The organism is Hungatella hathewayi WAL-18680 (assembly GCF_000235505.1).
GTDB classification, from domain to species: domain Bacteria; phylum Bacillota; class Clostridia; order Lachnospirales; family Lachnospiraceae; genus Hungatella_A; species Hungatella_A hathewayi_A.
Window position 1 is genome coordinate 1 of record NZ_JH379027.1, and the last position, 57,671, is coordinate 57,671.

Sequence of the window (57,671 nt, forward strand, 5' to 3'; positions counted from 1 at the left end):
GTATTACCGCGGCTGCTGGCACGTAGTTAGCCGGGACTTCTTAGTCAGGTACCGTCATTTTCTTCCCTGCTGATAGAGCTTTACATACCGAAATACTTCTTCACTCACGCGGCGTCGCTGCATCAGGCTTTCGCCCATTGTGCAATATTCCCCACTGCTGCCTCCCGTAGGAGTTTGGGCCGTGTCTCAGTCCCAATGTGGCCGGTCACCCTCTCAGGTCGGCTACTGATCGTCGGCTTGGTAGGCCGTTACCCTACCAACTACCTAATCAGACGCGGGTCCATCTTACACCACCGGAGTTTTTCACACCGTGCCATGCGGCACTGTGCGCTTATGCGGTATTAGCAGTCATTTCTAACTGTTATCCCCCAGTGTAAGGCAGGTTACCCACGCGTTACTCACCCGTCCGCCGCTAAGTCAAATCTAAATCCATCCGAAAACTTCATTAAAAATGCTTCGCTCGACTTGCATGTGTTAAGCACGCCGCCAGCGTTCATCCTGAGCCAGGATCAAACTCTCATGTTAAATGGTTGTTTAATCCGGGGTCAAAACTAACGTTAGCTAATTTTTTTCCCGTTTTACTTGTTGTTTGGTTCGTATACAATTACATTGTATTCGTTCTGAATTTTCTCATTCAAAGCCATGTCAAACGTGGCTTATTTATTAGAATTTTCAGGGTTTTACATACTGTTCAATCTTCAATTATCAAGGTTCGGTTTGTTGCTTTCTTGCTTCAACAGCAACTCGATAATCATATCATGCCGTGCAAACTTTGTCAACAACTTTTTTCAACTTTTTTCACCACATTACGCGGTGGAGTTATATAATATCACATCAGCTTGTCTATGTCAACCGGATGCGACACATTTTTTACCACTGCGGGCAAAAAAATAATCACTTGGAATTGAGCGGAGAAAGAGGGATTTGAACCCTCGCGCCGGTTGCCCGACCTACACCCTTAGCAGGGGCGCCTCTTCGGCCTCTTGAGTATTTCTCCGTAGTTCTTAAATTCCATATGATTGCTTCATAAAACATCTCTGTTTTCAGACGCATTGACAATTATACTAGAGAAAAATTGAAATGTCAACAAATATTTTATCAGAAATTAACCTAGATTGCTGTTAATTTTTTCCTGGATTCTGTTATGTACAATATCTGCTATCTCTTTCGTTTTTAACCCCATATATTGTTCCGGATAGATGGGGTCCAAATAATGGACCTGCACCTGTTCTTTCTTAATAGAAGAGATATCAAAGGGTTTGAAACTGTTAATCAGCGCCACCGGCACGATGGGACAGCGGGCATTGACTGCACTTTTAAAGGTGCCGGCTTTGAAATCCAGGATGTTATTCTCGTCACGGCTTCTGGTTCCTTCCGGAAATATGACAAAATTTCCGCCCAGCTTTACACGCTCCGACATCTGGTTGATAACTTTTAGCGAAGCTTTGATATCGGAACGGTCCATGGAGATTCCATCCAGAGCGGCCAGAACCTGTTTTACCAGCACCCAGTTTTCCGCTTCTTTCTTAATCACCACACTCATGGGCTTGGGACAGGTATCAATGATAGCTAGCATATCAAACAATCCCTGATGATTTGGAAACAGAATAAAGCCGTCTTCTTTTGGAAGATTCTCCGCTCCATATCCCCGGACATCCACCCTGCCCCCTACATTGATCTTCTTTACCATCTTTCTGATATAGTCATATCGCTCCTGTAACGAATAGCGTTCTTTCTGTTTTCCCATTTTATCAATGTGAAAGAACCATATGGGCGCCTGGAACAAATGCCTGATTACCATATATACAATTCGATTCATGATTTCCTCCATCCAATCCGTATTATCTAATCACCATTATTTTTGATATTCTAATATGGCTGTCTCATACAGATTATTGCCCTCGGTATCAATCACCACAATGACAGGAAAATCTTTTACCTGCATTTTGCGGATTGCCTCGGTTCCCAAATCATCATAGGCAATCACTTCACTGGAGAGAATTCTTTTTGACAGGATGGCTCCGGCTCCTCCTACCGCTGCGAAATACACACTTTTGTTTCTAATGATGGCTTCTATGACTTCCGGACTTCTCTTTCCCTTTCCCACCATTCCACGAAGTCCCAAATCCAGCAGCGCCGGCGTATACTTATCCATCCGGCTGGATGTGGTAGGCCCGGCGGAGCCGATAGGGCGTCCTTCTCTGGCCGGTGTGGGTCCGAGATAATAAATCACATTGTCTTTCAAATCAAAAGGCAGCTCTTCCCCCCTGTCCAGCGTCTCCTGCATTCTCTTGTGAGCCGCATCTCTTGCACTGTATATGGTACCTGTGAGATACACATAATCTCCGGCTCTTAAAGATTCTGCTTCTTCTCTGCTAAATGGTGTATTCATATATCTGTCCATAACCATTCCTTCTTTCCGCATTTTATCTCTAAATTTTGTCTCTATAATACTCTGTGAATATGACGATTGACATGACAGCAGATGTTGACGGCTACCGGAAGACCGGCTATATGGGTCGGATATGTCTCAATATTGACAGCAAGCGCTGTGACAGTTCCTCCAAGTCCTCCCGGTCCGATACCAAGACGGTTAATCTTTTCCAGCATTTCCTCTTCCAGTTCCCGGACATAAGGCACGGACGGCTTTTCTTCCAGATTTCTGGTCAGCGCATGCTTGGCCATGACTGCACATTTTTCAAAGGTCCCACCAATTCCCACTCCCACTATCATAGGCGGGCACGCGTTTGGACCTGCATCTTTTACCGCAGTCAAAATGGCTTCCTTCACACCTTCCAATCCATCCGCCGGTTTCAGCATGAATACGCGGCTCATATTTTCACTTCCAAATCCTTTGGGAGCCACAGTGATATCTACCTGGTCTCCCTCCACAATCTCATAATGTATCACAGCCGGTGTGTTGTCATTGGTATTGACTCTGTCAATCGGGTCACGCACTACGGATTTTCGAAGATAACCTTCCCGGTATCCCTGGCGGACTCCTTCATGAATGGCTTCGGATAAACTGCCACCTTCTATATGTACTTCCTGTCCCACTTTTATAAATACAACCGCCATTCCCGTATCCTGACAGATCGGTATCATATCTTCCCCGGCAATCGCCAGATTTTCTTTTAATTGTCCCAGGACCTGTCTTCCCAGCGGCGACTGTTCTTCCTCCACCGCCCGCTCAAATACACAGGCCATATCATCCGAGAGATAGTGATTGGCTTCGATACACATCTCTTTTATATTTGCCGTAATGTCTTCCGTACTGACTGCTCTCACCCTGTTCTCCTCCTTAGGTAATGCTCTTCTTTTCTTATCATAATGGATTCATCATATGAAAGCAAGTAAAAACCTTGACAAATCCTTTCCAATGGTATATAACTGTATTATAACAGTAATACAATAATACAGGAGGTGTAACATATGGCATGGCAGTTTGAGCACGACCGGCCAATTTATACCCAATTACTGGAGCAGATCCGCATGTTGATTATATCAGGTGTCTATCCGACTGGAAGCAGACTTCCATCCGTACGGGACCTGGCTGCCGAGGCGGCAGTGAATCCCAATACCATGCAGAAAGCACTCTCAGAATTGGAGCGAAGTGGCCTTATCTATTCACAACGAACATCTGGGCGATATATAACGGAGGATGCTGGGATGATACAAACATTAAAAGAAGATATTGCAAAAGAAAAGATTAAGGATTTATTGAAAGCCTTAGAGCAGCTTGGCTTTGAGCCTGAAGAGACAACTATATTACTACAAGAAACCATAAAGGAGATGAAATCATGACACCTGTTCTGGAATGTAACCATGTAAGCAAATGGTTCGGTTCTACCAAAGCACTATCTGATGTCAGTTTTCAAGTGGCGCCCGGAAGAATTATAGGGCTGTTAGGACCAAATGGAAGTGGAAAATCCACTTTAATCAAACTTGCCAATGGATTGCTGGTTCCGGATGAAGGAAATTTATCCGTTGCAGGACTGCCCATCGGCCCGGAATCAAAGGCAATTGTATCTTATCTGCCTGACAAAAATTATTTGAGCAACTGGATGAAGGTATCCCAGCTGATAGACTGTTTTAACGATTTCTATTCTGATTTTGACAAAAATAAGGCCTATGAGATGCTGGAGAGACTGGATATCAAGCCGGACACCAAGTTTAAGACCATGTCAAAAGGTACCAAAGAGAAGGTGCAGCTGGTTCTGGTCATGAGCCGCAAGGCCAGCCTATATCTTCTGGATGAACCAATTGGCGGGGTGGACCCGGCCGCCAGAGATTATATTCTCAACACCATACTGACCAACTATAATGAAGAAGGCTCCATTGTCATCTCAACCCACTTAATCTACGATATCGAGCAGGTTCTGGATGACGTTATCTTCTTAAAGAATGGAAAAGTTGAGATGATATCTTCTGTGGATGAAATCCGCACCCAGTATCAGAAATCCGTAGATGAATTATTCAGGGAGGTATTCAGATGTTAACAAAACTATTAAAGAAAGATTTTCAAGCGACAGCCAGAACCTTTCTCCCGATGATTTTAGGATTTGTGATTGTCAGTATTCTGGCTAAGATTTTATTTGAAGTTGGAATTATGTCGGCCCTTTACAATGACAGCTATGTCAGTGACACCAACGAATTTATGGTGGTTTCATCCGTAATATTTTTAGTACTCTATTTTATTTATATCGTGGCATTTTTTATCATGACCTTTGTGTTTATTGTCAGTGATTTTTATAAAACCATGGTCGGCGAACAGGCTTATTTGACCCATACACTGCCTGTCAAAGCCAATACACTGATTGCCTCCAAATTGATAATTGCTATCTTCTGGCAGTTAGTTGTCTATCTCCTGGTATTTTTATCATTCCTGTTATTCCTGGTAGGACATATGCCGCAGATACCATGGCCGGAAATGTTGACAGATTTTAATATGACACTTGGCATGACAATGGGTGAATATGCCTCCTTTATGATTGCCTGTATCATAATTGGTACCTTCAGCAGTCCATTGATGTTTTATGCATCGATTGCTATCGGTCATTTGTTTGGCAAACACAAAATCATGGGAGCTATCTTGTCCTATCTCGGCATCTATACGGTAATGCAGATTATCTGTACCGTGGTGATGATTGCTTTTGGATACTCCTTCACCAGCACACTGATTCGGACAAATGCTGTGAACACCAATTTTTACAGCTCGTTCCTCAGTTCCTATATGTGGTTTGCCATTATATTCTCAATTGTTACCAGTGTAATTTTCTATTTCATCACCAATTTTGTGATGAGCAAAAAGCTGAATCTGGAATAAAAGAAAGAGTCCCGGAGGAGAAATCAACAGTTTTTCTTCTCCGGGACTCTTTTATCCACAAATATGCTCATTATTTTAACAGTTTTCCCATCAACCATACACTGAGCATGATAATAATTAACGCGGCAAAAATTCCACTCATGCCTTTTCCCATGATCTCAAGAGAGATTAAAAAATTATTCCACATCATACATATCTCCTTTACCTGTCATATTTTCTACAAGAAACTGCTCACCAAACTGATAATCAATCCTCCTGCAACCACTGATGCTATCTGCCCAGATACGTTAGCTCCAACCGCATGCATCAAAATAATGTTTCCCGGCTTCTCCTTCTGAGCCATTTTCTGAACTACTCTGGCAGACATAGGGAAGGCGGAAATGCCGGCGGCGCCTATCATCGGGTTCATTTTTACTTTCAAAAACAAATTTAAGAACTTGGCGAACAGGACACCACCGATGGTATCAAATACAAACGCCAGCAGACCAATTGCCATAATCATCAGTGTATCCATCTCAACAAAGACATCAGCTCTCATGCTGAAAGATATGGTGATTCCAAGCAGCAGTGTAATCAGATTGGCCAGCGTGTGCTGGGCAGTGTCAGAGAGATTTTCCAGGACGCCGCATTCCCTGAGCAGGTTGCCGAACATCAGAAAACCGACAAGGGCAACGGACATGGGCGCTATCATCCCCACAATCATAGTCACTACAATTGGAAATGCGATTCTCATAGATTTTGATACATTGCCCGGTTTATACTCCATTGATATCTGACGCTCTTTTTTTGTAGTGACCAGCCGGATGGCAAATGGCTGCACAATCGGCACCAGCGCCATGTAGGAGTAAGCGGCTACCGCTATGGCTCCCACATATTTGGAGTGCAGTATCTGTGACACCAGAATAGAGGTAGGTCCATCGGCAGCGCCGATAATACCGATCGATGCGGCATCTGTCAAATCAAATCCCATCAAAGTCGCCGCACAGATAGCAAAAAAGATACCAAACTGAGCCGCGGCGCCAAATAGAAACATAACAGGCTGGGAAAGCAGCGGCCCAAAATCAATCATGGCCCCGATTCCGATAAATAACAAAATAGGCAGCGCTTCTGACGCCTCTATTCCAACATCAAACAGCCACTCAATGATTCCATTTACTTCTCCTACACCCGACAGTGTCTGATTGATAACACCTGTCAACGGTAAGTTCACCAATATCGCCCCGAACCCCATCGGCAGCAGTAAAGCCGGTTCATATTCTTTTTTCACAGCCAGCCATATTAACAAAATTCCAACTCCATACATCAATAACTGCTGCCAGGTCACTGACAAAATTCCATCCAACAAAAATTCCATCCCTTATCCTCCTTTTTAATCTATAAAAAAAGCAAGACTCCTATCACAGATGTTCTCTGCAATAAAAGTCTTGCCATTTCAATTCTCTGCGGATTATCTCTAATCGGGACTGTCGCATAAGAATCCACTTTTTGGTGGCTACTCCCTTTTACTTATAGTCTATATTATAAGGGATTTCTATCAATTATTCTGTTAAATTGTCGTTAATATTGTCTGCACCTGACTCTTCGGATGATTCCGCTTCCTCAGATTCCTCTTCGATGACCGGCTCGGACTCGCTGTTGTTGCTGCTTCCCCTTACCTTAGCAACGCTGGCAACGGAGATATCGGAATCATGGTCAATATTCATCAGTTTTACACCGGACGTGTTACGCCCAATCACGGAAATATCGCTGACAGACATCCGGATGATGATTCCTTCCGTGGTAATCAGCATGATATCATGGTCGTCATGAACCAGTTTTGCTCCTACCAGATCACCGGTCTTATCGACAATCTTGTAACAGCGCACGCCCTTACCACCACGGTACTGCGGGGTAAACTCTTCAATTGGTGTTCTCTTGCCCATACCGTTAGCTGAAACTACCAGCAGGCATTCGCCCTGGGAATCCATCTGCATGCCGATAACCTGGTCGCCCTCATCGAACTTCATACCGATAACACCCATGGAGACACGGCCTGTCACCCGGACATCCGTCTCATGGAAACGGATACACTGGCCTTTCTTTGTCACCAGGAAGATATCTTTTGTATTGTCGGTGGCTTTTACCTCGATTAACTCGTCGTCCTCTCTCAGCACAATGGCCTGAAGACCATTCTTGCGGACATTCTCATATTCCTTCATCGGGGTTTTCTTCACCATACCGTTCTTGGTCGCCATGAACAGATATTTATCCTCATGGTATTCCTTCATCGGAATGATGGCGGTTATCTTCTCACCAGGCAGCAACTGAAGCAGGTTGACGATAGCCGTTCCTCTTGCCGTTCTTCCGGCTTCCGGAATCATATAGGTCTTTAACCGGTATACACGTCCCGTATTCGTAAAGAACATGATATAGTGATGCGTGGTGGTCATAATCAAATCTTCGATGAAATCTTCCTCGATGGTCTGCATTCCCTTGATACCCTTGCCGCCGCGGTTCTGACTCTTAAAGTTATCCACAGACATTCTCTTGATATATCCAAGATTTGTCATAGCAACAATGGTGTCCTCGTCAGGAATCAAATCCTCCATGGACATGTCAAACTCGTCAAATCCGATGGCTGTTCTTCTGTCGTCACCGTATTTGTCGGATATCATGATGATTTCTTCTTTGATGACGCCTAACAGGCGGTGTTCATCTGCAAGAATTGCTTTCAAATCGGCAATTTTAATCTCCAGCTCTCTGTATTCGTTCTCCAGCTTCTCACGTTCCAGACCTGTCAACGCACGCAGACGCATATCTACAATGGCCTGGGCCTGGGCATCGGTGAGACCGAAGCGGTTAATCAATTCTTCCTTGGCCGCCTGTACATTCTTGGAACCACGGATAATCTTGATAACCTCATCAATATTGTCAAGGGCAATCAGCAAGCCTTTTAAGATATGAGCCCGCTCCTCCGCCTTATTTAAATCGTATTTGGTTCTTCTGGTGACAACTTCTTTCTGGTGCTCCAGATAATATTTGAGCATCTGGCAGATATTCAGCACCCGCGGCTCGTTGTTAACCAAAGCCAGCATGATGACACCAAAGGTATCCTGAAGCTGGGTATGTTTTAATAACTGATTTAAAATGACGTTGGCATTGACATCACGGCGGAGTTCAATGCAGATTCTCATACCGGTTCTGTCGGACTCGTCTCTCAAATCTGTGATACCGTCAATTCGTTTTTCCTTTACAAGCTCCGCGATCTTCTCGATCAGACGGGCTTTGTTCACCATGTAAGGAAGCTCCGTTACGATAATGCGGTTCTTGCCATTGGGCATCGCCTCAATATTGGTTACCGCACGCACACGGATTTTGCCGCGGCCTGTCCGGTATGCTTCCTCGATTCCCATCTTGCCAAGAATGGTGGCTCCTGTTGGGAAATCAGGTCCTTTGACAATCTCCAGGATTTCCTCGATGCTGGTCTCCCGGTTCTCTTCCACGTAATTGTCAATAATTTTGACAACGGCTTCTATCACTTCCCGCAGGTTATGTGGCGGAATGTTGGTTGCCATACCTACGGCGATACCGGAGGTTCCGTTGACAAGCAGGTTCGGGTATCTGGACGGGAGAACGGTTGGCTCCTTCTCCGTCTCATCAAAGTTGGGAACAAAATCTACGGTATCTTTTCCGATATCGGCCAACATTTCCATGGAAATCTTGCTCAAACGGGCCTCGGTATATCGCATGGCTGCCGCGCCGTCGCCGTCCACGGAACCGAAGTTGCCGTGACCATCCACAAGCGGATATCTGGTGGACCATTCCTGGGCCATGTTAACCAGAGCGCCATAGATAGAACTGTCGCCATGTGGATGGTATTTACCCATGGTATCACCGACGATACGGGCACACTTACGATGTGGCTTATCCGGACCGTTGTTCAACTCAATCATAGAAAACAGTACACGACGTTGCACCGGCTTCAAACCGTCTCTGACATCCGGCAGGGCGCGGGATGCAATTACACTCATGGCATAGTCAATGTAGGATTTCTCCATTGTTTTCTTCAAGTCTATGTCATGAACTTTATCAAAAATATTTGGTTCCATAGTTTCCTCCATTCAGTCACGCATTAAATATCCAGATTCTGTACATATTTCGCATTTGCCTCGATGAATTCACGTCTTGGCTCTACCTGGTCACCCATCAGGGTGGTGAAGGTTAAGTCAAGCTCTGAAGCTACATCTTCGTCCATATTCACGCGAAGCAGAATTCGGCGTTCCGGGTCCATGGTTGTCTCCCAGAGCTGTTCGGCATCCATCTCACCAAGTCCTTTGTACCGCTGAATCTTATTATTATTGTCACGTCCTATCTCTTTCAGGATGGAGTTTAATTCATCATCGCTGTACGCGTACCATACTTTTTTATTTCTTTCCAGCTTGTATAACGGCGGCTGGGCCAGATATACATATCCCTGTTTGATTAACTCCGGCATAAAACGATACAGGAAGGTCAAAAGCAGGGTGCTGATATGAGCGCCATCCACATCGGCATCGGTCATGATGATAATCTTGTGATAACGCAGTTTCGTAATATCAAAATCATCGTGAATACCGGTACCAAAAGCGGTAATCATGGCTTTAATCTCCGCATTGCCGTATATCCTGTCAAGTCTGGCCTTCTCCACATTCAGGATTTTACCACGAAGAGGAAGAATAGCCTGTGTCTCTCTGGAACGGGCTGTCTTGGCGGAACCACCGGCGGAATCTCCCTCAACGATATAGATTTCGCATTTTTCGGCATCCTTGCTGGAACAGTCTGCCAGTTTTCCAGGAAGTGCCATACCTTCCAAAGCTGTCTTTCTTCTCGTTAAATCTCTCGCCTTTCTGGCGGCCGCTCTGGCTCTCTGGGCCAGAATGGATTTTTCACACATGGCTTTCGCCACACTCGGATTCTGCTCCAGATAGTAGGTCAGCTGCTCGCTGACAATGTTGTCAACAGCAACTCTCGCTTCACTGGTTCCCAGCTTCTGTTTTGTCTGTCCCTCAAACTGCGGGTCCTCAATCTTGACACTGATAATCGCCGTGAGACCTTCCCGGATATCTTCGCCACTCAAACTTGACTCATTTTCTTTTAACAGTTTGTTGCTTCTTGCATAGTCGTTAAAAGTTTTCGTCAGTGCATTTTTAAAACCAGTCAGGTGAGTACCACCCTCCGGCGTATTAATGTTGTTTACAAAGGTATAAATATTTTCTGTATAGGAATCATTGTGCTGCATGGCTACTTCCACGTAGACACCTTCTTTTGTACCTTCACAGTAAATAACGCTGTCATAGAGCGGAGCTTTCCCCTTGTTTAAGTAGGACACAAACTCCTTGATACCGCCCTCATAGTGGAATGTCTTTTCTTTCTTCTCTTCCCTGTCATCTCTGAGGGTAATTTTCAGTGCCTTTGTAAGAAATGCGGTCTCACGAAGGCGCACTTTTAACACATCAAAATCATATTCCGTCTCTTCGAATATTTCTCTGTCCGGAAGGAAGGTCACTTCTGTTCCGTGTTTTGCCGGATCGCACTCCGCAATCACTTTCAGAGGATATTTTACTTTTCCTCTCTCATAGCGCTGCTGATATACTTTGCCGTCGGTATAAATTCTGACCTCCAGCCATTCTGACAGTGCATTTACAACGGATGCACCCACGCCGTGGAGGCCGCCGGATACCTTGTATCCCCCACCGCCAAACTTTCCACCGGCATGAAGAATCGTAAATACCACTTCTACCGCGGGAATTCCCGCTTTTTTCTGAATTCCAACCGGAATACCACGACCATTATCGTGAACGGTAATGGAATTATCCTCATTAATCTGAACATCAATCTCCGTACAGAATCCTGCCAGAGCCTCATCAACCGCATTATCGACAATCTCATATACTAAATGATGAAGACCTCTCGATGAGGTACTGCCGATATACATACCGGGTCTTTTCCGAACGGCCTCTAAGCCCTCTAATATTTGTATTTGGTCTGCTCCGTACTCAGCACTCATAAGTCTCCTCCTTGCATTTCCCTAAATTTAATTTTCATTGATTACCGTCCCGTCAATCACCCGGAATATCTTGTCAATCTGAAACCGGTGATTGACAAAATCATCCAGCCCCGTACAGGTAATCATGGTCTGTATATGATTAATTCCTGATAACAGGTGGTCTTGTCTGCTGCTGTCAAGCTCCGACAATACATCATCCAGTAAAAGTATGGGATAATCATGTACCAGTTTTTTAACCAGTTCTATCTCTGCCAGTTTCAGCGATAAAGCCGCTGTTCTCTGCTGTCCCTGGGAACCAAATTTGCGGATATCAATCTCGTTGATGATAAAACTGATATCATCCCGATGAGGTCCCACCAGTGTTGTCTTCTGTTTGATATCCTGATTACGGCTTTTCTTTAATGTGGCTTCAAAATCCTGAATCTGGGTATTCGGCTCATATACAAGATGCAGCTCTTCTTTATCACCTGATAGCTGTTTATGAATCTCCAAAAGCATGTCATTCAACTGATTGATAAATTCATAACGATAACGGATGATTTCTTTTCCATATTGGACCAGCTGCATATCCCATATATCGAGGGTTTCCTCATATTCAGGCCGGAACATCAATTCTTTTAACAACTTGTTTCTCTGCGCAATCACTTTGTTGTACTGCACCAGCGCGTGGACATATAACTTATTTAGTTGACATAACTCTAAATCAACAAATCGTCTTCTCTCTGCCGGTCCATTTTTAATCAGGTTCAAATCCTCCGGTGAAAAGAACACGACATTGACAATGCCAAACAACTCACTGGCCTTCCTGATGGGAATCCCATTGATGGCCACGCCTTTGGCTCTGCTTTTCTTTAAATGCATATCAATCCGGTAAGGAACGTCGTTCTTTCTGATAGTCAGCTTGATATGAGATTCATCCCGCTCAAACTGTATCATCTCCCTGTCCTTGCTGCCCCGGTGGGACTTGGTGGTGCAGCATACATAGATGGCTTCCAGGATATTGGTCTTTCCCTGGGCATTGTCCCCATACAGAATATTGGTTCCCTGATTAAAATCCATATGTAATTCGTCGTAATTTCTGTAATTCTTAAGCTCAATCGATTCAATAATCATGGATTTTATGATATCCTTCTTTACACGTTTATGACATCAGTCATGTTCATCATGATTTAATCTGGATACTTTCCCCATCAAAAGTCACAACATCGCCATCTCGTAATTTTTTACCTCTCTGGTATTCCACCTCACCGTTGACCTTTACCAGACCGTCTTCAATAGCAAACTTGGCATCGACCCCGGATTCCACCAGATTGGCAGCCTTCAGAGCCTGGCCAAGTTTGATATACTCATCTCTTAATTTGATTTCCTGCATGAAAATGTCCTTCTGTCTTTGACATATTTTATGTCAACTTATTATGTTAACTAGTTAAATTACCTGCTTTACACAGTGGCCGCGTTAAAGTTGACAGGAAGAATCAGATAAATGTACTGCTCCTCCGCATCCTTGATAAAGCATGGGGATTTTGGATTCATCATGTATAAATCAATTTCTTCATCGTCAATAATTCGAAGGGCATCGATGAGGAATTTGGGGTTGAATCCAATCATAATATCTTTTCCTGATTTATGAATCAGCACTTTCGCGTTCATGGAACCAAAGCTGGAATTTAATTTTAATTCCATCACATGGTCTAAAATATTGATAATGATAGGTTTTTTATCATTTTCCCGAATCAAAATGCTGGCTCTGTCGATACAGTCAAGGAATTCCCGCTTGTTTACGGTCACTTTCGTCTCATAATCACTGGATAACATCTGGTCAATGCGGAAATACTCTCCCTCAATCAGGCGGGAAACCACTACGGTGTTGTCAAATTCAAACAAAATGTGGTTCTTGCTGAAGAAGATGAGAACTTCTTTTTCATTGTCGCCACCCAGAATTTTACTGATTTCACCTAGAGTCTTGCCAGGAACGATGACTTTTATATCCTGATAATTATCTTTTAATATAATTTTTCTGATAGACATCCGGTGTCCGTCAAGGGAAACGACCTTTAATTCGTTGCCTTTCACTTCAAAAAGTTCACCGGTCATCATCTTGTTGCTGTCATTGACAGAGATGGAGAAGATCGTCTGTCTGATAACTTCTTTTAATGTAAACTGGGACAGACTGATATAGTTCTCTCTTTCAATGTAAGGAAGATAGGAAAATTCATCCCCATCTTTTCCCTGAATATGGAAGATAGAATTCTCACAAGTGATGGTAGTGTTGAATTTCTCGTCTGATTCAATCACAATCGGAGAATCTCCACCGGATAATTTACGGATAATCTCAGAGAGAAGTTTGGCATCCAGTGCGATTTTTCCTCTGGTTTCGATGGTTCCTTCTACGGTAGTTTCAATGCCAAGTTCCATATCATTGGCTGTTAATTTTATCTGATTGTCAGTAGCATTGATTAAGATACATTCCAGAATCGACATGGTGGTCTTAGATGGAACTGCTTTTAATACAATATTAATGCCATTCAATAAGTCGTCTTTTTTAAATAGTAGCTTCATAGTTGTTGATAACTCCTTTATGTTTTTTTGAGGGTTGCTTTAGATAAATATATAAGTAAATTCCGTAGCATTCGTAGTAGGGGCTGTTAATTTGTGTAAAAGCCTTGAAAAGCCCGAACCTGCAACGTGGAGCGCTTGTACAAAAGCATGTGGATAAGCCTCAGAATTATTTTGAATAACCGGAGTGTTATCCACAATGTCAAATTGGCCTGAAATCGAGGGCTGATTATCCACATAAAACCAACACTTTGTCCACATAGTTTTCCGCAGTGGAAACATCAGACGCCGTTTTCTACTGCGGACTTATCTTTTTCTTTAAAATATCGATGGTGTTAGACAGGCTTTCATTGGTTTCCAGCTCGGCGGCAATCTTTTCGCGGCCGTGAATAATGGTAGTATGGTCGCGGCCTCCCAGATATTTGCCTATTACCTGAAGGGACGCGTCGGTCATGTTCTGGCAGAGATACATGACAATCTGTCTTGGGAATACCACTTCTTTGTTTCTCTTCTGGGAAGAGATGTCGAGAGGGGTGATTCCAAAATGGTCCGCTACCACCTGTATAATCAATTCCGGTGTTACTTCTTTTTTGCTGTCCGGTGAGATAATATCTTTTAGGGCTTCTTCGGCCAGCGCGATATTAATCTCCTTGTTGTTGTCAAGCTTGGAAAGAGCTACGATTTTCGTCAGGGCGCCTTCCAATTCACGGATGTTGGACTTGATGTTGGTGGCAATGTATTTGATTACTTCGTTGTCAATGTTGTAGCCTTCCAGTTCTTCTTTTTTGCGGAGAATGGCCATTCGGGTCTCGTAATTTGGAGACTGGATGTCCACCGTAAGGCCCCACTCGAAACGGGAACGGAGACGTTCTTCCAGAGTCTCAATCTCTTTCGGAGGTTTATCCGAGGAGATGATAATCTGCTTTTTGGCTTCATGCAGCGCGTTGAAGGTATGGAAAAATTCTTCCTGCGTACTCTCTTTACCGATGATAAACTGGATATCATCGATTAACAGAACATCGTTGTTGCGGTATTTTTCCCGGAATTCCGTGGTGGAAATATTGTTTTTGTTACGGATGGCGTCAATCAGCTCATTGGTGAATTTTTCGGAAGTAACGTATAAAATCTTCGCCGCCGGATTATTCTTTAATATAAAATGAGCGATGGAATGCATCAAATGGGTCTTGCCAAGTCCCACGCCTCCATAGATAAACAGCGGGTTGTAGATTTCACCAGGAGATTCCGCCACAGCAAGGGATGCCGCGTGTGCCAGATTGTTGTTGGCGCCTACGACGAAGGTATCAAAGGTATACCTTGGGTTTAAGTTCGCATTCTGCAAGGCCGTTGGACTGACATATTCCTGTTTCGTCTGAATCAGCTGTTTTGACTGTCTGGCTTTCGTGTCTTCCTCCAGAATGAAATTGACATCACAGGTGATTCCCGTTACTTCTTCTATGGATACTTTTAATAAAAGTGTATATTTTCTTTTCAGATAAGATAAGAAATTGGCGTCCGGAACGATGACTTCCAGAGTGTTGCCCTCCAGGGAAGAAACCTTGAGGGGAAGCAGCCAGGTGGTGAAGGACACATTGGAAATATCATGTTCTTCTTTTAAATAAAGAAGGATATCGTCCCATTTTTCTATCAATTGCTCGAGCATAATCAGTCTCCTAATCTTGTTAAATGGTTAACAGGCACATTAACCCAATCTAAATTCTATTTTATACTAATTCTAAGGAATTTTCAATGGCAATGTGGATAAGTATGTGAAAAACATGTGAAGAGAGACTGGATAACTGTGGAATAATCACAGTTGGGACTAGTTATTCACAGGTTAAGAATTTATGGAATACCAGTTATTCACAGGGGAAAAACTTTGAATTATAAATGTTTTTTTGCAGAAGGCTGTGGAAATGCACACGGTTTTCCATATAGTTATCCACAAGTTATCAACAAATTGGGGATAACATTATGTAAATTAACATTTTTGGTGATTTTTATTGACGCGGGCTGTTGATTTCTATATAATCCAAACGTAACGAATATTGCATTGTATCTTTTTTTAAAGAACAGTAGCAGGAGGTAGAAAAATGAATAAGAGAGTAAGGGACACTCGTTGGTTAACCAGTGTTGCACTTATGGCGGCCATTGTGATTTTATTGGCGAACACGCCGCTTGGCATGATTCAATTGCCGGTGATTAAGGCAACAACTGTACACATTCCCGTGATTTTGGGCGCTATTTTGCTGGGGCCATTGGCGGGGAGTATTCTGGGAGGAGTATTTGGCATCTGTTCCATGATAAGCAATACCACGGCTCCCACTTTGTTGTCGTTTGCGTTTTCCCCATTTATGAGTATGACGGGAATTCAGGGAGCGGCGAAGGCGGTATGGATTTCCGTGGGATGCAGAATTTTGATTGGACTGATATCCGGGTGGCTGTGGATACTTCTGAAAAAATGTAAGGTAAACACCATGATTGCGCTGCCGATTACGGGTTTTGCCGGTGCGATGACGAATACGGTGTTTGTCATGGGAAGTATTTATTTTCTTCTGGCAAAGGAGTATGCGGCGGCAAAGAGTGTGGCAATCGACGCAGTTTGGGGTCTGGTACTCGGAACAGTGACGGCATCGGGAATTCCGGAGGCCATTGCTGCGGCTGTTTTGGTGGCATTGATTGGAAAGGTTTTATTGAAGGTTGTAAAATAGCTGGTGATAAAATACTAAATATAGTTGTTAAATTTCATAAGACATACATATTATAGGGATGGCAAAAAAGCTGTCCCTATTTTTGCAAGTTTTCCTTGACTTCACAGGATTTTTTCTATATAATTGGGTGGATGTTTAATTAGAATAGTCTTAATATGCTTATGCAAATAAGTTATTATAAAAGAGGAGGTGCCCGCATTATGAAAATGACATTTCAGCCTAAGAAGAGACAGAGAGCGAGAGTTCATGGATTCAGAGCTAGAATGAGCAGCCCAGGCGGAAGAAAAGTGTTAGCCGCAAGAAGAGCAAAAGGAAGAGCGAAATTATCAGCTTAATGAATCAGGCCGCAAGTGATTGTGGCCTTTTTTATACGCTCCGTTTGTGCTCGGCGCAGGAATTTGCATTGGATAGGGAGCATGCATGAAACGTTTTCATTCGATTAAAAAAAACAGTGATTTTCAGGTGGTTTACAGGACCGGGAAATCTTACGCCAACAAATTGTTGGTGATGTATGTGATTCGCAGGGACGAGCAGGAGACGAGAATCGGAATATCCGTTAGTAAAAAAGTTGGAAACAGTGTTGTAAGACATCGTGTGACAAGATTGATAAGAGAGAGTTTTCGGTTAAACAGAGCAGAGATTGAGACTGGATTAGACATCGTAGTGGTTGCAAGACCGGCAGCCAGAGATTCGGATTACAAAATGATTGAAAGTGCATTTGTGCACTTGTGCGGACTGCATAACATTAAAAAAGAATTGAAGTGATAAGATGATTAAAAAATTTATGATTCTGCTTATCAGGGGGTATCAGATTTTTCTATCTCCATTAAAAGTAAGATATCACTGTATTTACACACCTACGTGTTCTCAATACGCCATTGAGGCACTGCAAAAGTATGGTGTGTTGAAAGGCACATGGCTGGCTGCAAGGAGGATACTGCGGTGTCATCCCTGGGCTGAAGGCGGTTATGACCCAGTTCCGTAAATGAGGAAAGTTCCCTTCGACTCTAACTTGGGGAACAGTTGAGGAGGTAGTACTTTGGAGTTTTTGGTTTTGACTAAAACAAGTGGTTTTTTAGGTCCGATTGCAGAACTTTTAGGACTTATTATGGAGGGGCTTTTTCGATTTACCAGTTCATTCGGTATTTTGAATATTGGTTTATGTATCATTCTGTTTACTCTGGTTACCAAGTTATTGATGTTCCCGCTTACGATTAAGCAGCAGAAATCAAGTAAATTGATGTCGGTAATGCAGCCGGAGATTCAGGCGATTCAGAAGAAATATAAGGGCAAACAGGACCAGGAATCTATGATGAAGATGAACGTGGAGACCAAGGCTGTCTATGAGAAGTACGGCACTTCCATGACTGGCGGCTGTCTTCCTATGCTGATTCAGCTTCCGATTATGTTTGCGTTGTACCGTGTGATGTACAATATTCCGGCGTATGTTTCCACTGTGCGCCATTACTTTGATTTGATTATTGCAAAACTGCCATCAGGATTTGCATCCACCGAAGTATTTACAGGTCTTGCGGAAACTCACAAGCTGGCCGGTATGGATTATTCCAATATGGACAAGGTGGTTGATCTTCTCTATAAGCTGACAGACCGTCAGTGGGGTGAGATGACAGCGGCGTTTCCTGATATTGCGACGGTTGTAACCCAGACAGGGGAAAATGCAATCGAGAGCATTAACAAGATGCAGCAGTTTTTTGGTATTAATATAGCTTATACACCACTGAATGTAATTCTTGATTTCTTTAAGGGTGGTTCGGATATCACAGTTTTTGCGATGATTACTGCGCTTTTGATTCCGATTCTTTCCGGTTTGACACAGTGGTACAGTACGAAGTTGATGACTTCCGCCCAGCCTCAGACAGCAGAAGATGCTCCTGGTGGAAATATGATGAAGACCATGAATACTACCATGCCTTTGATGTCAGTGGTATTCTGTTTCTCCTTCCCGGTTGGTATCGGTATCTACTGGGTAGCCAGCAGTGTGTTCCAGGTGATTCAGCAGGTTGGTGTAAATGCATATCTGAATAAGATTGATATTGATGATTTGATTAAGAAGAATGTGGAGAAGGCCAACAAGAAACGGGCGAAAAAAGGTCTTCCACCTACAAGGATTACCCAGAATGCTTCCGCTACTCTGAAGAGTATTCAGGCGGCAGAAGAGAAGGAAGAGGCGGCCAGAGCACAGAAAATCGAGAAGTCCAAACAGATTATGAAGGATTCCACGGAATACTATAATATGGATGCGAAACCCGGAAGTCTGGCTTCGAAAGCGGCTATGGTGCAGAAGTATAACGAGAAGCACAACAAATAGGAGGGGTGACCTATGAATACGATTACAGTTTCTGCTAAAACACTGGATGAGGCAATTACGAAAGCGTTAATAGAATTGGGAACCACCAGTGATAATTTGGATTACACTGTCATTGATGAGGGCAGCGCCGGATTTCTTGGCATTATTGGCGCCAAACCGGTAAAAATCAGTGCGAAGAAAAAGAGGGAGTTAGATACCCTCGATGATTTCCTGGACAAAGACCAGGAGGCAAAGAAACAGCAGGAAGCAGCGAAGAGAGAAGCAAAGGCAGCTCAGAAGGCGGCAAAACCGGTTGAGAAAAAACCGGCGAAGCCTGTTCGGGAAAATAAACCTGTCAAGGAAGAGAAGGTTTATAAAGAAGAGAAAGTTGTAAAAGAGGAAAAAGCTGCTCCGGTAGAAAATCAGGAGAAACCTGTGGTGTCCTCCAAAAAATCAGTGGATGGCACAGTCTATGAGGAGACAGCTAAAAAGTTCCTGGTGCAGATGTTTGCAGCTATGAATATGGAAGTGGAGATTACAGCTTCCTATCATGAGGGTGATAAAGAGTTGTATGTGGATATGTCCGGCGCCGATATGGGAATTCTGATTGGCAAGAGAGGACAGACACTGGATTCCTTACAGTATCTGGTAAGCCTTGTTGTGAATAAGGACTGCGACGGTTATGTTCGTGTGAAACTGGATACGGAGAATTACCGGGCAAGAAGAAAAGATACGCTGGAGACATTGGCAAAGAATATTGCTTATAAGGTGAAACGGACGAGACGTTCTGTTTCTCTGGAGCCTATGAATCCTTATGAGAGAAGAATCATTCATTCCGCGTTGCAGAATGATAAATTCGTGATTACCCGCAGTGAGGGGGAAGAGCCATTCAGACATGTGGTCGTTTCCTTAAAGAGAGAGAATCGGGAAAACAGGGATAAGAATAATTAACTGACATAGTAATATAGATTGGAAGGGGCTGTCACGGTGTGGCAACCCCTGAATCTCTTTTAGAGTTTGAGGGAGAAGCATGAAGACAGATACCATTGCAGCCATTGCCACGGCGATGAGCAGTTCGGGGATTGGAATTATACGAATCAGTGGGGAGCAGGCATTTTCGGTTCTTCAGGAAATATTTCGGACGAAGCAGGGGAAAAAACTGGATAAGATAGTTTCTCATCGGGTTCATTATGGACATATCTATGATGGGAATGAGATGATTGATGAGGTGCTGGTTCTGGTTATGAGAGGACCGCACAGCTACACGGCTGAAGATACGGTTGAGATTGACTGTCACGGCGGTGTATTGATGATGAAAAAAATACTGGAGACAGTAATTAAATATGGTGCAAGACCGGCGGAGCCGGGGGAATTTACCAAGAGAGCTTTTTTGAATGGAAGGATTGATTTGTCCCAGGCGGAAGCTGTGATAGGGGTTATCAATGCCAAAAACCAGTATGCATTAAAAAGTTCGGTAAGCCAATTGGCTGGGTCTGTGTCGGATAGAATTAAGAGATTAAGAGAACAGATTATCTATGAGATTGCATTTATTGAGTCGGCTTTGGATGACCCGGAGCATATTTCGTTAGATGGGTATGGGGAGAAGCTGCTTGGCAATCTGGAACCGATGATTCAGGAGATGGAGAAGCTGGTATCATCGGCAGATAACGGGAGAGTCATGACGGAAGGTGTCAGGACAGTGATTCTCGGAAAACCCAATGCAGGGAAATCCTCTCTTATGAATGTGCTGGTTGGGGAAGAGCGGGCCATAGTGACAGATGTGGCCGGGACAACCAGGGATACGCTGGAGGAACATATCAGGCTTCAGGGAATCAGTTTGAATATTATAGACACTGCGGGAATCCGGGAGACGGAGGATGTGGTGGAGAAAATCGGCGTATTGAAGGCCAGGAACATGGCGGATGAGGCGGATTTAATTATATTTGTCGTGGACGCGTCGATACCTCTTGATGAAAATGATGAGGAGATTATCGAGTTAATCAGGAATAAAAAGGCTGTTGTTTTGTTGAATAAGACAGATTTGGAAATGACGGTGACGAAGGAATATCTGGAGGAGAAAACCGGTCATGTGGTGATTCCTGTTTCGGCCAAGGAGGAGACAGGGATAGAGCTTTTGGAGCAGGAGATTAAGTCCATGTTTTATCAGGGTGAGATAGATTTTAATGATGAGGTTACTATCACCAATGTGAGACATAAGACAGCCCTGGTGGAAGCTCTGGCAAGTCTTCGGATGGTCAGACAGAGTGTGTGTGACGGGATGCCGGAGGACTTTTATTCGATTGATTTGATGAATGCTTATGAAGTGCTGGGCTCGGTGATTGGGGAAGCAGTGGAAGAGGACCTGGTCAATGAGATATTCAGCAAGTTTTGTACCGGTAAATAGATGGAGAGAAAGAGGGATGATGTCATGCCTAATTTAGAGGAGACATATGATATTGTAGTTGTCGGGGCGGGACATGCCGGCTGTGAGGCGGCCCTGGCTTGTGCGAGGCTGGGACTGGAGACGATTATGTTTACGGTCAGCGTGGACAGTATTGCTTTGATGCCCTGTAACCCTAATATTGGCGGCAGCTCTAAGGGACATCTGGTGCGGGAGCTGGATGCGCTGGGCGGAGAGATGGGAAAGAATATAGACAAGACCTTTATTCAATCCAAAATGCTGAATGAATCCAAAGGACCGGCGGTACACTCGCTGCGCGCCCAGGCGGACAAGCAGGAATATTCCAGGAATATGAGACAGGTGCTTGAGAACACGGACCATCTGACGGTGCGGCAGGCGGAAGTGTCGGAAATTCTTGTGGAGGATGGCAGGATACAGGGAGTGAGGACCTATTCCGGTGCGGTGTATCACAGTAAGGCAGTTATTCTTGCTACGGGGACTTATCTGAAGGCGAGATGTATTTACGGGGATGTGAGCAATGCGACAGGGCCAAATGGCCTTCAGGCGGCGAATCATCTGACGGATTCTCTGAAAGCTCATGGAGTTGAGATGTTCCGGTTTAAGACAGGGACACCGGCCCGTGTGGATAGGAGGAGTATTGATTTTTCGAAGATGGAGGAACAGTTTGGGGATGAGAGAGTGGTGCCATTTTCTTTCTCTACCGATCCGGAATCAATACAGAAGGAACAGGTATCCTGCTGGCTGACTTACACGAATTCCAATACTCACGAGATAATCCGTGCAAATCTGGATCGTTCTCCACTGTTTTCCGGAGCAATTGAAGGGACGGGGCCAAGATATTGTCCTTCTATCGAGGATAAGGTAGTGAAGTTCCCGGATAAGGACAGGCATCAGGTATTTGTAGAGCCGGAAGGGCTTTATACTAATGAAATGTATCTGGGCGGGATGTCCAGTTCTCTGCCGGAGGATGTGCAGTATGCCATGTATCGCACGGTGCCAGGATTGGAGCAAGTTAAAATTGTTCGAAATGCATATGCAATAGAGTATGATTGTATCAATGCCCTTCAGCTGAAACCGACGCTGGAATTTAAGAAAATTGAGGGATTGTTCAGCGGTGGTCAGTTTAACGGCAGTTCAGGGTATGAGGAGGCTGCAGTTCAGGGATTTATGGCGGGGGTGAATGCAAGTATGAAGATACTTGGAAGAGAGCCTTATGTACTGGACAGGTCACAGGCTTATATTGGAGTTCTGATTGACGATTTGGTGACGAAAGAAAATCATGAGCCATATCGGATGATGACGTCCAGGGCGGAATATCGCCTTCTTTTACGCCAGGATAATGCAGACTTGCGGTTGAGGAAAATCGGTTATGAGATTGGACTTGTCAGCAGGGAAGATTATGAGAAGCTGGTGGAGAAAGAGAAGAATATTGAGAGAGAAGTAGACAGGCTGGAACATACCAATATTGGAGCTAATAAGCAGGTACAGGAATTTTTAGAGAGCCATGGAAGTACGGCCTTGAAAACAGGGGCAACTTTGGCGGAACTTGTCCGCAGGCCGGAGTTAAATTATTTTATGTTAACTGAAATAGATTCGGAAAGGCCGGATTTATCAGCAGATACAGCAGAACAGGTTAACATAAATATAAAATATGAGGGATACATTAAACGGCAGCAACAGCAGGTATCACAGTTTAAAAAACTGGAGAGAAAGAAGTTGGATGAGAAGTTTGATTATAATTCGGTCAAGGGATTGAGGCGGGAAGCGATTCAGAAATTGAATGCTCATAAGCCGGTTTCTATTGGGCAGGCGTCCAGAATTTCGGGAGTATCACCGGCGGATATCTCGGTGCTTCTGGTATATCTGGAACAGCAGCGCCACCAGCATCAGGAATCGTGTACGGAATTGGAGGAGGAGAATGTTCGATAAATTTACAGAGTTGATGAGAGAAGAATTATCGGAGTTTTCTATTGAATTATCGGAGCATCAATTGCATCAATTTTATCAATATTTTGAATTGTTAGTGGAATGGAATAAAGTTATGAATTTGACGGCTATCACGGAGCTGGAGGATGTGGTGACAAAACATTTTGTAGATAGTCTTTCACTGGTAAAAGCTGTGTCGGATTTGAGTGATGAGAAGATTCTTGATATGGGAACGGGAGCCGGATTTCCGGGGATTCCTTTAAAGATTGCGTTTCCTGAATTGAAGATTACGTTGCTGGATTCTTTGAATAAAAGAATCAACTTTTTAAATGAAGTGATAGGACAACTGCAGTTAGGTGAGATTCAGGCCGTCCATGGACGAGCTGAGGATTATGGAAGAGATAAACTGTATCGGGAGCAGTATGATTATTGTGTATCCCGGGCGGTGGCAAATCTTTCTACCTTATCAGAGTATTGTATGCCTTATGTGAAGATAGGAGGAGCATTTATTCCTTATAAATCTGGAAAGATAGAAGAGGAGTTGAATCAGGCAAAAGGTGCTGTGAAACTGTTAGGTGGAAAGATAGAAGAAGTTGTAACTTTTGTACTTCCAAAAACGGATGTGGAGCGGTCGTTTGTTATTGTTAGAAAGACGGAAGGAACGTCAAAAAAATATCCTCGAAAAGCAGGGCTTCCTAGCAAGGAACCATTGAAATAAGTAGTTGATAGAAATAAGAGGTAAACTAAAAGGTAGCTGGAAATAATCAAATTTCCAGCTACCTTTTTTATGGAATGTTTCACGTGAAACATTATCACTTATGTTATTACTTATTTTTTTAAGAAAAGAACATTTTAACGGTTGATACAAACTCCGCAGGCTTTTCCAACTGTGGAAGATATTTTGTATCTGGTAACAATGTATATTCAATAGCTGGATTATAGATAGTATATTCATTTAGTAAATCTTTTATATTATCCATACCGGCGCCGCCTATAATATAGATACTGTTATCAATTTTCTTAATCGCGTTAACTATATTTGCCTTAGTGTAGTTACAATGAACACTGGCATATACTGACTTGGGTGACAGGTTTAAATGGGCTGCCTCATAGTAGGAATTGACATAGCTCTCTCTGACAGAATATGGGTTATAAAAATACTGAGTAATAAAACTTTCTCTGATGGCCTGCTTGCTGGTTGCGATATGATAGAGCAAAGTACCAATAACCGGAAGGTCCAAAAATCCTTTATATAACTTTGCATATTTACCCGGAATCTGGCTGCAAGTCAGGATGCTGTCTGGGTTAATCAATAATAACTTATCAAATAACTCAGGGTTATTATTGCATGCCATGATAGCCAGAGCAGAAGAGTGGCCCGTAGATATCACATCAGTCCGATGTCCAATTTCTGATTTGACAAAGTCAGCGATTAACTGAACATACAAATAGTTGGTATAGGTAAGGCAAGGTTTCTCCGAACGCCCACAGCCAAGCAAGTCCATCGTATAAACCGTATACTCTTTACTTAAAGAAGAAACTACTTGATTCCATTCATAACCACTGGATGCCGCGTCAAGATCATGAATCAACAGCAGAGGTTTCCCGCTGCCACTTTTTGTATAATGGATATTACCAAATCTCCATCGATAACAAAAAGATTCCGGTTCCTCCAGTATGTTTTTTGAAGTAGCAGAAATCTTAATACATTTATTAATAAGTGCCGTTGCCGCAACCGCACTGCTCGATAAAATCAGCATAGTCAGTAATTTATTTTTATTAGTCATATATGACCTCCTTAAAAATCAGAGTAGCATTCCTTCTATATATAATATATCCCTATTATAATATAATACCCATCTTGTTACAACGCCAAAACCTATTAAATTATTCTTAAACTTCCCAAAATGTTTCACGTGAAACATTTTCTAAAAAATTTATACTCTTTTTCATGGAAAGACATAGGAAAAGAATAAAAAATGTGATATACTCATATTTGAATTGGAAAGGGAACGTACAATGGGAAGAATAATAGCAATAGCAAATCAAAAAGGCGGAGTTGGAAAGACTACAACTACCATAAATCTATCTGCATGTCTGGCAGAGGCGGGCCAAAAAGTTTTGTTAGTTGACTTTGACCCACAAGGGAATGCGACCAGTGGCGTTGGACTGGAAAAAGGATATATCGATAAGACTGTCTACGAACTGTTGGTAGACGAATGTCAAATTGAAGAATGCCTCGTAAAAGAAGTTCAGGAAAATCTGGACGTTCTTCCATCGGATGTAAATCTGGCGGGAGCAGAGATTGAGCTGCTTGATTTGGAAGATAAAGAATTATTACTGAAACAACAGCTGGATAAAATAAAGGACGATTACGATTATATTCTTATTGACTGTCCGCCAGCCCTCAGCTTGTTGACAATCAATGCATTGACAGCGGCCAACACCGTATTAATCCCAATTCAGTGTGAATATTACGCATTGGAGGGATTGAATCAGGTATTGAAAACTGTGGGTCTGGTACATAAAAAATTGAATCCTAATCTGGAAACAGAGGGCGTTGTATTTACCATGTATGATGCCCGGACCAATCTTTCCCTGGAAGTAGTGGAAAGTGTTAAGAGTACATTGAATCAGAATATATATAAGACCATTATTCCGAGAAATGTGCGTTTGGCGGAGGCCCCTAGTCATGGAATACCTATCAATTTATATGATTCCCGGTCCACAGGCGCAGAAAGTTATCGGTTGTTGGCGGCAGAAGTGATGAGTAGAGGAGAAGATATCTGATGGCAAAACGAACAGGATTAGGGAAGGGGCTTGGAGCAATCTTTGGGGAAGATGTAATGGACAGCGCCCAGGCCGACCAATTAAAAGAGGAAAAAGGCGAGTATAAAACTGGAAGAGAGAAAACCGTCAAAGCAGGTTCCAAGGAGGAGGAAGAAACAGGGAAAGAAATAACCTTGAAACTTTCCCAGATAGAACCAAACACCGGACAGCCAAGAAAAGATTTTAATCCGGAAATGATACAGGAATTGGCTGGTTCCATTCGGCAATATGGAGTATTACAGCCTCTTCTGGTACAGAAAAAGGGCGACCACTACGAGATTATCGCCGGAGAGCGCCGCTGGAGAGCGGCAAAAGAGGCCGGTTTAAAAGAAATTCCAGTAGTTATTCGTGAATACACGAAACAGCAGACGATGGAAATTGCACTGATAGAGAATGTACAGCGGGAAGATTTAAATCCTATTGAGGAAGCACAGGCCTATCAGCAGTTGATGCAGGAGTTTGATTTGACTCAGGAAGAAATCGCCGCCAGAGTATCCAAAAACAGGGCTACCATCACCAATAGTATGCGTCTGTTAAAGCTGGACAAGAGAGTTCAGGAGATGCTGACACAGGGAATGATTTCCAGTGGACATGCCCGTGCTCTGCTGGCATTGGAGGATGGAGAACAGCAATATCAGGTGGCATTAAAGATTGCATCGGAAAGATTGAGTGTCCGTGATGTAGAAAAATTGGTGAAACAGCTGAGCAAACCGAAGAAAGCTAAGAAGGTGGAGGAAGAGGAGCGGGATTTGAGCTTTATTTTCAAAGACCTGGAAGAGCGGATGAAACAGATTATGGGCACAAAAGTTAATATAAATAAAAAAGACAGGAATAAAGGTAGAATAGAGATTGAATACTATTCAGAGGCGGAACTGGAGCGTCTGGTGGAATTAATCGAATCCATAAGATAGAACCTGGAAGTGAGGAAACAAGATGGAAAACAGCATGCTGAGCAGCTGGTCAATTGACCCGGCTTTTATCATTTTAGGATTGGGAGTTGTAACACTGATACTGTTGGTGATTACCATTGTATGTGTGGTGCAAATCAGAAAGTTATATCGAAGATATGATATCTTTATGAGAGGGAAAGATGCGGAAACATTGGAGGATACCATCTTTGGACTTATCGATGAGCTGAAGGAGATGAAGGCGGAGGACAAGGCGAATAAAGAGGCAATTCGGGTTCTTACTAGAAATGTGAGAGGAACTTATCAGAAATTCGGCATGGTGAAGTACAATGCATTTAAGGGAATGGGCGGCAATTTGAGTTTTGCGTTTGCCCTGCTTGATTTGAACAATACGGGATTTGTGTTGAATTCCGTACACAGCAGAGAGGGATGTTACCTGTATATCAAGATTGTGGAGAAAGGTGAGACGGAGGTACTTCTCGGCAGTGAAGAGAAAGAAGCGTTAGAGCAGGCACTTGGCTATTAATGTTATTAATTTATTGACAACAAAATAACGAAAAAAATAGTCTAGACTTCTTGACGTTAGCACATTAACTTGTTATAATTTTTTACAATGACACAAAAGGGTAATTAGAGTTCTGTTCCATGTCTTCAGATACAAAGGTCAGAACTCTTTTTCATTCACAGAGAGACCCACTCCGTGAGACAGTTGGTGCCAGAACATATAAAGTTGGAATAATTTTATAGGAAGAGGAGGACATGTAATATGTCATATGTTGATGAAATCTATGCAAGAGTTGTGGAACAGAATCCGGGAGAGAATGAGTTCCATCAGGCGGTAAAAGAGGTATTGGATTCATTAAAACTTGTCATTGATGCCAACGAGGAGAAATACAGAAAGGTAGCTCTGCTGGAGCGTCTGGTTGAGCCGGAGAGAGTGATCTCATTCCGTGTGCCGTGGGTAGATGACAATGGTCAGGTACAGGTGAACAAGGCATACCGCGTTCAGTTTAACAGCGCTATCGGACCATACAAGGGAGGTCTTCGTTTTCATCCATCCGTAAATCAGGGTATTCTGAAGTTCCTGGGATTTGAGCAGACATTTAAAAACTCACTCACCGGCCTTCCAATCGGCGGCGGTAAAGGCGGTTCCAACTTTGACCCGAAGGGCAAATCAGACAGAGAGGTGATGGCTTTCTGCCAGAGCCTTATGACAGAGCTTTACAAATATATCGGTAAGGACCAGGATGTGCCAGCTGGAGATATCGGTGTTGGCGCCAGAGAGATTGGTTATCTGTACGGAGAGTATAAGAGAATCACCGGTCTTTATGAGGGGGTTCTGACAGGCAAGGGCCTTACCTACGGCGGTTCCTTGATTCGTACCCAGGCTACCGGCTATGGCCTGGTATATATTCTGGACGAGATGTTAAAGAACAACGGAAAAGAATTGAGCGGCAAAACCGTACTTGTATCCGGTTCCGGAAATGTAGCAATCTATGCAGTAGAGAAGGTACACGAGCTGGGCGGAAAAGTAGTTGCCATGAGCGATTCCAACGGATATATCTATGATAAAGATGGCATCAAGCTTGATATTGTGAAAGATATCAAGGAAGTGCGCAGAGGCAGAATCAAGGAGTATGTGGATGCGGTTCCAACAGCTGTCTACACAGAAGGAAAAGGTATCTGGACCATCCCATGTGATATCGCCCTTCCATGTGCAACCCAGAATGAGTTGAATCTGGATGATGCGAAGGCCCTGTTTGAGAATGGCTGCTTCGCAGTAGCAGAGGGCGCCAACATGCCATCTACCAGAGAGGCAACAGATTTCTTCGTGGAGAAGAAAATGCTGTTCATGCCAGGTAAAGCAGCCAACGCCGGTGGCGTGGCAACATCCGCTCTGGAGCAGTCCCAGAACAGCCAGAGACTGAGCTGGACAGCAGAGGAAGTCGATGCCAAGTTAAAGGGTATTATGGTCAATATCTTTGCAAAAGCAGATGATGCTGCAAAACGCTACGGTGTGGCGGGCAACTATGTGGCCGGCGCCAATATTGCAGGTTTTGAGAAGGTTGTGGAAGCAATGATGGCACAGGGAGTTGTGTAGAAGTTGTTTTGTAAGTTATAAAATTAACAAATCATTTTTCTCTGGTAATCTACAAGGATATAGTATATAATAATAAGAGTTGTAAGGCGGAGGACTTTCTTTCGCCTTCTACTCGTTAAATTGCAGGTTATATCAGAAGGGGAAATCATGCATAAGTTTTTGCGCACAGTTGGTTTCAGTATGTATCAGAAAAAACGGGATATTGACAAGTTGATTCAGGGACTGGCAGAAGACAGGGATAAGATGAGAATTCTGCAGCTTGATTCGGAGGAGAGTCTTTGTGAGCTCCGTGTGGAGACCGCACCCGGGATGGGTATTGCTATTGTGGGGGGACTGGACGAGAGGGACCGTTTTGACGTAGAGTACTATTATCCATATTTTGTGAGTCATGAGAGGTCATCCATAGCGGACTGCTCCATTCAGCGTCATACGGAGAAGGAGACCTATGCGGGACTGTTGGATGATTACCGGGTAGGTATTTCCCTGATTTACTATGTGGAGAATATGATGGAATATCGGACACGGGAGCTGGCTCATGAGTCCGTCGATGTGGATTACGTAAGTCTCTCGGGACTCTGTGTCAATGGCAAGGTGCTGCTGCCCATCCAGAAGACACAGAAACAGATAGAGATGGCAAAGGTGGCGTCCAAGGACCGCAACAACTTGCTGGAAGCGGCGAAAAATGGAGATGAAGACGCCATGGAGACGCTGACTATCGAGGACATCGATTTATATTCCCAGGTTTCCAAGAGAATGATAAAAGAAGATATCTATTCAATTATAGACACCTGTTTCTTGCCATGCGGGATTGAGTGTGACCAGTATTCCGTGATTGGGGATATTCTTCATATTGATGTATTCAAGAACCGGATTACAGAGGAAGAGGTCTATGATTTTACACTGGACTGCAACGATATCATTTTCCATACGGCTATCAATAAGAAGGATTTGATTGGTGAACCGAAAGTAGGCCGCCGTTTCAAGGGCCAGATCTGGATGCAGGGAACCGCGAAATTCAAATCTTGACGAAAAGCCGGATTCTGTATATAATAGGTCTGTTACATTCTATACAAGTTTCTGTAGCTCAGCAGGATAGAGCGTCCGCCTCCTAAGAGAACTTAGAGCGCTCGCTTTTTGGGGATTCGCCCCACAAAATTTAATACGTGTTTCTGTAGCTCAGCAGGATAGAGCGTCCGCCTCCTAAGCGGAAGGCCAGCGGTTCGAATCCGCTCAGGAACACCAGACACATCGCCGAAAGCCTTGATTTTACTAGGTTTTCGGCTTTTTTGTTTTTGGTGAACCTTTTAAAATCTGCTAATAAAATTGTGTCCTTGCTAATAAATTCGGGTCTGCTAATACGAGGTGAACGGTTTTGGGCTGTTTTTACATGAAGTTCTGTTTGCTAATAAAATGGTCTTTTTTTGATCCCATGGTAAATATTTGGGGGCTGATTTGCTAATACGATTTTTCAGCCCCTAAAATTTTTTGCTAATAAGATTATTCTTTATTAGCAGACTGGACAGACTGGATGACTTGTATTAGCAAATCAGGGTTGGCCTGAAACAGGGTTTGCAGCGCCTGTTCTATCGCGCCGGGTTGGGCGATGACGGTTCCGCCATCGTTTCCGCTTGCTTCTTCCAGGCCATTGCCAAGGAAGTCATCCATCTTATGAGCAAGCTTTTCACGGTTGTCTTGGAAGGAATGTTTGCCGTAACGTCTGGTAAGCATCTCTAAGTTTGCCCAGCCTCCGGCCTGCATGACTGAATTAAAGTCTCCCTGGGATACAAACAGCTTTGCAGTGGCGCTTGTGTGACGAAGGCTGTGAAATACAATTTCTTCCGCTTTTATTTCCGGATCGTTCATTTCTACCAGAATCTCTTTAAAGCGCTTGTTTAAATGCTCAGTCATCATTGGGCGGCCGTTTGCCTGGCAGATTACCAGATTGTAGTCTATATATCCATCGGAGCCTAATTCTGCCTTTAATTTTTCCTGCATTTGTCTTAGTATTTGTAACGAATTGAGAACCATCTGCGGGACATCTACATCTCGCGCAGAATTATCAGTTTTAGGCTGCTTTAGGACAATACAGGTTTTCGCTCCGGGAATCAGATTGGGAAACTTGAACAGTATCCTTACTTTGGGCAGTTTCAAGTTTTTCTTACTGATCCGGTCAATGGCTCTGTCAATGTGAAATATCATTTTCTCATAATGGACACGGTCCCATTGCAGCCCGCCGATTTCGCCGCCGCGAATCGTGCAGCCTATGGCAATTAATACGGCGCAGTGAATCAGGTAGTAATCGTAATTGTCAGGGCGGCAGGTATATTTTAAAACCTTTAGGATTTGGTTAGGCTCCAGGACTACCCGCTCCTGTTCTTTATGCTCTGGAAGAGTTGCATTAAGGAACGGATTTTTCTTTCTGTAGTCCCAGCGCACGGCCAGATTAAAGGCACAGCGCAGGATTTTGTGAATGTCATGGATTGTGGACGCTGTAATGTGTTCTCTTGTGGGTTTCCCCATATTTGTGGCAGGCTCCGCTTCCTTTTCTAAAAAGTCGTAATAATCATCAATCATTTTGGTTGTGAGAGAAAGAAGCTTTTTATCACCTATATGAGGATGGACATAATTCTCCAGCAGCCCTACATTGCCATCATAGGTTGAGGCAGCCCATTTTTTATATCCATACTTCTCTATGAACTCATATAGAAATTCGCTGATGGTCATTTCTTTCAGACGGTTCTTTGATTCGTCACCTGTAGTCTGCTGTGCCTGTTCATGCTCAATTTTTGCCTTCATGGATTTTGCCGCAGAATACGTCAATCCAGATTCCCATTTCTGCTGTCGTTTGTCTCCTGTTCCCTCATAGTAAACTACGGAATATGTTTTACCTCGCTTTACAATAGATGCCATACTGATTCTCCTTTTTATTTTCGGGTATCAAGCCATTCATCGAAGGAGGGTTTTGAGACTCTGACATATTTACCAACCTTGACTGTCTTAAAAAGCGACTGTTTGCAAAGGTTGTATGCCATGCTGCGGCTGATCTGCAGGATGTCTGCTATCTCTTGAACCGAGTAGGTTCGCTTTTCTGAAACGGCTTGTTTCTCATGGTTAAATTCTCCAACTGCCATGTTTACTCCTTTCTTTTGCAGTTGAAAGGGGAAATCAGCATAATCCCTGTTTGTTGCTCTCCATATATCTTATACGTGGTGAACCTACGACTTTTCAACTGCAATTAGCAAATTATTTCTAAAATAACCATTGTTGGTTGCACAGTGTTTCAGATCATTTCCTGCGCCGGTCTTCCGCCGCGTATTTGCAGGCTGCCGCTATGAGGCAATTAGGCTGCGGGCGTGCTCCATGTTGTCATCGCACACAATCCACAGCACCTGTATAACTTCTGAACTGTGCTATAAATTTGTCAAGGTACATGCCGGAAAGGGAAAGTGACTTCGCTTTTCGTGGATTTTACTGTCTCAATAAGGAAATAAGGAATTTTTAGAAGTTTTCTGCAGAAATATAAAAAGATATGGTTCATGATGATTTATTTTAGAAAAGAAAAGCCCCGGGACTATAAATATCCAATCCTTGAGTATTATTTACACTATCCAGCCAGTCTTTCCATTTTTTTATCCGGTATCTATGAATGGTTTTAAAAATAACTTGACAGTTTCATTCTATTACAGTAGAATAAAAACACATTCTATTGCTATAGAACAAGAAAGCTGGTTCATTTTATGGAAAAAAGACTATTTGATAGCGAATTAAAGGTTATGGAAACTCTATGGGAAAATGGAGAGCTGTCCGCGAAACAGATTGCTGAGCTTCTGCGTCAGCAGATTGGCTGGAGCAAAACAACTACTTATACAGTATTAAAAAAGTGTATTGATAAAGAAATAATAAAAAGAAGTGATCCCAATTATATTTGCAGTGCCTGTATTTCAAAAGAAGATGTACGCCAATATGAGACACATGAATTGATTAATAAAATGTATGACGGAGCGCCGGATAAACTAGTTGCATCCATCATTGGAAATGAAAAAATGGACAAAGATATGATTAGGCATTTGAAGGAGCTTATACAGAACTTATGAAAGCGGAGGCGCTATGGAGGGAATTATTGCCGCTCATGTTTCCGGAAGCATCATGATTTGTTTCATTTTGTTATTACGGAAACTGTTTGTTTTTCACTTTGTTGGCAGCGCGTGGGCAATTTTTTGGAAGATATTAACCTTGCGTTTGTTATGTCCTTTTACAATCCGGTTGCCAGGAATAGAGCATTTCTTTATTACAGAAAAAAAGAACAGCCATATCCGTGATACGGCTGAAAGAATTGTGCAATACGAAAATAATATACCGAATGAGTTGGCGATAATGATACCGATAATCTGGGGGATAGGCGGACTGATTTGTATGGGGAAATTCGTAATACCACATATCAAAAATCGGAAAGTATATCAGATGGCTCTGCCACTAGAGAATGAGTCGGTGGCTATCTGGATAAAACGCCAGAGTTTACGCCGTAAAATATATGTCAAAGTATCTGATCGAATAATCACTCCTTTGACATATAGCATTTGGAAACCAGTCATTTTACTGCCAAGAATGGATGGGGAAATCGACGAACTGCACCTGGAACAAATTTTAGAACATGAACTGATTCATATTAAGCGGTTTGATGTACTGTTTAAATGGTTGTTGGCTTTCATCTGTGCTGTTTACTGGGTGAATCCTTTTATATGGATCATGTATTCATTTGCTAACCGGGATATTGAACTTGCCTGTGATGAAGCGGTTTTGAAATCCAGGAGCAAGGATTATAAGAAGAGCTACATACTTACATTGATATATTTAGAAGAAAAAAGAGTTAGAGGGGATTTCCTCTGTAATTTTTTCAGCAGATATCCAATGGAAGAAAGGGTACAGATAATGATTAGAAATGGAGATAAAAAAGCGTTAAAAAACATGATACTGCCAGCTATAGCGGCTCTTTTGATAGCGCTATTCAGTATAAGCTCCATGGCGGGGGAATATGACGGAGAGTGGTCTCCCAAAAATGAAAGGAGGGATAACCGTAATTTAACAGCTACTACAACAGATATTCAGATGCAACTGCCAATATTTCAGAAAAGATTACCAGATAATTTTGGTTCTCTAAGTGGAGGTGATTTTGATATTCCCACAATCATCATTAGAAAGTCCAAAGAAAACTATTCAGCTTGCGCTGTTGATAAGAACGGGACCGTTATTTATGAGGAGAGTGGAACTACCAAAAATGTGGAAGCTACACTGGAACATATTTATAATAAACTATTCCAACGTAATTAGGAGAAACGAATATGAGGATAGGTAAACACTTTTGGGTATTAATTATTGCCGTGCTCATTTCTTTATCAGCTATAAGCAGCGTAATGGCAGAAGAAATAAATTCTAATGTAACGGATATTCCAACCTTGGAAATAACTAGGGATGAAACAGGATGTTACTCTGTACTTGCAAAGGATCATGAAGGCAGTATCATTTTTACTGAAAAGGGATTGACGGGAACAATAGAGGATATTATAGAACATTCATACAGTAATATATTCCGGGCTGCGACAAAATCATGCACCCATATTCCCTGTAACCATGAAATTGTTACCGGGGGCATAAATCATGTAATCGACTGGGATACCGATATCTGTACTATGATTACAAATGATTTTTATAGATGTGCCTGCTGTGATCAGATTCTTGGGATAGTTCCAGGAAGTACCACGGTAGTTGGAACACACCCGGCACACTAAATAATTATCGTATAGAAGATGGAAGGTGAAATATGAGAAAATTTAAAAGCAATATATTAAAAGTTTCATTAGCAATGGGTCTGTTACTGTCGAGTTCATTTCCAGCCTATGCGGTTTCTACGGATTCTACCGTAGTAGGTGGCTGGGACGAAGATACAGGGTATTTTGTAAATGCAGATGCCTATAACAAAGCTATGGAGAAAAGAGGTCTTTTACGGTCAGATCCCGTTCATGAAGGAGAAAGGCAGAGGAAGGATCAGAGCGGCAATACTTATTTCCGAGCACATGGCTGGACCAGTTGGCCTGGGGTATATCATTACACGAGAGCAAGAATGGAGACATATGGAGGTAGTATTTTAACAGATTCAGGGCGTAAATGGGGGACAAGCGAAACCCAGGCAACATCACCGTGGCATAAGTTTGATCCAGATGTCAGTGACAGGGCCAGGACATATTATGGTTCCGAGGAATAATATTCTATCCTTGAATTTTTAAGTGACTTTATAAATTTTCAAGCAAAAATCCGAATGTGAGAAAATACATTCGGATTTTTGTCACATTTACTATAACCTTTACTTAAAGATAATACCTGTGGGAGAAAATAATATGATCAAAAGCAGCCGTATTTATAATTTTTTCTTTAAAAACAGTTTTAGCGTTTTATGTATTATGTTACTTACAGTATTTATTTTTATTGTGGGAATAACATTAACCTCTCTTACGATCTCAAAACCAACTTCAGAAAATAAAGAGCATGTTTCGATTGGTGAAAAACGCTATACTTTAATAGACAATTTTCTTGACGCGGATTCCTTTCGTGAGTTTAGGCATAATGATAAAAAGGTAAATATGCTGGGGGATTTTTATAACAAGCTTACAGGCATGGATAATGCTAAATTATTATCTATGTTTAATCAGTCTGTTGTTATAGATGATTTTCAGGGGGATGAAAAATTTTATTACCACACAAAGGAATTCCGTGATAAATTCCCAGATGCTGAACTTGCAATAAAGTCAATGCAAATGAATCAATTAGCCTTTGAGCACAATAAGTTGAAGGTAAAAAAAGGAAATATGCCTATATGGAATAAGATTAGTTTTAATGATAATACATTTCCTATCTTACTGGGGTCTTCCTATGAAGGAATATACAATATCGGAGACATTGTTAAGGGGAGTTTTTATACTAAAAATATAAATTTTCAAGTAATTGGGATTTTAGAAGATAACACCCAAGTATATTATAAAACTGATCCGGCATATATGTTGGACGAATATATTATTATACCGTATCCAGCAATGGCATGGACAGTCAATCCCAATGATTTTGTGTTCGAGGGCATCCTGTACTTTGCCTTAGTTAATTCAGATATTGTGATAGATTCCGATGAAAAAAATTTTTTGACTGGTATCCGCGCTATTGCCAATTCTACAGGCTTTGTTGATTTTTCTTTAGTCGGCATTGATGATCAGATAATCAAAAACCAAGAATTGATTTTTATGATATCAGAGCATCAACGTCTTATAGGCTGTATTTTAGTGGTTATGTATATCATACTCACGGCTGTTCTATATTGTCAGCTAAAAGTACACTTAAAGAAGAATGATATTTCAGGTCAACCCGTGTTTAATGGTCCTTCTGATAGAAAAAAATTTTTTCGTAAATATAGTATGTTTTATGTGATAAGCTTTATACTGTCGTTGGTTCTGCAGTTAAGATTAATTCCACGAATATTTTTGGGTGTTTTTGCTGCTGAACTTTTGATTTTAGGTAGTGTGTATCTAATAGTGAGCCTTGCTTATTATAAAATGTTTCTAAAAGAAAATATGAAATAAGAACTGCTTATTTTAGGGTTTTAAATAAGCACAAAGTACCATTAAAAATTTAATAAAATGTTAATGTGTATGCTGTTTCCAATCCGTGAGGTTAATTCCTTTTTTATAAAAAAAGGAGTTACACATGGAAAGGGACAAATTATGCAGTAAAATTAGGGATTATAAAAATGGCAATCGGATTGCATTAAATGAGATTATCAGTCAAATGACACCATTGGTTAAAAAATTTGCACGAAAATGTTTTTTTATGGAATACGATGATGCCTTTCAAGAATTTTCAATGGTGTTAATTGAGGCAGTCTCTAAAATCCGTACATATGAAAATGACGGTCAGTGTATTGTCTATATTAACACCTGTTTTAAAAACAAATACTGTTTGTTATGTAAAAACTATTATATCTATAAAGAGATTGAAGAGTTATACGAAAACAAAGATATCCCGTCACAGATAGAGTGTTTTAGCGATATCATTTTTATTATTGATATAAGCCGATATATTAACCAGATAGAATGTGATAGCCATAAAAAAATTGCAGAGCTGTACCTTGTGGAAGGAAAAAGTGATCGGGAGATATCGGAGACCCTCTGTATTTCCAGGCAATATGTTAACAGGGTACGAAGAAGATTGCTCAATGATCTGCGGACAGAATACTTTATGCAAAAATAGTTAGGGCGGTTCCATTATCGGAAACCGCCCACTATTTATTATGCTACTATTGCCACTTTAGCTGCGGCTCCCAGTACAGCTTTAGTTGCTGCAATGAGCCCGCTGATACCACCTGCAAGCAATAGTGCTTTAAATGCTATTGCAAGTCCGATAACCGCAGCTACACCTACCACCACATTAATTTCTTTACGATATTCGGTTACGAATTCCTCGACAAGTTCAAAAAAACGTGCTCCTGCAGAGTCATCTGATTTCAAACAAAGTGTGTATTTGAAAACAAAATTAACAGGTGGATACCCATCGGCAATTTGTACTTCTTTTTTAACCGCATATGAAATATAAAACCAGGTTCCATCTGCCTCTGTTCTGATTCCGCTTGCTACGACAGACGCACCAGTATCGAGAGACATATTGATATCGAAAACAATATCTGCCAAACTCTGGGCATCTTCAAGTCCTGATTCCTCAAAAGTAAGTGTAAGAGCTTCTGAAAGAGCAATCTCCTGGGACATTGCAATACCGCCCTCCACATCGAAGGTAACAGCATTCGGATTATTGATGCTGTTGTCAAAGATAGTTGTATCAGCACTTGCCTCAACAAGGGCTTTGCCATTAGGAGGCATGGGGATTGTAGCTTCGTAATTCAAAGTAATCTGCTCAGAGGGAAGTATGATATAACATGCATCCAGGAACTCCCTATAATGATCAACCAAAATTTCATTGATTTCTTCCTCTGTCGGAGGGGCAGGAAGTTCAATGGCTTCTCCTCCATTATCGCCATAACCATCTATCGTGGAATGATTGCGGTTATAAGTTCTTTGTTCCACCGCGTCTATTGTGGTATTTCCTTCAATCGTGGTGACATAATTTTCATCTCCATCAACGACAATCCCAGTATGAGCCACCCGGCCCAGTTCATCGTTGTAGAAGAAAATGACATCGCCTTTTTTGGGAATATAACCGCTGTTTCTCTTGTGATATTTCTGGCGGTTCTTGTACCATGTCATTCCAGACGGACACCATGCAAATTTGGGCACAAGGGTGTCGAGAACGCCTGCCTGGTATGCACAGTAAGAAACAAACATGGCACACCACGGACTTCTATTCATCTCATACCACTGTCCATAAGGCGTGATGTTATTTGCATTGTCTTCTGCAAATCCCCAGGCCAGCTCATGTTTTACCACATTCAGCAGTTTTTCTACACCGGTTCCTGGCACGTCAACCCGGTAAACTTCAAACAACTTTCTCCATGTGCCTCCGCCAACAATTCCGTCAGCTTCCAATCCATGCGTTGTCTGGAATGAGAGTGCAGCATTATGGGTTTCCTGTGAGAAAATACCATCAATCGGAATCTGGTAGCCCAATTCATTGAAAAGCCTCTGAAGGTAACGGGTCAAAGAACCATTAGAACCTAATTTCAAGGTAGAGGAAACTGTCCCGCCGCCTGCGGTTCCACCCAAAAGCAGAGCTTTAGTGGCATTGCCGATCATGCCGTCTGCTACCAGGTTATGATCTGTCTGGAACTGTAATACTGAGTTATAAACTTTTTCAGTTGCAATTCCATCTACAAATCCTACATCATAACCGCGGTTAACAAGTGCAGTTTGAAGCGGCCGGATTTCATCACGCATCTTTTCCCAGGTAACTGTATCAACCATTCCGTCAGCTGTCAGCCCTTTGCGGGTTTTGTAGCGGTCAACTGCAGATTTAGTTCCCGGTCCGTAAACTCCGTCCGTACCGTTTGGGTTGATACAACTGATTCTTAGCGCATACTGGAAATATAAAACTCTGGGTCCCCTGGACCCTGTTTTTAATGGCAATGCGTCGGTAGCGCCGTCTTCCACATCACTGAATAAAAGCTCATAAGTGGCAGGTCCTACCTGTCCATCGGCTGTAAGCCAGTTAGCCTCCTGGTATTTTTTTATTGTCTCAACCAACGCGGAGGTTGCCAATCCATCAACAATCGCAATACTGTAATTTCGTTCAAGCAGACGGCTCTGGATATCCGTAATTTGTCCTTTTAAAGTATTCCAGGTTGTGGTGTCTGCAATCCCGTTGTCCGTAATTCCGTATTTTGCCTGAAATTTTTTTACTGCCTCCGCAGTTCCGGAACCAAAAACTCCGTCCAGCGCGCCTGGACTACAGCACAAGATTCTAAGTCCGTACTGAAGGTAAAGAACGTAGTCTCCCCTGTCCCCAATCGACAAAGGCAGCATGGATTCATCGCCGCCCCCCTGATCTTCATTAAACAGCCTTGCGCGGGTCGCGGCCCCTACCATGCCATCTGCTGTTAGATCCCTGCTGCTCTGGAAACGAATGACTGCGTTATAGGTACTGTCCTTTGCAATACCGGTAATGGCTCCGGTATAGAACCCTTTGTTTTTTAATGCCTGCTGGATTGGTTTGATTTCTGCAAGCAGACAATTCCAGGTATCATTGCCAACAATTCCGTCAACTGTCAATCCCCACTCTTCCTGGAATTTCTCCACGGCGGCCTGTGTTCCGGGACCAAATGCTGAATCAATACTGCCTGGATTACAGCACATAATTTTAAGACCCTGCTGTAAATATTTTACCTGAATTCCTGTGTCTCCATTTTTTAGTAACATAAAACGTCCTCCATTCAAATTATTTGAATTTGCAAATTCATATAATAAAAAATAAAAAGGACGTTATTTGTAAACCGAAGTTTAATAAAACAATGTGGTTGGATTAGAAAATCGCAAAGAGAGCCGTTTTAATTCGCTAATCGGACTTTTCTTTGAGGACAGCTTGAATAGTATCGAGTTTTTCATTTACTGTATTTACGATGGAAAGCTTTACCGTAAGCTGTGTCAATAGTTCCTGGTACTTTCGTTCACGGGCTTCCTGTAATTCGTCTAACTTGTCATTCTTTTTTATGGTATATAGCAGCAGAAAAACAAATAATACTGCCCAAATTCCCTGGGACTGCACCAGATTGACGATTAATTCTTCCAATATTCAACATCTCCTTTCTGTAAGTTTATAATCTAATAAGAGCAAAAATATAGATTATGGAAACCGTACATGAAATTATTTAAGAGAAAAAATATTAGCTGAATATAACATCACTGGTGATCTGATGGCAGTGCCTGATTATTACCACCTGCCTGCCCCATTAAATTTCTATTAATTATAGGGATAGGGTCTTGCTATTTTATGTATTATCCGGTATGATAAGACAAATTTTGAAAATAGAGGACTTTATGGACACCGCCATGGATGACGCTGCCCGGTTACCCGATTTAAGTGTATATCTTATGACATTATATACGCGCGGCCTGCGTCTTTTTGAGATGCTGGGTCGCGCTTTTTCTCTGTTTTCCGGTAACAAGGGGATGAATTTACAAACAACAAGGAGACGCTTATGAAGAGAAGCAGGCTATGGCTCTTATTTCCCATACTGTCAGTATTTATGATTATTTTTGCTTTCTGGCTTTCACGTCAGGAAGGGAGCTACAAACAGACCATAGAGCTTTCATTTGAACCTGTCCAGGATACGTTCACAATAGAGCTTCAGGCCGAAGAAAAATATATGGAGCCTCATGTGAGCCATGGGGACGCAGAGTTAATGTGGGAAAGTGCAACGGGAAATGGGAAAAGCTATTTAAGAATGAAAGGAAAACTCCCGGAGCATCGGCTTGGAAAGCCTGTTGCGCTGCGTATCGAGAGCGACTCAGGAAATAGAATCAGGGAAATGGAAATACTGTCCGTCAGCGGGATATCTGCGGCCGGCTGCCATATTGATGTGGTGAAAGACGATACCTGGCCGCTCTATGTTGGTTTTTCCATCGCCTTAATTGCCGCCATGGCGGTTTTGCTGGCCGGAAGCTTTGGAGTGATAAAGAAGAGGAAGAAGTTTGCTTATGCGTTAGAACTGGCGGAGGGATTGAGGGATGATCCGTCAGCCGGGGACTGTTTTAAGGAGGGACAAAGATACTTTCTTGCAGTTGAGAGAATGTGTATTGTGGATACTCTATCGGGGATGCTTTTCGTATGGATTTCGGTCCTGTGGGTTTACCGGCGGTCTTACAGTCCGGGCTGGTCTCGGGCAATCAGCTGGTTTCTGCTTGCAATGGCCGCATTTTTCATAATTACTTATTTTCTTCGGATTTACAGAAACCGGATAATGCTGCGCCCGCTGCTCTGCGAAAACCGTCCTTTAAGCGCTTCTGCGGCCTGTCTGCTGTCTGGAATCAATGGAATCGGAAATATGAAGGAACGGGCGATTTCCTTGCACAATGCCGCGGTGGGATTATACCGCAGCGGCCGGGTCAGAGAGGCTCTGACACTGGAAGATCTGGCATGGAAGCTGGCAGGAAAGCATAAAGGCGCCATGCTCTGTTTCCTGCACAGCGATCTGCGCAGCGCCTGCCTGCGCTGTTTGGGAGAAGAACAAGCGGCTGAAAGAGAAGAACTAAAGCTGGAGATTATGCTTGAGGAGACGCCGTGGCTCTGTAAGAATAAAGATATTCAGATGCGTTCACTGTCCGCAAAGATTCGCGGTCTGATAAGTGGAGGTGATTTGGAGCAGGCTGAAATAGAAGGGAACTATTATTTAGACCGCTGCCACAATGATTACCACCGCCTTCCTATGTTGGCTATGATAGCAGAGGTGAAGGAAATGCTTGAAAAGCCCCTGGAAGCGGCTGACTTGCGGAAACGTCTGCTCAGTTACAGTCCTGAAAATCATGAGGTCTTAAAGGCTATGGCCTACGGACCCTGCACTTATTCATATACCAGGCTGAAGGCGCATGACTTTACCGGAATTATATTACGAGCGGCTTATGTGCTGGCTGTCATGTTCTTTCTGTTTCAACTGGCAGACGGGGCAACTCACTCCAAAGGACAGGAAGACAGTCCTGTTTACACAGAAACGGAAATGTCCTCGTCTGCCGGGATAGACAACCGGGAAACTACACCGTCTGCTCTGAAAGAAACGGCGTCCGGGGAACCTGCGGAATCCTTAGTTAGAAAGGCGGCGGATTTTTCCATCACCTACCCGGAGAACTGGGACGGACTCTATGTTGAGAAGCCTTTGGAAGGGGGCGGAATTTCAGTTTTCCAAAAAAGTTCTTTTGAACAGAACGGGGACGGGCTGCTGTTCTCGATCCGTATTTTTAATAATGGTGATTATGTGAATGAACCAGACTATGAGATCTTAGGCTATGACGGAGCGAATGTATATGCTATGAGCTTGCCTACGGATGTGACCTTTCTTTTAGAAAATGAACAGGTACAGCATGAGTATGAACAAATGGTGTGGGACATTGAACCGGTTAAGTACAGCTTTCGCATAGATTCCGATTCAGCCCGGTATGACGGCAGCGAATTTATATTTCCAAACAGCAGCGATGCCGCTCTGAACGAGGCTAATTTGCTGAATTTATCCGCGCAAAGGCTGCGGATTGCGAAAAACGAGATTTACGCGCGGCACGGGAGGCGCTTTACGGATATGGAACTGCAGCAATATTTTAATAGTTGTAGTTGGTATGAGGGTAAAATTGAGCCTTCTGAGTTTACAGACGACCTTTTAAACGAACTGGAGAAGAAGAATGTACAGTTGATTCAGAAGCAGCAGGAACGTATGGAGTAGCGGATAGTTATAAGAAAATATCAAATCTACAGTAGGCGCTATTTCATAAAATAAATAAGCATGGGAATATACAAAAAGGAGTTTCTATGAAAGTGAAAAAAGTTTTGGGGATTATAATGGGTATATTGGGAACTATTTTGGTAATTATTGAGATTCTATTGAAAATGAAAGAAAGTATGTCCATATCTGTTATAGGCGGTGCAGATGGGCCAACTTCTATATTTTTAGCTGGCCGAATAGGCGGGAATATATCTATTTTAATAATTATTTTGGGAGTGATTCTTATGGTTATAGCAGGATTCATTCTTTTTAAGCGTAAGCACTGACTTCCGATGCTCTTTCTTCTTAATAGGTTTGTTTGATATAATTGGCTTAATCAGAAATAGCGGAGGTGGTGTAATATAAATGAATGGTTCTGTACTGATACAATCCTTAAAACAGTTATGGGGTATTATTGTTCTGGAATATAAATATCACGGCGATCTTCCCAGTATTGAAAGCTATCATCCGCAGGTGAAATATGCTTTGCCCTTTAGCGGTGAGTGGGTAGTTGTAAATGGCGGGGTAACTGAAAAAACCTCTCATTCCTGGGAGATACCAACGCAAAGATATGCTTATGATTTTGTTATCCTGGATGGCGCCGGCAGCAGCTTTCAGGGAGAAGAGACAGAAGCAGGTTCCTTTTATTGTTATGGCAGGGATATTTTAGCTCCGGCAGACGGCACGGTGGCGGAAATTTGTACCGGGAATCCGGATAGCAGGATCACGAAGAACAGGGCCGCCTCATGCAATGCCCGTGATATTCGGGGAAATTACGTTCTGATTTGTCATTCTGATGGTGAATACTCCTTGCTGGCCCATCTTAAACCTGACAGTATACGGGTGTCTGTGGGGCAATCCATAAAAAGGGGAGAGAAGATCGCTGAATGTGGAAATTCGGGGAATACCTCGGAGCCACATCTCCATTTTCAGGTACAGTTGGGAAAAAGCTTTTATTCCTCTCCCGGGCTTCCGGTTGAATTTGAAAATATCAAAGTGAAGAAAACTTTGAATTATGAGAAGTTTGATGATAGATATTTGAAGGAATATAGTGAAAATTATTATCCGCCGTTTATTGGAGTTGGGCAGACGGTCTATAATGTTAATACCGAAGGTTGGAACCGTGATTCGATTATTTAATAGGGGAATCAAACTTCATAGAAGGCAGGTCTGACAGGGTAACTAAATAGCGCTGTAGGTTAAGAGGAGGACTTTATGAAACAATTTGTACTGTATGCATTACTAAAGGCATTTGTGATTTCTGTTGGCTTTGATTTGGTGTGTCTGATTTATGGGGTAGTATCCGGCAATCCTTACAGAATAACCTTAGCGGGTGGAGTAATATGTTTCCTGGTATTGTTCTTTGTTGAACTAATTGAGTGTTTATGGAAGAGCCGAAAAAAGTAACAGGTTTTATAATTTGATAGCCGATTTCTTCGAGATGATTGATATGAGGTAAAACAATATGGAGTTTAGAAGATTAACAGACAGCAATCATGCCATGTATCATCAGGCGATGGATCTATACCAGGCCAGCTTCCCGATTCATGAGCAAAGGGAAAGTCATGTACAAACCTGTATTATGGGAAATGAAGCATATCATTTTAATTTGATTTATGAGAACGATATGTGGGTCGGTATGATTCTCTGGTGGGAGACGGCAGAGTTTATCTATGTAGAGCACTTTTGCATCCTGCCGAAAATGCGCGGTAAAAAGTATGGGCAGAAGGCATTGGAGCTTTTAGACGGGGAGCGAAAAACAGTCATTCTTGAAATCGACCCTCCTACTGATGATGTATCCGTTCATCGCAAGCAGTTCTATGAGCGTTCGGGATACCAGGCCAACAGGTATTCTCATGTTCACCCGCCCTATAAGAAGGGCTTTAAAGGGCATGACCTTGTTGTGATGTCCAGTCCGGATCAACTGTCGGAAGCAGAGTATCGCGCTTTTAACAGTTATTTAAGTGCGGTAGTCATGAAAAGTTAAAACCTGGCAATCAGGCAGTAAGACACCATATAACAGTTTTTATAGGGCCTTACCGCCTTTTTATTTTTACGAATCAGAATATGTCTATAAGTTCTGTTCTAAAAACTGTATACATGCCTGCTCCATCTGCTTCAGACCAATCGCTTCCATTGGAAAATGACCGGCGCCTTCCAGGATTACAGTCTGTTTTTTACAAGCCAGGCGATTGTAAAAGAGATTGCTTAGCTTTATATCTGTCCAGCGGTCATCTCCAGGATGTGACAGTAAAACCGGACACGCTGTAAATTGTTCAGGTTCTATTCTTATTTCAGGATTGAGCATGGAATATATAAAGTTTATCGGGACTCTCACGCCAGAGGATTTCTTATCTTTCATAAGAATCCGGGCTACCTCTTTCTGATTGACTATGGCTTTCATATTTCCGATCCACTTCATTGGAATTTTTACTCTGCCGGCAAAAGTGTGCATAGCTGTCATAAGGGGCTTCGCCATAAGCCCCAATAATGGATTTCTAGCTGAGTTCCTGGTGACGGTTTTCTCCCGCTGATCGAGAATACAGGAGACAATCAACCCTCGGATATTTTGACTTTTACAAGCAATCTGATAAGCTAACATTCCTCCGGCGCTAAATCCAAACAGGAATATGGGTAAGCTCTCATTACTCTGATAATATTTTACTATTTCTACGCTGCATGAAACCCAGGTGTCATACGTTATGTCCTTTATATAGCAGGTACAGCCGTATAAAGGTAAATCCGGGCAGATTACCTCAAACCCGGCTCTTGCCAGTGGCAGGGCGATGCAGGAAAGTAATCGTCCATTTCCCCCAACCCCATGAAACAGTATCAGCCGGCCCTTGGACACAACTGGCTTGTAGTGGTCGATATGTATGTCCATGCCAAGGATCGGTATAAAATACTCTTCAGGCAGATTGTTCGTAGTTAACCGATTGCTTTTAGGTAAATATGGTTGAAGCATTCTCCAGAACGGATCGCAATGATAAGTTTGTATGTTTGTTTCCTCCTTTAAATTAACTGTCCCACTTGTGGCACTTATGATTTTATAGTACAATAAGAATCCAGTCAACTATGTTAAAGCAAGTTCCACATTTAACGTAATATGTGGCAGGAGGCATTATGAAAGCGCTGAAAGAAAACCCGATTGCAGCCCAATCAAAGCAAATGATATTAAAAGCATTGCTGGAGTTAATGGAGTGTAAAGCCTATAACAGCATTTCCATCAAGGAACTGGCGGAGTGTGCCGGGCTTGACAGAAAAACCTTCTATCGTAACTTTAAGTCGAAGGAGGAGGTGTTGTATTTACGTCTCCATGAATTGTGTCAGTTATATATAAAGGAATTGAAAAAGCTACCGCAGTTCACCTCATATACGGTATCAAAGGCATATTTTCTTATCTGCCGGCAGAATGCGGATTTTTTTATGCTGTTGAAAAAGAATGATCTGCTTCCTTTGGCATTACTTAAATTCAATGAGTATTTAGAGGAATTGATTACTTTATTCCTCGACGATCCTGTATACAGGAAGAAATCTCAATACGAGATTTACTACCAGGCAGGTGGGTTCTGGAATGTCACGATTCGGTGGCTGGAAGAAGGCGCAAAAGAAAGTCCGGAAGAAATGGCACAGATGATAGGCGCTATCATGCCGCCGCTTAAAGTTGAGGAGTAAGAAAAGCCTGATTAATGAAAAAACAGGGGATAGTCTGAAGCATTTACGCTTTGAAACTATCCCCTTAGTGCTTAAACCCTAAACTGAATGATACACTTTAATAATGTTATACTAAGTTCCTGGAACAAATCTTCATCGTAGCTGCCGTCAATAATTGAATTTTTGATAAGCAGCGGCCGGTACATCTCCAAAATTTCAGCGATAGCCGGCTCATTTCCTGCTTTTGCCTGCTTCAGAAGTTCCATAAAATCCATTTCTGCCTTCTCCCATCCTCTGTTTGATTTTTTGAATCGTGCGGTAATAAATAGCGGCTGCGCCTTTATAAGTGATTCCTAACTCTGCGGCAAGCTCCTCAAAGCTCTTATCCTCCAGGGCGTGTGAAAGAAAAACGTGCCGCTCACGGTCTGTTATCTGTTTCAGCGCATAAATAAGCGAATCATTTTCCAACTGCATAGGAAGCGGCAAATTATGATACACTTGCTCGTCATATTCTAAATCCCAGGCTTCGTCCTCCATAGAACATTCCATACGGAGTTTCCTGTTTCTTTGGTTCATGTAATCTTTTCGGCGTCTGTTTACAGCCGTTACCAGATATGATGTAAAACGGTTCTGCAGTTTCTCTGCTTCTCCCTGTCCATTATTTCTCTGCCACATGGCGTTTCCTCCATTTTCAAGAATTGTTGTGCGATTCTTGAAAAATGGAGGTCCGCGGCAGCGGGTGGGGACTTTAAAACAAAGAAAGCAGCCATGAGTACGCCAATATGCGTAAACGGCTGCTTTTCTGACTGATACATTGAGAAGTTCAATAGTTAGCCCATCACTTCTTAAAAGTGGTGGTATCCGTATAAATACAGATACTTTTTCTTGAAGTAATCTAAAAAGTCCTATTGGGTCAAGTATCCTGAAAGCTGTGTGTCGTGGAGCTGTATGGCTTTTGAACAGCTCAATGTTGTGGATAGTATTTTTATCCATAACATTGCTCCTAGCCCGCAGCTATGCGGACGGCACACAGGCGGCGTCTCATCCTTTTTCTTGGATTTGGCAGCACGAGCTGCCACCCTGCCGATATATTTTTTGTTGTTTTTAAAGCGAGACGGGACTTCCTGCAAAAGAACAGGGAGATCCCGGCATTTTATAAATGACAAGTCCCCCTATTGACATTTCCGTATTCTATTGTGGTATTCTGACTGTGTCTGCTCCTCCCCAGTTATATTTAAGCTGCCATAAGTAAATTTTATTAGGAAAGTGTTAGATAAACGTGAGTTAATTGTGAGTAATGTATAAGACCGTTCGACAAATTTTGCACGTCAGATATTTGGGTCATGAAAATGAATAAATATAAAGACAGTCTAAAGTTTTTATAAACAAACAAATTTTGGCTTGCGATTCCACCCTCCGTCCCGTATAATAGGCGCAATATCTGTTTTACGGAAAGGAGGAATACGATACCATGGACAACGCCGCAGGCGACGCTGCCCCTTGTACATACGCTCAAAACATGAATTGTTATGATACTACGCACGTCTTGCGCCCTTTTGCGTCCAAGAGGTGCTTTTTTCGTGGTAAAAGCATCTGCGGTATTTCGATGGTCAACTTATGAACCGATTATTTCAGTATTTGAAAGGTCTTCCCCCGGGACGTTTGATAACTTTGGGGTTTGCAGCGGTGATCTTATTTGGAACCTTTCTGCTGCTGTTGCCGGTGTCTGTGAATCCGGGCATGAAGGTAGAGGTAATTGACGCCCTCTTTACATCTACAAGCGCAGTCTGCGTGACAGGTTTGATTGCCATAGATACCGCCGACCATTTTACCGCATTTGGACGGGCTGTGGTTGCGCTGCTGATCCAGATTGGAGGACTGGGGGTTACCTCTGTCGGCGTGGGTTTCATTTTAGCAGCCGGTAAACGGGTAGGCTTTAAGGGCAGGGCGCTGGTGAAGGAAGCATTAAATGTGGACAGCTCCAAAGGTGTAATACGGCTGGTTAAGGCGATCCTGCTTATGACGCTGTTATTTGAAGCGATGGGAGCAGCCTTGAGCTTTATCGTATTTGTACAGGATTATCCGCCTTTAAAGGCTATGGAAATCAGTATCTTCCACTCGATTGCGGCCTTTAATAATTCCGGATTTGATATCCTGGGAGGGCTGCAGAACCTGATACCATATCAGACGGACGTATTGCTGAATCTGGTGACCTGCGGTCTGATTATTTTTGGCGGTCTTGGTTTCCTGGTTATTCTTGATGTTTTGAAAATGAGGTCTTTTAAAAAGCTCTGTCTCCATTCAAAGGTTGTTATTACCACGAGCGTGATTCTTCTGGCGGCTGGCACGCTGCTTTTAAAAGCAACCGAGGATATATCATGGCTGGGAGCATTTTTTCAGAGCGTTTCGGCACGAACGGCAGGATTTTCTACATATCCGATTGGAGAGTTTTCTAATGCAGGATTATTTACGCTGACAATGTTAATGTTTATCGGAGCGTCTCCGGGATCAACGGGCGGCGGTATCAAAACCAGTACCTTTTTTGCCCTGTTAGTATCCGTGAGAAGCCTTATGACAAAAAAGCATTACGGAGCGTTTCACCGGAGTATACCGGCAGAAGGAATTTCCAAGGCTTTTATGATTGCGTTTCTGTCTTTTCTGGTAGTGTGCGGCGGAACCTTTCTGCTCTGTGTATTAGAACCGGGATATAGTTTTATACAACTGATGTTTGAAGTGACCTCGGCCTTTGGCACGGTTGGGCTTTCTACTGGAATCACGCCGGAACTGGGAAGTATCAGCAAACTGGTGATAATTCTCATCATGTTTATCGGCAGACTGGGAGCCTTTACGCTTGCTTCCATGTGGGTATGCAGGCAGATGCCTCATGCCAGGTATATAGAAGAATCAATTATTATAGGTTAAGGAGATACAAATGAAAAATACGAAGCACACCACATTTGGAGTGATTGGACTCGGGCGTTTTGGAACAGCGCTGGCGAAAAGCCTGGCGGAAGCCGGCAAAGAAGTAATTGTGGTTGACTGTAATGAGAGTAAGGTCCGGGAGCTGCGGCACTATACGGAACATGCATTTGTCGCGGAGGATTTGACAAAGGAGACTCTGGAAGATATCGGAATTCAGAATTGTGATACGGTCATTATCTGTATTGGGGAAAAAATCGACACCAGTATCCTTACCACCTTAAATGTGGTAAGCCTGGGGATTCCCCAGGTGATTGCCAAGGCAATCAGCCGGGATCAGGGCGCTGTGCTTGAAAAAATCGGGGCGGAGGTCGTCTATCCGGAAAGGGATATGGCTTTGAGGCTTGGGAAACGGCTGGTATCCAACAATTTTCTGGATTACATTTCGCTGGATAATGAAGTGGAGATACAGCAGATTCCCGTTGCGTCTAAAATGGTGGGAATGACTGTGCAGGAGTTTAATATCCGGCAGAAATATGGGCTGAATATTATTGCGATTGAGCGGGGGCATGTGACGGATATCGAGGTGTCACCGCAATACCGTTTTGGAAATGACGATATTATCGTAGTAATCGGAAGGGTTGAAAAAATCAAACGGTTTGAATCGGACATAGAAGATTAAATGTGTAAGGAAGGCTGGAATATCAACCTATGCAGACAGAAAGACTGCCAACGGCTTCCCAGGGGGGAGGAGAGTATACCGCTGGCAGTCTTTTTCTATTCTAATCTGGTGTGAAAAGCAGAGTTAGAATCTAATCAAAATTAACATCTCCAACAGGAAGGGCTATATTTTTACCTTTCCTTAGAATACAGCTATATGTAAACATTCCCAGGCACCCGACCGCGAACAGTATTCCTATTGGATAGGCTACGGAGGTAGAAAGACGCATCCCTTCTTCCGCCATCAGAATATAGGTACAGGATACGGCTGACATAAAGGTTGCCGGTAATGCTGTCACAAGATAAGCTCTTCCGCGTTTTAATAAATACACGCTGGCTGCCCAGAGAGCGATCATAGCCAGAGTCTGGTTACTCCAGGAGAAATATCTCCAGATAATCTGTACGTCTATCTGGGTGAGGAAGGCTCCTACACCTAACAGAGGAACTGTCAGGACCAGGCGGTTTTTAATGGGCTTCTGATCGTAATTAAACCAGTCTGCCAGGGTAAGCCGGGCGCTTCGGTAGGCGGTGTCTGCTGAAGATATAGGACAGGCGATAACGCCAATCATTGCGATAACCGCGCCTATCGGTCCCAGCAGGGTAAAGCAGATTTCATATACCACGGACGCCTGCCCCTGTCCGAGAGCGGCCAGCAGCCCGCCGGTGCCGTTATAGAATGCGGCTCCCGCAGCAGCCCAGATCAGAGCGATAATGCCTTCTGCGACCATGGCGCCATAGAATACGTTTCTTCCGCTCTTTTCACTTCTCATACACCGTGCCATCAGCGGAGACTGGGTGGCATGGAAGCCTGAAATGGCTCCGCAGGCTACAGAGATAAACATAACCGGCCATATGGGAGTCCCGTTGGGGTGAAGGTTCTGCAGGGTGATTTCAGGTATCGTATAATTGCCGCTGAATAAAATCATTCCGCCAACGCCAAGTGCCATCACAATCAGGCAGATCCCGAATATAGGATAGATTTTTCCAATCAATTTATCAATGGGTACAAAGGTTGCAAAAAAGTAATAGACGAGAACAACAATCAGCCAGAAATTCATATCCAGCACTTCCGGAGTCAGCATAGCCAGCAGGTTGGCGGGACCGGTCGAGAAGCTGACGCCTACCAGTACCAGGAGAACAACGGAGAATACGCGCATGACCTGTTTCATTCCGTTTCCCAGATACATGCCGGTTAACTCGGATACGCTGGCTCCCTTGTGGCGCATGGACATCATGCCGATCATGTAATCATGGACTCCGCCGCCCAGAATGGTTCCCAGGGTAATCCACAGGAATACGGACGGTCCCCAGGCGGCACCGGCTAAAGCTCCAAAGATAGGCCCCAGCCCGGCGATGTTTAAAAGCTGAATCAGGAAAATACGGGCGGTTCCCATGGGAACATAGTCAGCGCCATCTTCCATGGCGATTGCCGGCGTGCGGCGGTCATCCGGTCCAAATACTTTTTCGGCGAATTTACCATAAACAAAGAAACCGCCGACTAACAGGAACAGACAGATAAAGAAACTGATCATACGTTACGCCTCCTTTTTTTGATTTATTTTATGGTCTTATTATACAGAAAACAAATAAAATGAAAATATTTTTTGTGGGAAATGTGAAGTTCGACGAGCGAACAGCAGACTTCGGCGCAGAAAAAGGGCTGAAAAAAGGACCGTCATCAGGAAGGCGGTCCTCAAATCTTCATTCTCTGCCGAAAGGCTTTTGTTTTTTCCCTTCCTATGGGAAATATCTCGGAGCCACAGCCCTTCAGTTTCAAAGCCAGTCCATTGTTGGCCCAGGGGAAAACTTCGGAGACAAATGCAAGGTTGACAAGATAGCTTTTATGAATTCGGAAAAAACCGAGGTGAGAAAGCCTCTTTTCATAATCTCCAATCAGGATATTTTCCGCATAGCCGTCTGTCACGGTATGTATCATGCAGCCGCGGCCGCTGGTTTCAATATAGATAATGTCTTTGGTGTCCGTAAAAATCACCTTGCGGTTAAATCTGATGGCGATTTTATTTTCCATCGGGTCTGAAACGGACAGGCTTGCGCCGGGGACAGCCATACACTTTTTCAGGACGCTCCGCAGGCGGTCCGGCTCAACCGGTTTTAAGATGTAATCGGCAGCACCCAGTTCAAAGGCTCTGACTGCATATTCAGAGTAGGCGGTGGCAAAAACAACCGGTACGTCCGGAAGAATTTTCTGCATGGCAGCGGCCAGGGTGGTGCCCTCCATGTCGTTTAAATTGATATCCAGGAAAGCCAGGCAGATATCCGGAGTCGAAAGAAAAAGCTCCAGAGCCGCGGCTCCGCTTGCCGCTTCCAGAATCTCAGCTTCCGGCAGGATATCGGTTATCAGAAAAGCCAGTTCGCTCCGCGCGGGGCGTTCGTCATCGACAACCACTATTTTCATCTGTTGTACCTCCTGATTTTATCTGTATCCGTTCCATACCGCTATTCTGCAGCTTCCCAATCACCAGACCTGTGAGCGGCACTGGAAAAGGGAATTAGAAATGAAATCCTGGTTTCTCCATCGGTGTGCTGGATGGAAAGGCCGCCGGAGGAGCCGTAAATTTTTTTTAGCCGCGTGTGGACGTTGTAAAGCCCATAGGATTTATCTGGTTCCTGACCGGATAAAATGGCTTCTACAATGGTTTCCGGAATTCCGGGACCGTGATCGGCCACTTCAATTTGTATCCCCTCCGGCGTCTTCCGGGTGCGGATTGCAACAGATCTAAGCCCTGCTCTATCAGCGCCATACCGCACGGCATTTTCCACTAACGGCTGCAAAATGAAGGAAGGGATAAGACAGTTCAGTCCTTCCGGAACATCAGTCTCTATCAGCAGGTTTTCTTCAAACCGTGCTTTTTCCATCTCCAAATAGCGGAGAACCTGATACAGCTCTGTTTGCAAGTCCGTCATTTCATGGTGTGGTTCCAATGTCTGGCGGTAATATACGGAAAGCGTCCGTGACAGCTCCCTGGCCCGCTCCGGGTTTTCCCTGCACATACAGGAAATGGTGTTCAGAGCGTTATGCAGGAAGTGGGGATTGACCTGGGAGCGCAGAGCTTTTATTTCTGCTTTCCGGCGCAGGCTTTTCTCGTAATTCAAATCTGCCAGCTCCAGCTGTGTGGAAAACAATGTGGAGAGATTCTCTGCAAACACAATCCGAGACTGTGATCTGTGCCATCGTTTTTTATAAAACAGGCCAAGACAGCCGGATACCTGGCCCCGGCTTGTCAGGGGGACCGCCACTAATACATAATTTTTGAATACAGAAGTAAGTGGATCGGGGGCGCTTGCATCTGACACACAGATGGTCTTATTCTGCTCCATGGCAATTTTTATATGGGAATTCATAAGGCTTTCCACCGAAGTAAAGTCCTTGTTTCCTGAAAGGCAGGAAAAAGCCAGGATATGTTCCCGGTTGGTAATCATGACAGCCGAACAGGTGGTGGACTGGAAGATAATATCCGCCGCCGCCTTTATATCCTCGGGACTGTCCAGCCCTTTGCGGAGGTGCGGCAGGCATTTGCTTGCCACATGCAGCGCCAAGCTGATACCGCTGGTTCTTTCATTATCCTTTTCCATGGATAATGCCCGGAAGGTTCCAATAAATACCACCATGCCGCAGGAGTTTAATATAATCATTGGCAGAGCAATCTCCTTCACTACTTCCAGGGCGGAGGAAAATGGGCGGGCAATCAGCAGGATCAGAAGCATCTGGCAGACTTCGGTGACAGCGGTTAGCAGAAACAGCATTCCATTGTCCCACTTACCCCGGTGGAAATACCTGGAGCAGAAAACACCAATCATGCCCTCCGCCATCGTAGACACTGCACAGGCGGCAGCGGTCAACTGACCTGCCTCATAAAAGTATCGGTGGATACCGCCAATCAATGCGGCTCCGATCCCGATTACGGGTCCTCCCAGCAGACCGGCAGACAGCACGCCAATAACGCGGGTATTGACGATAGCTCCTCCTGTCTCAATACCTGTATAAGTGGCAAGTATGCTGACAAAGCCGAACAGGACGGCAGCCAGAAGCTGACTTGGAACGGATAAATTTTCGCACGTTAACATGTTTCTGACAGTGGGAATTCTGGTCAGAATGAAGGCCAGGAAGATTAGAAATCCTATATTGAATAGCAGGGAGAGGAAAAGGTTGTCCGGCATGGATAAGGCGCTCCTTTCCGATACTGTTAATATGGGGTGTTACAATCATTTTAACATGAAAGTAAAGGTATAACAAATATTTTTTTATGATTTTGCAGACATATAAAATGTCAAAAACTCTTGACATTTTGTATTGAAATTTATATACTTAAAGTGTCAAAAGTTTTTGACATAATGGAGCGTGGTTTATCTGTGGAAAGGAGTTTATTATGAGGGAGTTTGGACTTGTTTTGTTTGTTGTTTTTCTTCTTGTAATGGTGATTTTAAATGTTTCTATGATTATATCGCTGATAAAGCCGGGAGACGAGCGAAGGCAAATGATTATATGGAAGGCCAGTACATGGACCTTGATTGCAACTATGGGCAGTTTGGTCTTTCGTGTAGTAGAGAGTGTTATCAAGGTAGAGAAAATGAGTGTAAACCCTTTTATCACGCTTACTTCTGCTGCTGCGATTTATTTTATATGCCTTTTATATTACCGGAGAAAATATGGCGACTGATATGGAAAATATTATAAGGAGTATGAGAAAACAGCAAGGCTTATCCCAGGAAGAGCTGGCTAAAAAATGCGGCGTTTCCCGCCAGACCATTAATGCGATTGAAAATAATAAGTATGATCCAACTTTAGCGCTGGCCTTTCATTTAGCAAAAGAATTGCAAACTACAGTTGATAACCTTTTTATATGCCAATAACACTTAAAGAGTGATGCGGCATTTCTCGGAGTTTAAGTTAATACAGTTAGATACACAATATATAGAAAAATAATCTTGATTTATCCAATATATTGTGTTAAACTGTTCCTGTAATTGATTTTTGTGCGTAACCTTCAGGTAAGGCGGATATTTTATGATGTAGAATAAAGATCCGCATTGCACACGTTGTTAAGTTTGTATCTTTGTACCAGTAGTATCATTGCGCCTTTCCGGCCGGTGATTATACTTGGTTTTTTTATTTTAAGGTTTTTTCTTTTTTGCGAGAATGGTTGTGGTCCATAGAACATTATGGACATGAGGTGCTTTGCCCCTTAGCCGTTCTCGCTTTTTTGCTGCCCAAACGCCTGTATATGGCTTTGAGGATAAATTTTATGACAGAAAGGTGGTACGGACATGAATGTAAAACAGAAGCAGAGCTTTCGAGGCAATTCAAGAAGGAGGTTGATTTCACAAAGATGGAATACTGGAAACAAAAAAGTGGAATTACGGAATTGGAACCGCTGTGCAGTCACAAAATCGGTTTTTATTCCCCGCAGAGCGCGAAGGGGGTGCTAATGGATGGCTTTGAACGGCGCCCTGAAGAGGGATCGGTACCGTCCGCTGGTACTCGTAGATACGGAAAATCTTTCGGAAGAAGAATGGCTTTCTTACCGGAGACGCGGGATCGGCGGCAGCGATGTGGCAGCGATTCTCGGCATATCACCGTTTCGCACGTCCAGGGATTTATACTATGATAAGTTGAACATTGTTTCAGTCAATGACAATGAGGAAAACTGGGTAGCCATGTCGATAGGCCATCTCCTGGAGGATTTGGTAGGCAAAATATTTCAATATAAAACAGGCTTGGAGATTTACCAGATAAAAAAGATGTTTTATCACCCAAAGTATCCTTTCATGCTGGCGGATCTTGACTATTTTGCAACCCTGCCTGATGGTACGACAGCCTTGCTGGAGCTGAAAACCACAAATTATAATGCCCGCAGCAAGTGGTGGCTGGATAAACAGGAAATAGTCCCGTCTTATTATGAAGCCCAAGGGCGGCATTATATGTCCGTCATGGATATTGACCGGATTTTTTATTGCTGCCTTTACGGAAATAATCTGAATGAGGTGATTATCCGTGAACTGAAACGGGACCTTGCTTACGAAGAAGAAATGATTTTTTTAGAGCAGGAATTCTGGCAAAACCATGTACAGGCACAAGTACCTCCGCCCTATACGGAAGATGGCGATCTCATCATAAAAAGTGTCCGCCGCTATGCAGGCCATGCAGATGAAAACGCGTCTGCGATTAATTTTGATGAGAAGATGAAAGAAAAGCTGATTCGTTTCCAGGAACTTCAGGAGCAGAAGAAAACCTATGAAGCGCCTGCAAAAAAGGTAAAAAATGAGTTAGAGCGATTAAAAGCTTTGATGATAGCGGAAATGGGTACCAGCTGCACCGCAGTCTGCGAGCAGGACGGAACCAACTATACAGTTACTTATAACCCGGTACGAGAGCCTGCAATCAGTAAAGATAATCTAATGCGTCTGAAAATCCTGTATCCGGAAATTTATAAGGAGTTTGTCACTGTCTCTGAATCCAGGAGGTTTCATATTGCCGCTTCGGCGAAGAAAGCCGCTTAAACATTTGATGAAAGGAAAACATATGAAAACAAAATGCAGATATACGGTCATGAGCATTTGCGTAGCAATTTCCCTTGTTTCTGGTGCTCTGAAAGTTGTTGGAGTGATTGAGTTGGAGTGGCTTGCGGTATTTGCTCCAATTTTAGCCGGCCTGGCATTTAAGCTGGCGTCATTACTCCTTACACTGACAGTAATCCTGTTTAGATGGAGGTTACGAAAATGAAGTATACCGGGACTTACGAAAAAACCATATTTTATAATCCGTCAAACAAATACTGTATTGTTATTGTCAAATCTTCAGACCAGACGATACCGGAGAATGTGCGCTCGCTTGAACGAAATAAGGATCACCTGATCCGTTTTATTGCTGTAGGGTATGAACTTCCCCGCACAGACGCGGTGGAGTTGGAATTGGAGGGAGAATGGGTCCTCAACAAAAAACATGGTTATCAGCTGCAGGTGGAGCAATGGCAGGAAATTGTTCCAAAAACAAAGGGGGGCGTGGAGGGATATCTTTCATCCGGTCTGATTAAAGGAATTGGTCCTAAACTGGCTGCTGACATAGTAGCCCGGTTCGGCGTGAGTGTTATCGACATTCTGGAAAAGCAGCCGGAACGCCTGCTGGAAGTCAGAGGAATAACGGAAAATAAGCTGGAGGATATTAAAACCTCTTACGCGGAAAACCGTATGCTCCGTGATTTGATGACTTTATTGGCGCCTTACAAGCTGACACCCAAAACGGCATTAAAGATATACCAGCATTTTGGTCCTGCCAGCATAGAAATTCTTGAAAATGACCCTT

General features: G+C 43.2%; 57 protein-coding genes, 2 tRNA genes and 1 rRNA gene (1 of these 60 running past the window's edge). 37 read left to right on the forward strand and 23 right to left on the reverse strand.

The annotated features are described in order from the left end of the window. The 5 genes from HMPREF9473_RS00005 to HMPREF9473_RS00025 all read right to left on the reverse strand — a co-directional run. A 16S ribosomal RNA gene (locus tag HMPREF9473_RS00005) occupies positions 1–525 on the reverse strand; the annotation flags it as partial. A 384-nt stretch (positions 526–909) separates the two neighbouring features. Beyond that, positions 910–997: transfer RNA gene (locus tag HMPREF9473_RS00010), tRNA-Ser, on the reverse strand. 108 nt (positions 998–1,105) lie between these two features. Then, a complete protein-coding gene (locus HMPREF9473_RS00015) occupies positions 1,106–1,819 on the reverse strand; it encodes a lysophospholipid acyltransferase family protein (RefSeq protein ID WP_006778061.1) in 714 nt (237 codons plus the stop codon). A gap of 36 nt (positions 1,820–1,855) precedes the next feature. Next, on the reverse strand, positions 1,856–2,404 hold the full coding sequence (locus tag HMPREF9473_RS00020; protein ID WP_006778062.1) for a Fe-S-containing hydro-lyase: 549 nt from the start codon (positions 2,402–2,404) through the stop codon (positions 1,856–1,858). A gap of 41 nt (positions 2,405–2,445) precedes the next feature. Next, positions 2,446–3,288, reverse strand: a complete 843-nt coding sequence (locus tag HMPREF9473_RS00025) for a fumarate hydratase (RefSeq protein ID WP_006778063.1) — start codon at positions 3,286–3,288, stop codon at positions 2,446–2,448. Between the two features lie 144 nt (positions 3,289–3,432). Here HMPREF9473_RS00025 and HMPREF9473_RS00030 point away from each other — a divergent pair, with 144 nt between their 5' ends. Genes HMPREF9473_RS00030 through HMPREF9473_RS00040 form a run of 3 tightly spaced genes read left to right on the forward strand, consistent with a single transcriptional unit; the run spans position 3,433 to position 5,326 of the window. Next, positions 3,433–3,804 carry a GntR family transcriptional regulator gene (locus HMPREF9473_RS00030; RefSeq protein ID WP_006778064.1) on the forward strand — a complete coding sequence of 124 codons (372 nt, stop codon included), beginning with the start codon at positions 3,433–3,435 and terminating at the stop codon, positions 3,802–3,804. Continuing rightward, complete coding sequence (locus HMPREF9473_RS00035; RefSeq protein WP_006778065.1) at positions 3,801–4,499, forward strand: ABC transporter ATP-binding protein; 699 nt, start codon at positions 3,801–3,803, stop codon at positions 4,497–4,499. Before HMPREF9473_RS00030 ends, HMPREF9473_RS00035 begins: the two co-directional genes overlap by 4 nt. Then, entirely contained in the window at positions 4,493–5,326 is an 834-nt protein-coding gene (locus tag HMPREF9473_RS00040; protein WP_006778066.1) for a hypothetical protein, read from the forward strand. Before HMPREF9473_RS00035 ends, HMPREF9473_RS00040 begins: the two co-directional genes overlap by 7 nt. 217 nt (positions 5,327–5,543) lie before the next feature. Here the strand turns inward: HMPREF9473_RS00040 and HMPREF9473_RS00045 are convergent, their stop codons facing one another. The 7 genes from HMPREF9473_RS00045 to dnaA all read right to left on the reverse strand — a co-directional run bounded on the left by HMPREF9473_RS00045 (position 5,544) and on the right by dnaA (position 15,567). Next, positions 5,544–6,680, reverse strand: a complete 1,137-nt coding sequence (locus tag HMPREF9473_RS00045; protein ID WP_006778068.1) for a sodium ion-translocating decarboxylase subunit beta — start codon at positions 6,678–6,680, stop codon at positions 5,544–5,546. A gap of 184 nt (positions 6,681–6,864) precedes the next feature. After that, entirely contained in the window at positions 6,865–9,414 is a 2,550-nt protein-coding gene (gene gyrA, locus HMPREF9473_RS00050) for a DNA gyrase subunit A (RefSeq protein ID WP_006778069.1), read from the reverse strand. 23 nt (positions 9,415–9,437) lie between these two features. Beyond that, the gene (gene gyrB / locus HMPREF9473_RS00055) at positions 9,438–11,351 is read right to left on the reverse strand and encodes a DNA topoisomerase (ATP-hydrolyzing) subunit B (RefSeq protein WP_006778070.1); all 1,914 of its coding nucleotides are present in this window, start codon (positions 11,349–11,351) and stop codon (positions 9,438–9,440) included. A gap of 27 nt (positions 11,352–11,378) precedes the next feature. Next, positions 11,379–12,464, reverse strand: a complete 1,086-nt coding sequence (gene recF, locus HMPREF9473_RS00060; RefSeq protein WP_006778071.1) for a DNA replication/repair protein RecF — start codon at positions 12,462–12,464, stop codon at positions 11,379–11,381. 49 nt (positions 12,465–12,513) lie between these two features. Further along, complete coding sequence (locus HMPREF9473_RS00065) at positions 12,514–12,723, reverse strand: RNA-binding S4 domain-containing protein (RefSeq protein WP_006778072.1); 210 nt, start codon at positions 12,721–12,723, stop codon at positions 12,514–12,516. Positions 12,724–12,791: 68 nt separating this feature from the next. Continuing rightward, positions 12,792–13,910 carry a DNA polymerase III subunit beta gene (dnaN, locus tag HMPREF9473_RS00070; protein WP_006778073.1) on the reverse strand — a complete coding sequence of 373 codons (1,119 nt, stop codon included), beginning with the start codon at positions 13,908–13,910 and terminating at the stop codon, positions 12,792–12,794. A gap of 292 nt (positions 13,911–14,202) precedes the next feature. Beyond that, positions 14,203–15,567, reverse strand: a complete 1,365-nt coding sequence (gene dnaA / locus HMPREF9473_RS00075; RefSeq protein WP_006778074.1) for a chromosomal replication initiator protein DnaA — start codon at positions 15,565–15,567, stop codon at positions 14,203–14,205. Between the two features lie 430 nt (positions 15,568–15,997). On the opposite strand from dnaA, the gene HMPREF9473_RS00080 reads away from it, so the two are divergent. The 9 genes from HMPREF9473_RS00080 to rsmG all read left to right on the forward strand — a co-directional run bounded on the left by HMPREF9473_RS00080 (position 15,998) and on the right by rsmG (position 23,989). Then, the gene (locus tag HMPREF9473_RS00080) at positions 15,998–16,615 is read left to right on the forward strand and encodes an ECF transporter S component (protein WP_006778075.1); all 618 of its coding nucleotides are present in this window, start codon (positions 15,998–16,000) and stop codon (positions 16,613–16,615) included. A gap of 200 nt (positions 16,616–16,815) precedes the next feature. Continuing rightward, positions 16,816–16,950 (forward strand): 50S ribosomal protein L34, encoded by a 135-nt coding sequence (rpmH, locus tag HMPREF9473_RS00085; RefSeq protein WP_006778076.1) that lies wholly within the window; start codon positions 16,816–16,818, stop codon positions 16,948–16,950. 85 nt (positions 16,951–17,035) lie between these two features. Beyond that, a complete protein-coding gene (rnpA, locus tag HMPREF9473_RS00090; RefSeq protein WP_006778077.1) occupies positions 17,036–17,380 on the forward strand; it encodes a ribonuclease P protein component in 345 nt (114 codons plus the stop codon). Between the two features lie 4 nt (positions 17,381–17,384). Continuing rightward, the gene (gene yidD / locus HMPREF9473_RS26640; RefSeq protein ID WP_080568754.1) at positions 17,385–17,600 is read left to right on the forward strand and encodes a membrane protein insertion efficiency factor YidD; all 216 of its coding nucleotides are present in this window, start codon (positions 17,385–17,387) and stop codon (positions 17,598–17,600) included. A 54-nt stretch (positions 17,601–17,654) separates the two neighbouring features. After that, entirely contained in the window at positions 17,655–18,944 is a 1,290-nt protein-coding gene (locus HMPREF9473_RS00095; RefSeq protein ID WP_006778078.1) for a YidC/Oxa1 family membrane protein insertase, read from the forward strand. Between the two features lie 12 nt (positions 18,945–18,956). Next, positions 18,957–19,874, forward strand: a complete 918-nt coding sequence (jag, locus tag HMPREF9473_RS00100; protein WP_006778079.1) for an RNA-binding cell elongation regulator Jag/EloR — start codon at positions 18,957–18,959, stop codon at positions 19,872–19,874. A gap of 79 nt (positions 19,875–19,953) precedes the next feature. Beyond that, positions 19,954–21,327 (forward strand): tRNA uridine-5-carboxymethylaminomethyl(34) synthesis GTPase MnmE, encoded by a 1,374-nt coding sequence (gene mnmE / locus HMPREF9473_RS00105; RefSeq protein ID WP_006778080.1) that lies wholly within the window; start codon positions 19,954–19,956, stop codon positions 21,325–21,327. 24 nt (positions 21,328–21,351) lie between these two features. Further along, complete coding sequence (gene mnmG / locus HMPREF9473_RS00110) at positions 21,352–23,274, forward strand: tRNA uridine-5-carboxymethylaminomethyl(34) synthesis enzyme MnmG (protein ID WP_006778081.1); 1,923 nt, start codon at positions 21,352–21,354, stop codon at positions 23,272–23,274. After that, positions 23,264–23,989 carry a 16S rRNA (guanine(527)-N(7))-methyltransferase RsmG gene (rsmG, locus tag HMPREF9473_RS00115; protein ID WP_006778082.1) on the forward strand — a complete coding sequence of 242 codons (726 nt, stop codon included), beginning with the start codon at positions 23,264–23,266 and terminating at the stop codon, positions 23,987–23,989. Before mnmG ends, rsmG begins: the two co-directional genes overlap by 11 nt. 118 nt (positions 23,990–24,107) lie before the next feature. Here the strand turns inward: rsmG and HMPREF9473_RS00120 are convergent, their stop codons facing one another. Then, a complete protein-coding gene (locus HMPREF9473_RS00120; RefSeq protein ID WP_006778083.1) occupies positions 24,108–25,058 on the reverse strand; it encodes an alpha/beta hydrolase in 951 nt (316 codons plus the stop codon). Between the two features lie 232 nt (positions 25,059–25,290). On the opposite strand from HMPREF9473_RS00120, the gene HMPREF9473_RS00125 reads away from it, so the two are divergent. The 6 genes from HMPREF9473_RS00125 to HMPREF9473_RS00150 all read left to right on the forward strand — a co-directional run bounded on the left by HMPREF9473_RS00125 (position 25,291) and on the right by HMPREF9473_RS00150 (position 30,351). Next, positions 25,291–26,061: a ParA family protein gene (locus tag HMPREF9473_RS00125; RefSeq protein WP_006778084.1), complete on the forward strand. Its 771-nt coding sequence runs from the start codon at positions 25,291–25,293 to the stop codon at positions 26,059–26,061. Beyond that, a complete protein-coding gene (locus tag HMPREF9473_RS00130; protein ID WP_006778085.1) occupies positions 26,061–27,011 on the forward strand; it encodes a ParB/RepB/Spo0J family partition protein in 951 nt (316 codons plus the stop codon). Before HMPREF9473_RS00125 ends, HMPREF9473_RS00130 begins: the two co-directional genes overlap by 1 nt. Before the next feature lie 22 nt (positions 27,012–27,033). Then, positions 27,034–27,534 (forward strand): DUF4446 family protein, encoded by a 501-nt coding sequence (locus tag HMPREF9473_RS00135; protein WP_006778086.1) that lies wholly within the window; start codon positions 27,034–27,036, stop codon positions 27,532–27,534. Positions 27,535–27,774: 240 nt separating this feature from the next. Beyond that, positions 27,775–29,109, forward strand: a complete 1,335-nt coding sequence (gdhA, locus tag HMPREF9473_RS00140; RefSeq protein WP_006778087.1) for an NADP-specific glutamate dehydrogenase — start codon at positions 27,775–27,777, stop codon at positions 29,107–29,109. Positions 29,110–29,256: 147 nt separating this feature from the next. Then, on the forward strand, positions 29,257–30,135 hold the full coding sequence (locus HMPREF9473_RS00145; protein ID WP_006778088.1) for a DUF3881 family protein: 879 nt from the start codon (positions 29,257–29,259) through the stop codon (positions 30,133–30,135). Between the two features lie 139 nt (positions 30,136–30,274). Continuing rightward, positions 30,275–30,351: transfer RNA gene (locus tag HMPREF9473_RS00150), tRNA-Arg, on the forward strand. A gap of 255 nt (positions 30,352–30,606) precedes the next feature. On the opposite strand, the gene HMPREF9473_RS00155 is transcribed toward HMPREF9473_RS00150, so the two are convergent. Then, complete coding sequence (locus HMPREF9473_RS00155) at positions 30,607–32,019, reverse strand: site-specific integrase (RefSeq protein WP_006778089.1); 1,413 nt, start codon at positions 32,017–32,019, stop codon at positions 30,607–30,609. A 14-nt stretch (positions 32,020–32,033) separates the two neighbouring features. Further along, positions 32,034–32,240 carry a helix-turn-helix domain-containing protein gene (locus HMPREF9473_RS00160; RefSeq protein ID WP_006776437.1) on the reverse strand — a complete coding sequence of 69 codons (207 nt, stop codon included), beginning with the start codon at positions 32,238–32,240 and terminating at the stop codon, positions 32,034–32,036. A gap of 606 nt (positions 32,241–32,846) precedes the next feature. Between HMPREF9473_RS00160 and HMPREF9473_RS00165 the strand changes: the two genes are divergently transcribed. From HMPREF9473_RS00165 to HMPREF9473_RS00190, 6 genes are all read left to right on the forward strand, one after another. Beyond that, a complete protein-coding gene (locus tag HMPREF9473_RS00165; RefSeq protein ID WP_006776439.1) occupies positions 32,847–33,203 on the forward strand; it encodes a BlaI/MecI/CopY family transcriptional regulator in 357 nt (118 codons plus the stop codon). Between the two features lie 13 nt (positions 33,204–33,216). Then, positions 33,217–34,437: a M56 family metallopeptidase gene (locus HMPREF9473_RS00170; RefSeq protein WP_006776440.1), complete on the forward strand. Its 1,221-nt coding sequence runs from the start codon at positions 33,217–33,219 to the stop codon at positions 34,435–34,437. A gap of 11 nt (positions 34,438–34,448) precedes the next feature. Beyond that, positions 34,449–34,895 (forward strand): hypothetical protein, encoded by a 447-nt coding sequence (locus HMPREF9473_RS00175; protein WP_006776441.1) that lies wholly within the window; start codon positions 34,449–34,451, stop codon positions 34,893–34,895. A gap of 32 nt (positions 34,896–34,927) precedes the next feature. Beyond that, on the forward strand, positions 34,928–35,368 hold the full coding sequence (locus HMPREF9473_RS26645; protein ID WP_006778090.1) for a hypothetical protein: 441 nt from the start codon (positions 34,928–34,930) through the stop codon (positions 35,366–35,368). Between the two features lie 133 nt (positions 35,369–35,501). Next, positions 35,502–36,731 (forward strand): hypothetical protein, encoded by a 1,230-nt coding sequence (locus tag HMPREF9473_RS00185; protein WP_006776443.1) that lies wholly within the window; start codon positions 35,502–35,504, stop codon positions 36,729–36,731. Positions 36,732–36,855: 124 nt separating this feature from the next. Continuing rightward, positions 36,856–37,398, forward strand: coding sequence for a sigma-70 family RNA polymerase sigma factor (locus HMPREF9473_RS00190; protein WP_006778091.1), 543 nt, complete (start codon positions 36,856–36,858; stop codon positions 37,396–37,398). A 38-nt stretch (positions 37,399–37,436) separates the two neighbouring features. Here HMPREF9473_RS00190 and HMPREF9473_RS00195 read toward each other — a convergent pair whose 3' ends face one another. Continuing rightward, entirely contained in the window at positions 37,437–40,010 is a 2,574-nt protein-coding gene (locus HMPREF9473_RS00195; RefSeq protein ID WP_006776966.1) for a peptidoglycan-binding protein, read from the reverse strand. 136 nt (positions 40,011–40,146) lie between these two features. Continuing rightward, positions 40,147–40,380, reverse strand: a complete 234-nt coding sequence (locus tag HMPREF9473_RS00200; RefSeq protein ID WP_006776967.1) for a BhlA/UviB family holin-like peptide — start codon at positions 40,378–40,380, stop codon at positions 40,147–40,149. A gap of 409 nt (positions 40,381–40,789) precedes the next feature. On the opposite strand from HMPREF9473_RS00200, the gene HMPREF9473_RS00205 reads away from it, so the two are divergent. From HMPREF9473_RS00205 to HMPREF9473_RS00225, 5 genes are all read left to right on the forward strand, one after another. Then, positions 40,790–43,018 (forward strand): YARHG domain-containing protein, encoded by a 2,229-nt coding sequence (locus HMPREF9473_RS00205; RefSeq protein WP_006771615.1) that lies wholly within the window; start codon positions 40,790–40,792, stop codon positions 43,016–43,018. A gap of 86 nt (positions 43,019–43,104) precedes the next feature. Further along, positions 43,105–43,344 (forward strand): sodium ion-translocating decarboxylase subunit beta, encoded by a 240-nt coding sequence (locus tag HMPREF9473_RS00210; protein ID WP_006771614.1) that lies wholly within the window; start codon positions 43,105–43,107, stop codon positions 43,342–43,344. A 79-nt stretch (positions 43,345–43,423) separates the two neighbouring features. Next, positions 43,424–44,197 carry a M23 family metallopeptidase gene (locus tag HMPREF9473_RS00215; protein ID WP_006771613.1) on the forward strand — a complete coding sequence of 258 codons (774 nt, stop codon included), beginning with the start codon at positions 43,424–43,426 and terminating at the stop codon, positions 44,195–44,197. 75 nt (positions 44,198–44,272) lie between these two features. Further along, positions 44,273–44,464 (forward strand): hypothetical protein, encoded by a 192-nt coding sequence (locus tag HMPREF9473_RS00220; protein ID WP_006778092.1) that lies wholly within the window; start codon positions 44,273–44,275, stop codon positions 44,462–44,464. Positions 44,465–44,522: 58 nt separating this feature from the next. Further along, complete coding sequence (locus HMPREF9473_RS00225; RefSeq protein WP_006771612.1) at positions 44,523–45,044, forward strand: GNAT family N-acetyltransferase; 522 nt, start codon at positions 44,523–44,525, stop codon at positions 45,042–45,044. Positions 45,045–45,128: 84 nt separating this feature from the next. On the opposite strand, the gene HMPREF9473_RS00230 is transcribed toward HMPREF9473_RS00225, so the two are convergent. Beyond that, a complete protein-coding gene (locus HMPREF9473_RS00230; protein ID WP_006778093.1) occupies positions 45,129–46,115 on the reverse strand; it encodes an alpha/beta hydrolase in 987 nt (328 codons plus the stop codon). A 65-nt stretch (positions 46,116–46,180) separates the two neighbouring features. Between HMPREF9473_RS00230 and HMPREF9473_RS00235 the strand changes: the two genes are divergently transcribed. Beyond that, a complete protein-coding gene (locus HMPREF9473_RS00235; RefSeq protein WP_006771610.1) occupies positions 46,181–46,732 on the forward strand; it encodes a TetR/AcrR family transcriptional regulator in 552 nt (183 codons plus the stop codon). A 71-nt stretch (positions 46,733–46,803) separates the two neighbouring features. Here HMPREF9473_RS00235 and HMPREF9473_RS00240 read toward each other — a convergent pair whose 3' ends face one another. Both HMPREF9473_RS00240 and HMPREF9473_RS27160 read right to left on the reverse strand, forming a co-directional pair. Next, entirely contained in the window at positions 46,804–46,986 is a 183-nt protein-coding gene (locus tag HMPREF9473_RS00240; RefSeq protein WP_006778094.1) for a helix-turn-helix domain-containing protein, read from the reverse strand. Then, the gene (locus HMPREF9473_RS27160) at positions 46,943–47,704 is read right to left on the reverse strand and encodes a sigma-70 family RNA polymerase sigma factor (protein WP_006771608.1); all 762 of its coding nucleotides are present in this window, start codon (positions 47,702–47,704) and stop codon (positions 46,943–46,945) included. The genes HMPREF9473_RS00240 and HMPREF9473_RS27160 overlap by 44 nt, the downstream gene beginning before the upstream one ends. A 624-nt stretch (positions 47,705–48,328) precedes the next feature. On the opposite strand from HMPREF9473_RS27160, the gene HMPREF9473_RS00250 reads away from it, so the two are divergent. Together HMPREF9473_RS00250 and HMPREF9473_RS00255 are read left to right on the forward strand one after the other, a co-directional pair. Beyond that, on the forward strand, positions 48,329–49,633 hold the full coding sequence (locus tag HMPREF9473_RS00250; RefSeq protein WP_006771606.1) for a TrkH family potassium uptake protein: 1,305 nt from the start codon (positions 48,329–48,331) through the stop codon (positions 49,631–49,633). 10 nt (positions 49,634–49,643) lie between these two features. Next, positions 49,644–50,312: a potassium channel family protein gene (locus HMPREF9473_RS00255; protein WP_006771605.1), complete on the forward strand. Its 669-nt coding sequence runs from the start codon at positions 49,644–49,646 to the stop codon at positions 50,310–50,312. 130 nt (positions 50,313–50,442) lie between these two features. Here the strand turns inward: HMPREF9473_RS00255 and HMPREF9473_RS00260 are convergent, their stop codons facing one another. The 3 genes from HMPREF9473_RS00260 to HMPREF9473_RS00270 form a co-directional block, all read right to left on the reverse strand. Next, on the reverse strand, positions 50,443–51,882 hold the full coding sequence (locus HMPREF9473_RS00260) for a carbon starvation CstA family protein (protein WP_006771604.1): 1,440 nt from the start codon (positions 51,880–51,882) through the stop codon (positions 50,443–50,445). Positions 51,883–52,043: 161 nt separating this feature from the next. Then, positions 52,044–52,766, reverse strand: coding sequence for a LytR/AlgR family response regulator transcription factor (locus tag HMPREF9473_RS00265; RefSeq protein ID WP_006771603.1), 723 nt, complete (start codon positions 52,764–52,766; stop codon positions 52,044–52,046). Positions 52,767–52,807: 41 nt separating this feature from the next. Then, a complete protein-coding gene (locus HMPREF9473_RS00270) occupies positions 52,808–54,529 on the reverse strand; it encodes a LytS/YhcK type 5TM receptor domain-containing protein (RefSeq protein WP_006771602.1) in 1,722 nt (573 codons plus the stop codon). Positions 54,530–54,738: 209 nt separating this feature from the next. Here HMPREF9473_RS00270 and HMPREF9473_RS00275 point away from each other — a divergent pair, with 209 nt between their 5' ends. From HMPREF9473_RS00275 to recD2, 5 genes are all read left to right on the forward strand, one after another. After that, a complete protein-coding gene (locus HMPREF9473_RS00275; RefSeq protein ID WP_006771601.1) occupies positions 54,739–55,029 on the forward strand; it encodes a hypothetical protein in 291 nt (96 codons plus the stop codon). After that, positions 55,019–55,222 (forward strand): helix-turn-helix transcriptional regulator, encoded by a 204-nt coding sequence (locus HMPREF9473_RS00280; RefSeq protein WP_006771600.1) that lies wholly within the window; start codon positions 55,019–55,021, stop codon positions 55,220–55,222. Before HMPREF9473_RS00275 ends, HMPREF9473_RS00280 begins: the two co-directional genes overlap by 11 nt. A gap of 579 nt (positions 55,223–55,801) precedes the next feature. Beyond that, on the forward strand, positions 55,802–56,869 hold the full coding sequence (locus HMPREF9473_RS00285) for a YqaJ viral recombinase family protein (protein WP_006771599.1): 1,068 nt from the start codon (positions 55,802–55,804) through the stop codon (positions 56,867–56,869). Positions 56,870–56,876: 7 nt separating this feature from the next. Further along, entirely contained in the window at positions 56,877–57,092 is a 216-nt protein-coding gene (locus HMPREF9473_RS27880; protein WP_006771598.1) for a hypothetical protein, read from the forward strand. Further along, positions 57,089–57,671, forward strand: partial view of an SF1B family DNA helicase RecD2 gene (gene recD2, locus HMPREF9473_RS00295; protein WP_006778097.1) — the 5' portion only. Its footprint extends 1,697 nt past the window's final position; the window shows 583 of its 2,280 coding nt (coding positions 1–583); the start codon lies at positions 57,089–57,091; its stop codon lies off the right edge, out of view. Before HMPREF9473_RS27880 ends, recD2 begins: the two co-directional genes overlap by 4 nt.

Coding starts and splice junctions, on each gene's coding strand:
- gyrA (WP_006778069.1), bottom strand. CDS start 9,414: ATGGAACCAAATATTTTTGATAAAGTTCATGACATAGACTTGAAGAAA.
- HMPREF9473_RS00215 (WP_006771613.1), top strand. CDS start 43,424: ATGAATGGTTCTGTACTGATACAATCCTTAAAACAGTTATGGGGTATT.
- rsmG (WP_006778082.1), top strand. CDS start 23,264: ATGTTCGATAAATTTACAGAGTTGATGAGAGAAGAATTATCGGAGTTT.
- HMPREF9473_RS00170 (WP_006776440.1), top strand. CDS start 33,217: ATGGAGGGAATTATTGCCGCTCATGTTTCCGGAAGCATCATGATTTGT.
- HMPREF9473_RS00020 (WP_006778062.1), bottom strand. CDS start 2,404: ATGGACAGATATATGAATACACCATTTAGCAGAGAAGAAGCAGAATCT.
- mnmE (WP_006778080.1), top strand. CDS start 19,954: ATGAAGACAGATACCATTGCAGCCATTGCCACGGCGATGAGCAGTTCG.
- HMPREF9473_RS00185 (WP_006776443.1), top strand. CDS start 35,502: ATGATCAAAAGCAGCCGTATTTATAATTTTTTCTTTAAAAACAGTTTT.
- HMPREF9473_RS00040 (WP_006778066.1), top strand. CDS start 4,493: ATGTTAACAAAACTATTAAAGAAAGATTTTCAAGCGACAGCCAGAACC.
- HMPREF9473_RS27160 (WP_006771608.1), bottom strand. CDS start 47,704: ATGGATAAAAATACTATCCACAACATTGAGCTGTTCAAAAGCCATACA.
- HMPREF9473_RS00275 (WP_006771601.1), top strand. CDS start 54,739: ATGAGGGAGTTTGGACTTGTTTTGTTTGTTGTTTTTCTTCTTGTAATG.
- mnmG (WP_006778081.1), top strand. CDS start 21,352: ATGCCTAATTTAGAGGAGACATATGATATTGTAGTTGTCGGGGCGGGA.
- HMPREF9473_RS00210 (WP_006771614.1), top strand. CDS start 43,105: ATGAAAGTGAAAAAAGTTTTGGGGATTATAATGGGTATATTGGGAACT.
- HMPREF9473_RS00165 (WP_006776439.1), top strand. CDS start 32,847: ATGGAAAAAAGACTATTTGATAGCGAATTAAAGGTTATGGAAACTCTA.
- HMPREF9473_RS00235 (WP_006771610.1), top strand. CDS start 46,181: ATGAAAGCGCTGAAAGAAAACCCGATTGCAGCCCAATCAAAGCAAATG.
- HMPREF9473_RS00195 (WP_006776966.1), bottom strand. CDS start 40,010: ATGTTACTAAAAAATGGAGACACAGGAATTCAGGTAAAATATTTACAG.
- HMPREF9473_RS00280 (WP_006771600.1), top strand. CDS start 55,019: ATGGCGACTGATATGGAAAATATTATAAGGAGTATGAGAAAACAGCAA.
- HMPREF9473_RS00015 (WP_006778061.1), bottom strand. CDS start 1,819: ATGAATCGAATTGTATATATGGTAATCAGGCATTTGTTCCAGGCGCCC.
- HMPREF9473_RS00205 (WP_006771615.1), top strand. CDS start 40,790: ATGAAGAGAAGCAGGCTATGGCTCTTATTTCCCATACTGTCAGTATTT.
- dnaA (WP_006778074.1), bottom strand. CDS start 15,567: ATGCTCGAGCAATTGATAGAAAAATGGGACGATATCCTTCTTTATTTA.
- gyrB (WP_006778070.1), bottom strand. CDS start 11,351: ATGAGTGCTGAGTACGGAGCAGACCAAATACAAATATTAGAGGGCTTA.
- dnaN (WP_006778073.1), bottom strand. CDS start 13,910: ATGAAGCTACTATTTAAAAAAGACGACTTATTGAATGGCATTAATATT.
- HMPREF9473_RS00045 (WP_006778068.1), bottom strand. CDS start 6,680: ATGGAATTTTTGTTGGATGGAATTTTGTCAGTGACCTGGCAGCAGTTA.
- HMPREF9473_RS00155 (WP_006778089.1), bottom strand. CDS start 32,019: ATGGCATCTATTGTAAAGCGAGGTAAAACATATTCCGTAGTTTACTAT.
- gdhA (WP_006778087.1), top strand. CDS start 27,775: ATGTCATATGTTGATGAAATCTATGCAAGAGTTGTGGAACAGAATCCG.
- HMPREF9473_RS00225 (WP_006771612.1), top strand. CDS start 44,523: ATGGAGTTTAGAAGATTAACAGACAGCAATCATGCCATGTATCATCAG.
- HMPREF9473_RS00285 (WP_006771599.1), top strand. CDS start 55,802: ATGGCTTTGAACGGCGCCCTGAAGAGGGATCGGTACCGTCCGCTGGTA.
- HMPREF9473_RS00250 (WP_006771606.1), top strand. CDS start 48,329: ATGAACCGATTATTTCAGTATTTGAAAGGTCTTCCCCCGGGACGTTTG.
- HMPREF9473_RS00220 (WP_006778092.1), top strand. CDS start 44,273: ATGAAACAATTTGTACTGTATGCATTACTAAAGGCATTTGTGATTTCT.
- recF (WP_006778071.1), bottom strand. CDS start 12,464: ATGATTATTGAATCGATTGAGCTTAAGAATTACAGAAATTACGACGAA.
- HMPREF9473_RS00160 (WP_006776437.1), bottom strand. CDS start 32,240: ATGGCAGTTGGAGAATTTAACCATGAGAAACAAGCCGTTTCAGAAAAG.
- rnpA (WP_006778077.1), top strand. CDS start 17,036: ATGAAACGTTTTCATTCGATTAAAAAAAACAGTGATTTTCAGGTGGTT.
- HMPREF9473_RS00260 (WP_006771604.1), bottom strand. CDS start 51,882: ATGATCAGTTTCTTTATCTGTCTGTTCCTGTTAGTCGGCGGTTTCTTT.
- HMPREF9473_RS00270 (WP_006771602.1), bottom strand. CDS start 54,529: ATGCCGGACAACCTTTTCCTCTCCCTGCTATTCAATATAGGATTTCTA.
- HMPREF9473_RS00130 (WP_006778085.1), top strand. CDS start 26,061: ATGGCAAAACGAACAGGATTAGGGAAGGGGCTTGGAGCAATCTTTGGG.
- HMPREF9473_RS00240 (WP_006778094.1), bottom strand. CDS start 46,986: ATGGATTTTATGGAACTTCTGAAGCAGGCAAAAGCAGGAAATGAGCCG.
- yidD (WP_080568754.1), top strand. CDS start 17,385: ATGATTAAAAAATTTATGATTCTGCTTATCAGGGGGTATCAGATTTTT.
- HMPREF9473_RS00135 (WP_006778086.1), top strand. CDS start 27,034: ATGGAAAACAGCATGCTGAGCAGCTGGTCAATTGACCCGGCTTTTATC.
- jag (WP_006778079.1), top strand. CDS start 18,957: ATGAATACGATTACAGTTTCTGCTAAAACACTGGATGAGGCAATTACG.
- HMPREF9473_RS00065 (WP_006778072.1), bottom strand. CDS start 12,723: ATGCAGGAAATCAAATTAAGAGATGAGTATATCAAACTTGGCCAGGCT.
- HMPREF9473_RS00080 (WP_006778075.1), top strand. CDS start 15,998: ATGAATAAGAGAGTAAGGGACACTCGTTGGTTAACCAGTGTTGCACTT.
- HMPREF9473_RS00145 (WP_006778088.1), top strand. CDS start 29,257: ATGCATAAGTTTTTGCGCACAGTTGGTTTCAGTATGTATCAGAAAAAA.
- HMPREF9473_RS00125 (WP_006778084.1), top strand. CDS start 25,291: ATGGGAAGAATAATAGCAATAGCAAATCAAAAAGGCGGAGTTGGAAAG.
- HMPREF9473_RS00120 (WP_006778083.1), bottom strand. CDS start 25,058: ATGACTAATAAAAATAAATTACTGACTATGCTGATTTTATCGAGCAGT.
- HMPREF9473_RS00035 (WP_006778065.1), top strand. CDS start 3,801: ATGACACCTGTTCTGGAATGTAACCATGTAAGCAAATGGTTCGGTTCT.
- HMPREF9473_RS00255 (WP_006771605.1), top strand. CDS start 49,644: ATGAAAAATACGAAGCACACCACATTTGGAGTGATTGGACTCGGGCGT.
- HMPREF9473_RS00265 (WP_006771603.1), bottom strand. CDS start 52,766: ATGAAAATAGTGGTTGTCGATGACGAACGCCCCGCGCGGAGCGAACTG.
- rpmH (WP_006778076.1), top strand. CDS start 16,816: ATGAAAATGACATTTCAGCCTAAGAAGAGACAGAGAGCGAGAGTTCAT.
- HMPREF9473_RS27880 (WP_006771598.1), top strand. CDS start 56,877: ATGAAAGGAAAACATATGAAAACAAAATGCAGATATACGGTCATGAGC.
- HMPREF9473_RS26645 (WP_006778090.1), top strand. CDS start 34,928: ATGAGAAAATTTAAAAGCAATATATTAAAAGTTTCATTAGCAATGGGT.
- HMPREF9473_RS00030 (WP_006778064.1), top strand. CDS start 3,433: ATGGCATGGCAGTTTGAGCACGACCGGCCAATTTATACCCAATTACTG.
- HMPREF9473_RS00190 (WP_006778091.1), top strand. CDS start 36,856: ATGGAAAGGGACAAATTATGCAGTAAAATTAGGGATTATAAAAATGGC.
- HMPREF9473_RS00175 (WP_006776441.1), top strand. CDS start 34,449: ATGAGGATAGGTAAACACTTTTGGGTATTAATTATTGCCGTGCTCATT.